Source organism: Halobiforma lacisalsi AJ5, assembly GCF_000226975.2.
Classification (GTDB): Archaea; Halobacteriota; Halobacteria; order Halobacteriales; family Natrialbaceae; genus Natronobacterium; species Natronobacterium lacisalsi.
In genome coordinates this window covers 1,333,619-1,387,822 of sequence record NZ_CP019285.1, presented here as the reverse complement: position 1 = coordinate 1,387,822, position 54,204 = coordinate 1,333,619, and the positions used below count along the sequence as shown (strand labels likewise).

60 protein-coding genes and 2 pseudogenes (2 of these 62 only partly in view) are annotated in these 54,204 nt (G+C 64.4%); 31 read left to right on the top strand and 31 right to left on the bottom strand.

The window, feature by feature from the left end:
• The 4 genes in view from CHINAEXTREME_RS06550 to CHINAEXTREME_RS06535 are tightly spaced (at most 3 nt apart) and all read left to right on the top strand, a layout consistent with a single transcriptional unit that may run on beyond the window.
• A protein-coding gene (locus tag CHINAEXTREME_RS06550) for a V-type ATP synthase subunit C (protein WP_007139779.1) crosses the window boundary here: on the top strand, positions 1-609 show its 3' portion. It extends 492 nt beyond the left edge of the window; only the last 609 of its 1,101 coding nucleotides appear in the window; the start codon falls outside the window, past its left edge; the stop codon is at positions 607-609.
• Entirely contained in the window at positions 606-941 is a 336-nt protein-coding gene (locus CHINAEXTREME_RS06545) for a V-type ATP synthase subunit F (protein WP_007139780.1), read from the top strand. The genes CHINAEXTREME_RS06550 and CHINAEXTREME_RS06545 overlap by 4 nt, the downstream gene beginning before the upstream one ends.
• Positions 942-944: 3 nt before the next feature.
• A complete protein-coding gene (locus CHINAEXTREME_RS06540) occupies positions 945-2,708 on the top strand; it encodes an ATP synthase subunit A (RefSeq protein WP_007139781.1) in 1,764 nt (587 codons plus the stop codon).
• Positions 2,709-2,710: 2 nt separating this feature from the next.
• A complete protein-coding gene (locus tag CHINAEXTREME_RS06535; protein WP_007139782.1) occupies positions 2,711-4,141 on the top strand; it encodes an ATP synthase subunit B in 1,431 nt (476 codons plus the stop codon).
• A 102-nt stretch (positions 4,142-4,243) separates the two neighbouring features.
• Here the strand turns inward: CHINAEXTREME_RS06535 and CHINAEXTREME_RS06530 are convergent, their stop codons facing one another.
• Positions 4,244-4,501 (bottom strand): hypothetical protein, encoded by a 258-nt coding sequence (locus CHINAEXTREME_RS06530; protein WP_007139783.1) that lies wholly within the window; start codon positions 4,499-4,501, stop codon positions 4,244-4,246.
• 63 nt (positions 4,502-4,564) lie between these two features.
• Between CHINAEXTREME_RS06530 and CHINAEXTREME_RS06525 the strand changes: the two genes are divergently transcribed.
• From CHINAEXTREME_RS06525 to CHINAEXTREME_RS06515, 3 genes are all read left to right on the top strand, one after another.
• Complete coding sequence (locus tag CHINAEXTREME_RS06525) at positions 4,565-4,768, top strand: zinc ribbon domain-containing protein (RefSeq protein ID WP_007139784.1); 204 nt, start codon at positions 4,565-4,567, stop codon at positions 4,766-4,768.
• Between the two features lie 84 nt (positions 4,769-4,852).
• On the top strand, positions 4,853-5,605 hold the full coding sequence (locus CHINAEXTREME_RS06520) for a V-type ATP synthase subunit D (RefSeq protein ID WP_029601497.1): 753 nt from the start codon (positions 4,853-4,855) through the stop codon (positions 5,603-5,605).
• Between the two features lie 87 nt (positions 5,606-5,692).
• Positions 5,693-6,121 (top strand): DUF6276 family protein, encoded by a 429-nt coding sequence (locus CHINAEXTREME_RS06515; RefSeq protein WP_007139786.1) that lies wholly within the window; start codon positions 5,693-5,695, stop codon positions 6,119-6,121.
• Between the two features lie 91 nt (positions 6,122-6,212).
• On the opposite strand, the gene CHINAEXTREME_RS06510 is transcribed toward CHINAEXTREME_RS06515, so the two are convergent.
• The 3 genes from CHINAEXTREME_RS06510 to pan2 all read right to left on the bottom strand — a co-directional run bounded on the left by CHINAEXTREME_RS06510 (position 6,213) and on the right by pan2 (position 8,620).
• Positions 6,213-6,605, bottom strand: a complete 393-nt coding sequence (locus tag CHINAEXTREME_RS06510) for a DUF5811 family protein (protein WP_007139787.1) — start codon at positions 6,603-6,605, stop codon at positions 6,213-6,215.
• Positions 6,606-6,693: 88 nt separating this feature from the next.
• Positions 6,694-7,191 carry a pyruvoyl-dependent arginine decarboxylase gene (locus CHINAEXTREME_RS06505; RefSeq protein ID WP_007139788.1) on the bottom strand — a complete coding sequence of 166 codons (498 nt, stop codon included), beginning with the start codon at positions 7,189-7,191 and terminating at the stop codon, positions 6,694-6,696.
• Positions 7,192-7,387: 196 nt separating this feature from the next.
• Positions 7,388-8,620, bottom strand: coding sequence for a proteasome-activating nucleotidase Pan2 (pan2, locus tag CHINAEXTREME_RS06500; RefSeq protein WP_076738704.1), 1,233 nt, complete (start codon positions 8,618-8,620; stop codon positions 7,388-7,390).
• Positions 8,621-8,953: 333 nt separating this feature from the next.
• Between pan2 and CHINAEXTREME_RS22415 the strand changes: the two genes are divergently transcribed.
• From CHINAEXTREME_RS22415 to CHINAEXTREME_RS22160, 3 genes are all read left to right on the top strand, one after another.
• Positions 8,954-9,250, top strand: coding sequence for a helix-turn-helix domain-containing protein (locus tag CHINAEXTREME_RS22415; RefSeq protein ID WP_076738703.1), 297 nt, complete (start codon positions 8,954-8,956; stop codon positions 9,248-9,250).
• Entirely contained in the window at positions 9,243-9,554 is a 312-nt protein-coding gene (locus CHINAEXTREME_RS06490) for a hypothetical protein (protein WP_007139790.1), read from the top strand. Before CHINAEXTREME_RS22415 ends, CHINAEXTREME_RS06490 begins: the two co-directional genes overlap by 8 nt.
• Before the next feature lie 402 nt (positions 9,555-9,956).
• Positions 9,957-10,883, top strand: a complete 927-nt coding sequence (locus CHINAEXTREME_RS22160) for a hypothetical protein (RefSeq protein ID WP_238593363.1) — start codon at positions 9,957-9,959, stop codon at positions 10,881-10,883.
• Positions 10,884-10,980: 97 nt separating this feature from the next.
• Here the strand turns inward: CHINAEXTREME_RS22160 and pepF are convergent, their stop codons facing one another.
• Positions 10,981-12,825 (bottom strand): oligoendopeptidase F, encoded by a 1,845-nt coding sequence (pepF, locus tag CHINAEXTREME_RS06480; protein ID WP_007139792.1) that lies wholly within the window; start codon positions 12,823-12,825, stop codon positions 10,981-10,983.
• Positions 12,826-12,924: 99 nt separating this feature from the next.
• Between pepF and CHINAEXTREME_RS06475 the strand changes: the two genes are divergently transcribed.
• Positions 12,925-14,328, top strand: a complete 1,404-nt coding sequence (locus tag CHINAEXTREME_RS06475; protein WP_007139793.1) for a M28 family metallopeptidase — start codon at positions 12,925-12,927, stop codon at positions 14,326-14,328.
• Here the strand turns inward: CHINAEXTREME_RS06475 and CHINAEXTREME_RS06470 are convergent.
• From CHINAEXTREME_RS06470 to CHINAEXTREME_RS06455, 4 genes are all read right to left on the bottom strand, one after another.
• Positions 14,325-14,639, bottom strand: a complete 315-nt coding sequence (locus CHINAEXTREME_RS06470) for a NifU family protein (protein WP_029601496.1) — start codon at positions 14,637-14,639, stop codon at positions 14,325-14,327. The genes CHINAEXTREME_RS06475 and CHINAEXTREME_RS06470 overlap by 4 nt on opposite strands.
• A 66-nt stretch (positions 14,640-14,705) precedes the next feature.
• Entirely contained in the window at positions 14,706-14,948 is a 243-nt protein-coding gene (locus CHINAEXTREME_RS06465; RefSeq protein ID WP_007139795.1) for a hypothetical protein, read from the bottom strand.
• Positions 14,949-15,012: 64 nt separating this feature from the next.
• The gene (truA, locus tag CHINAEXTREME_RS06460) at positions 15,013-15,966 is read right to left on the bottom strand and encodes a tRNA pseudouridine(38-40) synthase TruA (protein WP_029601495.1); all 954 of its coding nucleotides are present in this window, start codon (positions 15,964-15,966) and stop codon (positions 15,013-15,015) included.
• Positions 15,967-16,177: 211 nt separating this feature from the next.
• Positions 16,178-16,549, bottom strand: a complete 372-nt coding sequence (locus CHINAEXTREME_RS06455; RefSeq protein WP_029601494.1) for a carboxymuconolactone decarboxylase family protein — start codon at positions 16,547-16,549, stop codon at positions 16,178-16,180.
• A gap of 147 nt (positions 16,550-16,696) precedes the next feature.
• Here CHINAEXTREME_RS06455 and CHINAEXTREME_RS06450 point away from each other — a divergent pair, with 147 nt between their 5' ends.
• Complete coding sequence (locus CHINAEXTREME_RS06450) at positions 16,697-18,226, top strand: sulfatase (protein WP_029601493.1); 1,530 nt, start codon at positions 16,697-16,699, stop codon at positions 18,224-18,226.
• 19 nt (positions 18,227-18,245) lie between these two features.
• Here CHINAEXTREME_RS06450 and CHINAEXTREME_RS06445 read toward each other — a convergent pair whose 3' ends face one another.
• Positions 18,246-18,755 (bottom strand): cupin domain-containing protein, encoded by a 510-nt coding sequence (locus CHINAEXTREME_RS06445; protein ID WP_007139799.1) that lies wholly within the window; start codon positions 18,753-18,755, stop codon positions 18,246-18,248.
• An 83-nt stretch (positions 18,756-18,838) separates the two neighbouring features.
• Here CHINAEXTREME_RS06445 and CHINAEXTREME_RS06440 point away from each other — a divergent pair, with 83 nt between their 5' ends.
• Positions 18,839-19,645, top strand: a complete 807-nt coding sequence (locus CHINAEXTREME_RS06440) for an HpcH/HpaI aldolase family protein (protein ID WP_007139800.1) — start codon at positions 18,839-18,841, stop codon at positions 19,643-19,645.
• A gap of 130 nt (positions 19,646-19,775) precedes the next feature.
• Here CHINAEXTREME_RS06440 and CHINAEXTREME_RS06435 read toward each other — a convergent pair whose 3' ends face one another.
• The gene (locus CHINAEXTREME_RS06435) at positions 19,776-20,213 is read right to left on the bottom strand and encodes a DCC1-like thiol-disulfide oxidoreductase family protein (RefSeq protein WP_007139801.1); all 438 of its coding nucleotides are present in this window, start codon (positions 20,211-20,213) and stop codon (positions 19,776-19,778) included.
• Between the two features lie 370 nt (positions 20,214-20,583).
• On the opposite strand from CHINAEXTREME_RS06435, the gene CHINAEXTREME_RS06430 reads away from it, so the two are divergent.
• From CHINAEXTREME_RS06430 to CHINAEXTREME_RS06425, 3 genes and pseudogenes are all read left to right on the top strand, one after another.
• Complete coding sequence (locus CHINAEXTREME_RS06430; protein ID WP_007139802.1) at positions 20,584-20,769, top strand: hypothetical protein; 186 nt, start codon at positions 20,584-20,586, stop codon at positions 20,767-20,769.
• Positions 20,770-20,885: 116 nt separating this feature from the next.
• Entirely contained in the window at positions 20,886-21,062 is a 177-nt protein-coding gene (locus CHINAEXTREME_RS21405; protein WP_156875535.1) for a hypothetical protein, read from the top strand.
• Between the two features lie 70 nt (positions 21,063-21,132).
• A pseudogene (locus CHINAEXTREME_RS06425) lies at positions 21,133-22,346 on the top strand (hypothetical protein).
• A 49-nt stretch (positions 22,347-22,395) separates the two neighbouring features.
• On the opposite strand, the gene CHINAEXTREME_RS06420 reads toward CHINAEXTREME_RS06425, so the two are convergent.
• The 7 genes and pseudogenes from CHINAEXTREME_RS06420 to CHINAEXTREME_RS06395 form a co-directional block, all read right to left on the bottom strand.
• On the bottom strand, positions 22,396-22,710 hold the full coding sequence (locus tag CHINAEXTREME_RS06420; protein WP_238593362.1) for a HalOD1 output domain-containing protein: 315 nt from the start codon (positions 22,708-22,710) through the stop codon (positions 22,396-22,398).
• 215 nt (positions 22,711-22,925) lie between these two features.
• Positions 22,926-23,831 (bottom strand): phosphogluconate dehydrogenase (NAD(+)-dependent, decarboxylating), encoded by a 906-nt coding sequence (gene gnd / locus CHINAEXTREME_RS06415; protein ID WP_007139805.1) that lies wholly within the window; start codon positions 23,829-23,831, stop codon positions 22,926-22,928.
• A gap of 184 nt (positions 23,832-24,015) precedes the next feature.
• Positions 24,016-24,459, bottom strand: coding sequence for a hypothetical protein (locus CHINAEXTREME_RS06410; protein ID WP_029601491.1), 444 nt, complete (start codon positions 24,457-24,459; stop codon positions 24,016-24,018).
• A 96-nt stretch (positions 24,460-24,555) separates the two neighbouring features.
• The gene (locus tag CHINAEXTREME_RS06405; protein ID WP_007139807.1) at positions 24,556-25,020 is read right to left on the bottom strand and encodes a hypothetical protein; all 465 of its coding nucleotides are present in this window, start codon (positions 25,018-25,020) and stop codon (positions 24,556-24,558) included.
• Between the two features lie 112 nt (positions 25,021-25,132).
• Positions 25,133-25,352: pseudogene (locus CHINAEXTREME_RS22155) on the bottom strand (hypothetical protein); the annotation flags it as partial.
• Positions 25,353-25,529: 177 nt separating this feature from the next.
• Positions 25,530-26,069, bottom strand: a complete 540-nt coding sequence (locus tag CHINAEXTREME_RS06400; protein ID WP_007139808.1) for a hypothetical protein — start codon at positions 26,067-26,069, stop codon at positions 25,530-25,532.
• A gap of 85 nt (positions 26,070-26,154) precedes the next feature.
• A complete protein-coding gene (locus CHINAEXTREME_RS06395; protein WP_007139809.1) occupies positions 26,155-26,646 on the bottom strand; it encodes a deoxyuridine 5'-triphosphate nucleotidohydrolase in 492 nt (163 codons plus the stop codon).
• Positions 26,647-26,888: 242 nt separating this feature from the next.
• Here CHINAEXTREME_RS06395 and CHINAEXTREME_RS06390 point away from each other — a divergent pair, with 242 nt between their 5' ends.
• The 4 genes from CHINAEXTREME_RS06390 to CHINAEXTREME_RS06375 all read left to right on the top strand — a co-directional run bounded on the left by CHINAEXTREME_RS06390 (position 26,889) and on the right by CHINAEXTREME_RS06375 (position 31,731).
• Positions 26,889-28,862, top strand: coding sequence for an aconitate hydratase (locus CHINAEXTREME_RS06390; protein WP_007139810.1), 1,974 nt, complete (start codon positions 26,889-26,891; stop codon positions 28,860-28,862).
• A 176-nt stretch (positions 28,863-29,038) separates the two neighbouring features.
• Positions 29,039-29,980, top strand: coding sequence for an LLM class oxidoreductase (locus tag CHINAEXTREME_RS06385; protein ID WP_007139811.1), 942 nt, complete (start codon positions 29,039-29,041; stop codon positions 29,978-29,980).
• A gap of 321 nt (positions 29,981-30,301) precedes the next feature.
• Positions 30,302-31,360, top strand: a complete 1,059-nt coding sequence (locus CHINAEXTREME_RS06380) for a hypothetical protein (RefSeq protein ID WP_007139812.1) — start codon at positions 30,302-30,304, stop codon at positions 31,358-31,360.
• Between the two features lie 80 nt (positions 31,361-31,440).
• Complete coding sequence (locus CHINAEXTREME_RS06375) at positions 31,441-31,731, top strand: hypothetical protein (RefSeq protein WP_007139813.1); 291 nt, start codon at positions 31,441-31,443, stop codon at positions 31,729-31,731.
• Positions 31,732-31,877: 146 nt separating this feature from the next.
• Here the strand turns inward: CHINAEXTREME_RS06375 and CHINAEXTREME_RS06370 are convergent, their stop codons facing one another.
• Both CHINAEXTREME_RS06370 and CHINAEXTREME_RS06365 read right to left on the bottom strand, forming a co-directional pair.
• Entirely contained in the window at positions 31,878-32,885 is a 1,008-nt protein-coding gene (locus CHINAEXTREME_RS06370; protein WP_007139814.1) for a hypothetical protein, read from the bottom strand.
• Between the two features lie 155 nt (positions 32,886-33,040).
• Complete coding sequence (locus CHINAEXTREME_RS06365) at positions 33,041-33,736, bottom strand: DUF7344 domain-containing protein (protein ID WP_007139815.1); 696 nt, start codon at positions 33,734-33,736, stop codon at positions 33,041-33,043.
• Positions 33,737-34,210: 474 nt separating this feature from the next.
• On the opposite strand from CHINAEXTREME_RS06365, the gene CHINAEXTREME_RS21400 reads away from it, so the two are divergent.
• The 6 genes from CHINAEXTREME_RS21400 to CHINAEXTREME_RS06345 all read left to right on the top strand — a co-directional run bounded on the left by CHINAEXTREME_RS21400 (position 34,211) and on the right by CHINAEXTREME_RS06345 (position 40,280).
• Entirely contained in the window at positions 34,211-34,885 is a 675-nt protein-coding gene (locus CHINAEXTREME_RS21400; protein WP_152423868.1) for a hypothetical protein, read from the top strand.
• A gap of 27 nt (positions 34,886-34,912) precedes the next feature.
• Positions 34,913-35,491, top strand: a complete 579-nt coding sequence (locus CHINAEXTREME_RS21395) for a hypothetical protein (RefSeq protein ID WP_152423869.1) — start codon at positions 34,913-34,915, stop codon at positions 35,489-35,491.
• Between the two features lie 265 nt (positions 35,492-35,756).
• Positions 35,757-35,945: a hypothetical protein gene (locus CHINAEXTREME_RS06360; protein WP_049918386.1), complete on the top strand. Its 189-nt coding sequence runs from the start codon at positions 35,757-35,759 to the stop codon at positions 35,943-35,945.
• A 192-nt stretch (positions 35,946-36,137) separates the two neighbouring features.
• On the top strand, positions 36,138-37,394 hold the full coding sequence (locus CHINAEXTREME_RS06355; protein WP_007139817.1) for a hypothetical protein: 1,257 nt from the start codon (positions 36,138-36,140) through the stop codon (positions 37,392-37,394).
• Between the two features lie 70 nt (positions 37,395-37,464).
• Complete coding sequence (locus CHINAEXTREME_RS06350) at positions 37,465-38,673, top strand: signal peptidase I (protein ID WP_007139818.1); 1,209 nt, start codon at positions 37,465-37,467, stop codon at positions 38,671-38,673.
• Between the two features lie 2 nt (positions 38,674-38,675).
• Positions 38,676-40,280, top strand: a complete 1,605-nt coding sequence (locus CHINAEXTREME_RS06345; protein ID WP_007139819.1) for a DUF5305 family protein — start codon at positions 38,676-38,678, stop codon at positions 40,278-40,280.
• Here the strand turns inward: CHINAEXTREME_RS06345 and solA are convergent.
• The 3 genes from solA to CHINAEXTREME_RS06330 form a co-directional block, all read right to left on the bottom strand.
• Positions 40,277-41,404, bottom strand: coding sequence for an N-methyl-L-tryptophan oxidase (gene solA, locus CHINAEXTREME_RS06340; RefSeq protein WP_007139820.1), 1,128 nt, complete (start codon positions 41,402-41,404; stop codon positions 40,277-40,279). The two genes, CHINAEXTREME_RS06345 and solA, sit on opposite strands and share 4 nt — an antisense overlap.
• A gap of 108 nt (positions 41,405-41,512) precedes the next feature.
• Entirely contained in the window at positions 41,513-42,025 is a 513-nt protein-coding gene (locus tag CHINAEXTREME_RS06335; RefSeq protein ID WP_007139821.1) for a hypothetical protein, read from the bottom strand.
• Between the two features lie 88 nt (positions 42,026-42,113).
• The gene (locus tag CHINAEXTREME_RS06330; protein ID WP_007139822.1) at positions 42,114-42,653 is read right to left on the bottom strand and encodes a flavodoxin domain-containing protein; all 540 of its coding nucleotides are present in this window, start codon (positions 42,651-42,653) and stop codon (positions 42,114-42,116) included.
• A gap of 339 nt (positions 42,654-42,992) precedes the next feature.
• Here CHINAEXTREME_RS06330 and CHINAEXTREME_RS06325 point away from each other — a divergent pair, with 339 nt between their 5' ends.
• On the top strand, positions 42,993-43,841 hold the full coding sequence (locus tag CHINAEXTREME_RS06325) for a formyltransferase family protein (protein WP_007139824.1): 849 nt from the start codon (positions 42,993-42,995) through the stop codon (positions 43,839-43,841).
• Between the two features lie 99 nt (positions 43,842-43,940).
• Here CHINAEXTREME_RS06325 and CHINAEXTREME_RS06320 read toward each other — a convergent pair whose 3' ends face one another.
• The 6 genes from CHINAEXTREME_RS06320 to CHINAEXTREME_RS06295 form a co-directional block, all read right to left on the bottom strand.
• Positions 43,941-45,173, bottom strand: a complete 1,233-nt coding sequence (locus tag CHINAEXTREME_RS06320; RefSeq protein WP_029601490.1) for an MBL fold metallo-hydrolase — start codon at positions 45,171-45,173, stop codon at positions 43,941-43,943.
• Positions 45,174-45,244: 71 nt separating this feature from the next.
• Positions 45,245-45,664, bottom strand: coding sequence for an SHOCT domain-containing protein (locus CHINAEXTREME_RS06315; protein WP_007139826.1), 420 nt, complete (start codon positions 45,662-45,664; stop codon positions 45,245-45,247).
• An 86-nt stretch (positions 45,665-45,750) separates the two neighbouring features.
• Entirely contained in the window at positions 45,751-46,095 is a 345-nt protein-coding gene (locus CHINAEXTREME_RS06310; RefSeq protein WP_007139827.1) for a hypothetical protein, read from the bottom strand.
• A complete protein-coding gene (locus CHINAEXTREME_RS06305; protein ID WP_007139828.1) occupies positions 46,092-47,180 on the bottom strand; it encodes a hypothetical protein in 1,089 nt (362 codons plus the stop codon). Before CHINAEXTREME_RS06305 ends, CHINAEXTREME_RS06310 begins: the two co-directional genes overlap by 4 nt.
• A gap of 47 nt (positions 47,181-47,227) precedes the next feature.
• Positions 47,228-47,953 carry a TetR/AcrR family transcriptional regulator gene (locus tag CHINAEXTREME_RS06300; protein ID WP_007139829.1) on the bottom strand — a complete coding sequence of 242 codons (726 nt, stop codon included), beginning with the start codon at positions 47,951-47,953 and terminating at the stop codon, positions 47,228-47,230.
• A 50-nt stretch (positions 47,954-48,003) separates the two neighbouring features.
• On the bottom strand, positions 48,004-48,285 hold the full coding sequence (locus CHINAEXTREME_RS06295; protein ID WP_007139830.1) for a hypothetical protein: 282 nt from the start codon (positions 48,283-48,285) through the stop codon (positions 48,004-48,006).
• Positions 48,286-48,704: 419 nt separating this feature from the next.
• Here CHINAEXTREME_RS06295 and CHINAEXTREME_RS06290 point away from each other — a divergent pair, with 419 nt between their 5' ends.
• Together CHINAEXTREME_RS06290 and CHINAEXTREME_RS06285 are read left to right on the top strand one after the other, a co-directional pair.
• Positions 48,705-49,100 (top strand): 30S ribosomal protein S6e, encoded by a 396-nt coding sequence (locus CHINAEXTREME_RS06290; RefSeq protein WP_007139831.1) that lies wholly within the window; start codon positions 48,705-48,707, stop codon positions 49,098-49,100.
• 27 nt (positions 49,101-49,127) lie between these two features.
• Positions 49,128-49,613 (top strand): DUF7112 family protein, encoded by a 486-nt coding sequence (locus tag CHINAEXTREME_RS06285; RefSeq protein ID WP_007139832.1) that lies wholly within the window; start codon positions 49,128-49,130, stop codon positions 49,611-49,613.
• Between the two features lie 94 nt (positions 49,614-49,707).
• Here the strand turns inward: CHINAEXTREME_RS06285 and CHINAEXTREME_RS06280 are convergent, their stop codons facing one another.
• Positions 49,708-50,265, bottom strand: coding sequence for a helix-turn-helix transcriptional regulator (locus tag CHINAEXTREME_RS06280; RefSeq protein WP_007139833.1), 558 nt, complete (start codon positions 50,263-50,265; stop codon positions 49,708-49,710).
• A gap of 431 nt (positions 50,266-50,696) precedes the next feature.
• Here CHINAEXTREME_RS06280 and CHINAEXTREME_RS06275 point away from each other — a divergent pair, with 431 nt between their 5' ends.
• Positions 50,697-50,942, top strand: coding sequence for a DUF7385 family protein (locus CHINAEXTREME_RS06275; protein WP_007139834.1), 246 nt, complete (start codon positions 50,697-50,699; stop codon positions 50,940-50,942).
• Between the two features lie 299 nt (positions 50,943-51,241).
• On the top strand, positions 51,242-52,585 hold the full coding sequence (locus CHINAEXTREME_RS06270; RefSeq protein ID WP_007139835.1) for an IS200/IS605 family transposase: 1,344 nt from the start codon (positions 51,242-51,244) through the stop codon (positions 52,583-52,585).
• 52 nt (positions 52,586-52,637) lie between these two features.
• Here the strand turns inward: CHINAEXTREME_RS06270 and CHINAEXTREME_RS06265 are convergent, their stop codons facing one another.
• Positions 52,638-54,204, bottom strand: partial view of a COG1361 family protein gene (locus CHINAEXTREME_RS06265; protein WP_238593361.1) — the 3' portion only. Its footprint extends 1,328 nt past the window's final position; only the last 1,567 of its 2,895 coding nucleotides appear in the window; the start codon falls outside the window, past its right edge; its stop codon occupies positions 52,638-52,640.

Genomic DNA, 54,204 nt, shown 5'->3' with positions numbered 1-54,204 from the left:
ACCTACTACGAGCCGCTCATGGCGGCCTACGATGAGTTCGAGGAGACCGGCGCGCTCGTGCCGCTCGAGAACGCCCTCGACCGGGCGTTCTACGAACGCCTGCTCGAGGACGTCAGCCGTCCGCCGGGCCAGGAACAGCCCCAGGAGGGTCCGGAAGCGAAGTACATCGAGTTCCTCCAGGCCGAGATCGACTTCCGCAACGCCCGTAACGCACTACGACTCGCGCGAAGCGGGACCGACCTCGATCCCGCCAGCTACTACATCGAGGGCGGTGTCCTGTTCGACGAATCGGAGCTGAACCGCCTCGTCGCGGATCAAGACGAGTTGATCGATCACATCGCCGAGAACAAGCGATACGGGGATCGACTCTCGGGAGCACTGGATCGGCTGCGCGATGCTGACAGCCTTATCCAGTTCGAGCACGCAGTGGATGCTGCGTTGCTCCAGTACTCCGATACGCTCTCGAGCATCTACCCGGTCTCGGTTTCGGCCGTGCTGTCGTACATCCTCGCGAAAGAGCGCGAGGTCGAGAACATCCGCGCGATCGCGCGCGGTCGAGAGGTCGGACTCGACGAGAGCGAGATCGAAGAGGAGCTGGTGATCCTATGAGCCAGGAAATCGCGGTCGTCGGCAGTCCGGAGTTCACGACCGGCTTCCGCCTCGCCGGCGTTCGCCGGTTCGAGAACGTCCCGGACGAGGAGAAAGACGCCGAGCTAGACGATGCGGTGGCCGACGTGCTCGAGGACGAGGGCGTCGGGATCGTCGTCATGCACGACGACGACCTCGACTACCTCTCGCGGGGCGTTCGACAGAACGTCGAGACGAGCGTCGAGCCGGTCGTCGTGACCATCGGGAGCGGCACCGGTGGCGGCGGGCTGCGCGACCAGATCAAGCGAGCGATCGGTATCGACCTGATGGAAGAGGACGAAGACAGCGACTAAACTATGAGCCAGGCAGAAGACATCGAATCCGTCGACGAAGACGGTGTAATCGAAAGCGTGAGCGGTCCGGTCGTGACCGCCACGGACCTCGACGCCCGGATGAACGACGTCGTCTACGTCGGCGACGAAGGACTGATGGGCGAGGTCATCGAGATCGAAGGGAACCTGACCACCATTCAGGTGTACGAGGAGACGTCCGGCGTCGGCCCGGGCGAACCCGTCGAGAACACGGGCGAGCCCCTCTCGGTCGACCTCGGACCCGGCATGCTCGACTCCATTTACGACGGCGTCCAGCGTCCGCTGGACGTCCTCGAGGACAAGATGGGAACGGCATTCCTCGACCGCGGGGTCGACGCGCCCGGTATCGACCTCGAGAAGGAGTGGGAGTTCGAGCCCGAAGTCGAGGAAGGCGACGAGGTCGAGCCCGGCGACGTCGTCGGGATCGTCCCCGAGACGGTTACCATCGACCACAAGGTCATGGTGCCGCCGGACTACGAGGGCGGTGAAGTGACCGCCGTCGAGAGCGGCGAGTTCACGGTCGAGGAGACCGTCGTCGAACTCTCCTCCGGCGAGGAGATCCAGATGCACCAGGAGTGGCCGGTCCGTGAGGCCCGACCCGCGGGCAACAAGGAGACGCCGACCGAGCCGCTGGTCACCGGTCAGCGCGTCCAGGACGGCCTCTTCCCGCTCGCGAAGGGCGGGACGGCGGCGATTCCCGGTCCGTTCGGCTCCGGGAAGACCGTCACCCAGCAGCAACTCGCCAAGTGGTCCGACGCGGACATCGTCGTCTACATCGGCTGTGGCGAGCGTGGCAACGAGATGACCGAGGTCATCGAGGACTTCCCGGAACTGCCCGACCCGCAGACCGGGAACCCGCTGATGGCCCGGACGTGCCTCATCGCGAACACGTCGAATATGCCCGTCGCAGCCCGTGAGTCCTGTATCTACACGGGAATTACGATCGCCGAGTACTACCGCGACATGGGCTACGACGTCGCGCTGATGGCCGACTCCACCTCCCGGTGGGCAGAGGCCATGCGCGAGATCTCGAGCCGACTCGAGGAGATGCCCGGCGAGGAGGGGTACCCCGCGTACCTCGCCGCCGCGCTCTCCGAGTTCTACGAGCGAGCCGGCAAGTTCCAGCTGATCAACGGCGACGAGGGATCGATTTCGGTCGTCGGCGCCGTCTCGCCGCCGGGCGGGGACTTCTCCGAGCCGGTCACTCAGAACACGCTGCGTATCGTCAAGACGTTCTGGGCGCTGGACGCCGACCTCGCGGAACGTCGACACTTCCCGTCGATCAACTGGAACGAGTCCTACTCGCTGTACAAGGACCAACTCGACCCCTGGTGGACGGACAACGTCGCCGACGACTGGGCGGAAACCCGTCAGTGGGCCGTCGACGTTCTCGACGAGGAGGACGAACTGCAGGAGATCGTCCAGCTCGTCGGGAAGGACGCGCTGCCGGAGGACCAGCAGCTCACGCTGGAGGTCGCACGCTACCTCCGCGAGGCCTGGCTCCAGCAGAACGCCCTGCACGACGTCGACACCTACTGTGAACCCGAGAAGACCTACCGCATGCTGACGGCCATCAAGACGTTCAACGACGAGGCCTTCGACGCGCTCGACGCCGGTGTGCCACCGGAAGAGATCACGGACGTCGAGGCTGCGCCGAAGCTCAACCGGATGGGCACGGCCGAGGAGTGGGAGGAGTTCATCGACGAGATCGAGAACGACCTCAAAGAACAACTGCGCGAACTGTACTAACGATGAAAGAGTACCAGACTATCACGGAAATCAGCGGTCCGCTGGTGTTCGCCGAGGTCGACGAGCCCGTCGGGTACGACGAGATCGTCGAGATCGAGACGCCACAGGGCGAGACCCTGCGCGGACAGGTACTGGAATCGAGCGAGGGGATCGTCTCGATCCAGGTGTTCGAAGGCACGGGCGGTATCGACCGCAACGCCTCCGTTCGCTTCCTGGGCGAGACGATGAAGATGCCCGTCACCGAGGATCTGCTCGGGCGGGTGCTGGACGGCTCCGGGAACCCGATCGACGACGGCCCGGAGATCGTCCCCGACAAGCGACAGGACATCGTCGGCAAGGCGATCAATCCCTTCTCCCGGGAGTACCCCGAGGAGTTCATCCAGACCGGGGTCTCGGCCATCGACGGCATGAACACGCTGGTTCGTGGCCAGAAGCTGCCGATCTTCTCCGGTTCCGGGCTGCCCCACAACGAACTCGCACTCCAGATCGCCCGCCAGGCGACCGTCCCGGAAGAGGAAGAAGAAGGCGGAGAAGGCTCGGAGTTCGCAGTCATCTTCGGCGCGATGGGGATCACCCAGGAAGAGGCAAACGAGTTCATGGACGACTTCGAGCGCACCGGCGCACTCGAGCGCTCGGTCGTCTTCATGAACCTCGCGGACGACCCCGCAGTCGAGCGGCAGGTCACCCCGCGACTCGCCTTGACTACGGCCGAGTACCTGGCCTTCGAGAAGGACTATCACGTGCTGGTCATCCTGACGGACATGACCAACTACTGTGAGGCGCTGCGCGAGATCGGCGCCGCACGCGAGGAGGTCCCGGGTCGCCGTGGCTACCCCGGGTACATGTACACCGACCTGGCCCAGCTCTACGAGCGGGCCGGTCGAATCGAAGGCAAGGACGGATCGGTCACCCAGATCCCGATCCTGACGATGCCCGGCGACGACGACACCCACCCGATTCCGGACCTGACCGGCTACATTACCGAGGGTCAGATCATGATGGATCGGGACTTAAACAGCCAGGGCATCGAGCCGCCGATCAACGTCCTGCCCAGCCTGTCGCGGCTGATGGACGACGGTATCGGCGAGGGCCTGACCCGCGGGGACCACGGCGACGTCTCCGACCAGATGTACGCCGCCTACGCGGAGGGTGAGGACCTGCGCGACCTCGTGAACATCGTCGGTCGCGAGGCCCTGTCGGAGCGGGACAACAAGTTCCTCGACTTCGCGGACCGCTTCGAGGAAGAGTTCGTCCAGCAGGGGTACGACACCAACCGCTCGATCGACGAGACGCTCGAGCTCGGCTGGGACCTGCTGTCGATGCTCCCGAAGGAGGAACTCAACCGTATCGACGAGGACCTCATCGAGGAGCACTACCGCGAGGACGGCGCCGAGACGGACGCCGAAAGCGAAGAAGCGGTTCAGGCCGACTGATCGGCCCGATTACGATCCGTTCGACGCCTTTTTGCCTTTAATTGTGCGCTGAGCGGAGGGTGACGAGTAACGGGTGACGAGCGACGAGTACGATAGAGAATACTATCGCCGATCGTCCTCGCTGGGTTCATCAGTCCATCCGTACCCGTCGTTTCGGCCGTCCTTAGCGTCGGCTCCGGTTTCGCTCGAGCGAGACTGGGACTGCTTGGGACCGCGTCCGCCGCGTTCCCGAGCGAACCGTTCGGCTTCCGCTCGATCCATAACGGTCGCGTTGGACGTCTCGTCGAGAATGGCGGCCCACAGAGCGACGGTGATCAGGAGCCCGATCAGGAGGACGACGATGACGGCACCAGCGGACATTTGTGTTCAATTATCGGGCCTGCGAATCCAAAGGATTTGTTACCGGAGTGAACAGAGGTTCGTATGAAAGACGACGACCGCGGCTGTCCGAAGTGTGGTCACGAGGAGACGGAGATGGACGAAATCTCGACGACGGGGAGCGGTCTCTCGCGGATATTCGACATTCAGAACCGGCGGTTCGTCGTCGTGAGCTGTACGAACTGTGGCTACTCCGAACTGTATCGATCGCAGTCCTCCGGCGAGATCGTCGACCTGTTCCTCGGATAATCCGTGATTGCCGTCTCGAGTCGGTTACCGTCGCCAGCAAAACTGTAAACAGTTATCCGGCTGCGTCCGCAATCCCCCGACAAGATGGCCAAGGACGTAAAGCCCACCCGCAAGAACCTGATGGAGATCGAAGACCGGATCGAACTCTCCGAACGCGGGCACGGGACCCTAGAGAAGAAACGGGACGGGCTGATCATGGAGTTCATGGACATCCTGGACAAGGCCCAGGACGTCCGTGGCGACCTCGCCGACGACTACGAGGAGGCCCAGAAGAAGATCAACATGGCTCGTGCAATGGAGGGCGACGTCGCGGTCCGGGGTGCGGCCGCCGCGTTGCAGGAACACCCCGAGATCACCACCGAGTCCAAGAACATCATGGGCGTCGTCGTCCCACAGATCGAGTCCTCGCGGGTCTCCAAGAGCCTCGACGAGCGCGGGTACGGGATCATGGGGACCTCGGCGCGCATCGACGAGGCCGCCGAAGCCTACGAGGACCTGCTCGAGAGCATCATCCTCGCCGCGGAGGTCGAGACGGCGATGAAGAAGATGCTCCGCGAAATCGAGACCACCAAGCGCCGCGTCAACGCCCTCGAGTTCAAGCTCCTCCCCGAACTCAAGGAGAACCAGGAGTACATCGAGCAGAAACTCGAGGAACAGGAACGCGAGGAGACGTTCCGCCTGAAGAAGATCAAGGAGAAGAAGGAGGCCGAAGAGGCCGAAGAAGCGGCACGCGAGGCGGCCGAGGAAGCGGAAGCGCCAGAAGGAGACGAGGAAGACGAGGAGGACCTCGAGGAGGTCCAGCCGGATACGGCCGCACAGTCGCCGACGGGTAACTGATCCGACGGCCGGCCCCGTTCCGTCAGTTTCGCACACGGCGTCTCCCCCGACTCGGAACCGATCCGTCCACTACCGATCTTCACGTTCATGTCCTGTTCCGCGTGTGACTCCCCGACGATCGAATTCGTAGTCCCCGAGGAGTACCGCGAATACGCGCCCGAGACCGTTACCGTGGTGTCGGTTTGTACTCGCTGTCTTCGCCTCGAGGCGGCCGAAGGGAGCGATTCCGGTACGGACTCCGATCCCGACCCCGACCCCGAACCCGACCCCGACTTCTCACGCATCGGCGACGGCTTCCCCACGCGCTCGAGCCGGGCGATCCCCCTCGCGCTCGCGATCGACCGGTGTTCCTCGCTCGCGACGAACCGCGAAGCGATCGAGACGCTCCTGCGGGCAGTCGAACGGGCTGGCGCCGACCCGTTGCTCGCGATCGATCGACTCGTCGACGATCCCGGCGTCGACCCGTCGATCGACCTCGAGCGGCGACGTCATCAACTCGAGCAGCTACTGTACTGATCGTCGAGAAGCAATGCTCCGAACGAAGGGCGCTGAGCGCTGGGCGCGGGGAAACGAGTAGACGGAACCGAAATCGAGACGCGGGTTACGGTTACTTTGCCGTCGGCGTCACGTTACTGCCGATCGCCTGTTTGACCTGCAGCGCCGCGCTCGCGGCCAGTCCGCGGGCGACCTCGTCGCGTTCGTCGGCCGTGATGAGCTCCTCCGATCGGTCCTCGAGGTCCGGGCTGAAGCCGGCGCTGACGGCGTGACCGACCGGCGGCCGGACGGCGACGGTCACCTGTGGACCGGTCGCGCTGGTCGACACGTTGGCGTCGACGACGTACTCGTTGGGGAGGTACTCCCGCGTGCGCGCGGCGATCCGGGAGACGTCCCGGTGGAGCGTACGCTTCTGGGTTCGCGAGAGATCGGGAATGTCCGCCGCTGCGCGCTGACCAGCGGCCGTTTCACCCGGCAGCCCTGCGTACGGCGTATTTCCGTTCATGAGAAACGTATGCCCTACCAAAGGGCCGGTGGGTCAAAAGGGTTCGCCTTCGCTCAACGTCGTTGTGCCGTTGCAAGGCCCGAACGCGCTATACGATCGGGTCGCTGTCGCCGTAGACCGCGAGGACGAGCGCGGTGGCGTACTCCCCCGGCTCGGCGCGACTGTTCTCGACGGCGACGTTCGTCTCCCCGAACGACCACTCGCGGAGCTCCTGTCCGGCTGCCAGTCCCTCCCGGACGCGACGCTCGACGTCGTCGGGGTCGGTCTCGCCGGCAGCCTCGTAGAACAGTCCGGGGCCGGAGCCGGGGACCCCGTCGTCACCCGCGGACTGCGACCAGGCGAGCGCGGCGCTGACGCTTCCCGGGCCTGCCGTGGTCGCTCGTCCCTCTACGACGGTCAATCGCTGCCCCGCGGGTCCGAGGTCGGGCGCAGTGCCGACGGCCTCGACGTCGGCGACGGCTGGAATGACCGACGAGACCGCGACGAGGTTGTAGTTCTCGACGCCGGCATCCGCGAGGGCCGCGTCGTACGACGCCATCTCGGTCGGCGCGGTCGCCGACCCCCAGACGACTCTGATCGTGCTCATAGCCCTCCTTGCGGACAGCCGACGTAAGGGGTTGCGATTCGAGTCCTGCTTGGAACGTGAGACGTTCGCGGGCAACGGAACAAGGGAAGGAAGGTGAAAGAGGAAACGAGAAACGGGAAACGGGAAACGGGAAACGGAGTCGCCGACCGAACCCGAACGAGCGCGATCAAATCCGGACTCGAGTTCGATCCGAGACTTACTGGTAGAAGTACCCGGCCGAGGAGACGACGTCGCTCGAGTCCTCGTCTTCGAGTTTCTCTAAGGCCTCGAGGAAGTCCTCGTGGCGGACCTCGTCGCGTTCGTTCCGGATCGCGAACATCCCGGCCTCGGTGGCGAGGCTCTCGATGTCGGCCCCGGAGTACTCGTCGGTCTCGTCGGCCAGTTCCGCGAAGTCGACGTCGTCGCTGACGTTCATCCCGCGGGTGTGGATGTCGAAGATGATCTCGCGGCCCTCCGCGTTCGGCTTGGGCACCTCGATGAGGCGGTCGAACCGGCCGGGACGGAGGATAGCGCGGTCGAGCATGTCGAATCGGTTCGTGGCGGCGATGATCCGGATCTCGCCGCGGGGCTCGAAGCCGTCCATCTCGCTAAGCAGTTGCATCATCGTCCGCTGGACCTCGGCGTCGCCGGAGGTCTTTGACTCGGAGCGAGTCGTGGCGATGGCGTCGATCTCGTCGATGAAGATGATGGCGGGTTCGCGCTCGCGGGCCATCTCGAAGAGGTCACGGACGAGCCGGGACCCTTCACCGATGAACTTGCGGACGAGTTCGGAGCCGGCCATCTTGATGAAGGTGGCGTCGGTCTTGTTCGCGACGGCCTTCGCGAGCATCGTCTTCCCGGTGCCCGGCGGGCCGTATAGCAGAACGCCACTCGGGGGATCGATACCGACCTCCTCGAAGCGTTCGGGCTCGGCCAGCGGCTGTTCGACGGCTTCGCGGACTTCGCGGACCTGTTCGTCGATACCGCCGATGTCCTCGTAACCGACCTCGGGGCGTTCGGTAATCTCCATCGACTGTGCGCGGGCGTCGGTCTCAGCATCGAGGACCGTCTGGATCGCGAAGGAGTCGTTGACGGCGACGCGGTCGCCGGGTTCGACGCGGTCCGCGACCCGCGGGGAGACCTCGGTGAGTACCTCCTGGTTGTTCCCGTGCTGTTTGACGACGACCTCGTCGTCGTCCATCACGTCCTCGACGGTCGCGATGTACAGCGAGGAACTCTTGAGCGTCTCGTTTTCCCGTTCGACGCGGTCGACTTTCTCCCGCAGCCGCGTTCGGCGGTCCTCGGCCTCCTCGAGTTGCTCCGAGAGCTGGTCGTTCACGTCGACGAGATCCTCGAAATGGCCCCGGAGCGCCTCGAGTCGCTCGTCGTCGGGGAGATCCGGATCGATATCGCGATGAGGTCGGTCGGGGATAGACGGACTTCGAGACATCCTGACGTTCGCCGATACGGCCCCGACGATAAATGTGCCTTTGGGTCGCGGACGGATTTCACCCCACACCGTTCGGGAAACTCGATCGGATTTCATCGAATGTAGTCACGGGTGCCTGAACGTGAAACGACGACTGATCGAGTGTAGGTCTAACTGAATCACTGACGCCAATGACGAAACGGCAGATTTTCACCCACCGATACGTCTGTTTCGTGAGAGAATTCGCCGCGTGATGAGAAAATATAAACGCGTATCGAGCAATCAGCGAGATCATCTTTAAGATAAATATATTTATTGGTTAAAGTTAATAAACAGTAGAGAACATCATTGAACGTGGCGGATAACCGAACCCTCCAACTGGTCTGCCAACATGCAGACATACTCGAATCGCTCTGGGAGTCCCCCAAATATAAACGAGAATTGGCGAACGATCGCGGCATTTCGAAAAGTACAGTGTATAATATCCATCAAAAACTCAAAGATAGAGGGTTCATAACGAAACAAGACAGTAAGTATCACTTAACGAAACGCGGTGCAATAGCATTTATCGTATACACAGGGTATAACAATCAAATGAAAATGATTGATGATATTTCAACCAGAAAGGTAGGAGAGTCGAACGATGTATGAAAACCTTTCAGACGTCATCAGGCCGAGACGGACAGTTCTCGTTCCGTTCGCATTTATTTGGACAGTCATCGCTGCCTATTTCGCGTTCCTGCTGGTAGATGCCGGTGAAGCTTCGCTTCCGTTTCAGATCCTCGAACTGATACTCGGTATCCTCATGGCGCCGATAAACGTGCTTGTCCACAGGGTCGGTGACTTCTTTCGAGGAAGTGTTTTCGGGACGGCAATCGGATATCTTCTTCTATTAGCATATTTCTACGCAGTTTCAGTTGCTTTTGGCGTTGTAATTGAATTAGTGAGCCAGTAGTGACGTCCTCCCGCGTCAAAGGGTGCGAGCCCCACACCAGATATCGCCGGGCAGGCCATTTTGACGGTACTAACTTTGTTACAATTCCAACACTCGTACCCCGTGATGAGACTTCGATGTATCTCGTTTTGTCGTTCGAAAGGAGCAGAGTGCCTTTCATAATGACGAAAGAGCGACGCTCTTTCGAACTATATCGGCCGACGAGACCGATTCACTTGGTTGGTTTATCTCTTGTAGTGAGAGATACCGAACCCAATCGTCCGTGCGCGAGACTCGATATAAGCAGCTGGTGACCGGGCTTACGGTATCTCTCAACACACTGGAATCTGTGGTATTGCAACTATTTACCGACATAAATCATTTGGATAAATACATAACTTTATATCCTATAGTAAAGATCGGATGAAAGAAACCAATACCGATAGTCGAGAAAAATACGAGGTTAGCCGTCGGAAAGTGCTGAGTAATGCGGGAATTGCGCTCATAGCTACGGGTATCGGAGTATCCGGAACTACGACTGCTGAAGAAGAGAATCCAAGCCGGGCTATCGACGATTTCTATGTAACCGGAGAACAGATCACGAAGGCGACGATCACTCCAGAAGAAGTCGTAATTGAGAAACGGAAAATCAGTCCTGACCTGGAAGAACGGTATGGGAGGGAGGAGGTCATCGAAGAAACGACGGTATCTCGTCGTGACCCGACGAACGATGACCTCCCAAAAACTGCTGAACGGAAGGAGCGAAGAGAGTGGAAAGCGTATTACGCGCGAGGTGGCGAGTGGGCCTCCCTTTTCGAGTCTGAACCAACTGAGTTAGTTATTAGTGATTTCACAGGGGACGGTCTTCGCACTCAAGAATCGTATCCTTCATTCATCCCAAAATACTACCACGCTGAAGATGACGGCGGGTACGAATTGAAAGGACCGGTAAACATTCTTTCTAATTCGACCGCTGATGCCGACGATCTTGCGAGTGAAATAGCCGACGAGGGAGGGAGTCTCTGGAATACGTTCCCTATCGAGTGGGGGCGCCACATGTACCTCGACGGAGAGTGGGTCGAAAACGAAGCATCGGTCGCGTCCGGTCCGTTCGGGATTATCGGACGTACTCACGGCCGAATTTGGAGCGGACCGGTCGATTTCTACGGTATCGTAGCCGCACATATCGACGATGCCGTCCCCCACGAAGCCGTCTCCTACTTGGAGGCCGAAGAAGAGATCACGGATATGATGGACGGCGAAGATGATCTCTTCGACGCGGAGAATGATCAGCATCCCGGAACCGGAGATGATCTTCTCGATCACAACGGCCGAGTTTCGTTGATATAGTCGCCCAGAGGACGTACTGATCTCATATCGGCATTGGACTGGTTGATAGACGGTGGTCGGTCGTTAGTTCTGCTCCGGTCACGGCACCAGCGTTCACTCAGCCGAGTAGGTCGTCCATCTCGTCGAGCCGGTCGCCGTAGGTCTCGAGCGCGCGGTCGATCGGATCCGACGTGCTCATGTCGACGCCAGCGACCCGCAGCAACTCGAGGGGGTACTCGCGGGAGCCCTGGCGGAGGAACTCGAGGTAGTCCTCGGCGGCGGTCTCGCCCTCCTCGAAGATGCGGTCGGTGATCGCCAGCGCGGCGGAGATCCCGGTCGCGTACTGGTAGACGTAGAACGCCCGGTAGAAGTGCGGAATGCGCATCCACTCGCGGGCGATACGGTCGTCGATCGCCGCGGGTTCGTAGTAGTCGGCCTTGAGCCCCCGGTAGAGGTCGTCCAGCCGGTCCGCGGTCAGCGGTTCGCCCTCCTCCTCGAGCCGGTGGGCCTCGTGTTCGAACTCCGCGAACAGCGTCTGCCGATAGAGCGTCGAGCGCACCCGCTCTAAGAACTCGTTGAGGACGTGTTGTTTGAACTCGGGGTCGTCGACCGTCTCGAGGAGGTGGTTCGTGAGCAGCGCCTCGTTGACCGTGCTGGCCACCTCGGCCACGAAGATCTCGTAGCTCGAGTAGACGTAGGGCTGTTCCTCGGTGGTGAGTTCGGAGTGCATCGAGTGGCCGAGTTCGTGGGCCAGCGTGTACATCGAGGCGACGTCGTCCTGGTAGTTCATCAGGATGAACGGCTGGGTGTCGTAGGTGCCGCCCGAGTACGCGCCGGACTGTTTACCCTCGTTCTCGTAGACGTCGACCCACCGGGACTCCAGCCCCTCGGCGACGCGGGACTGGTACTCCTCGCCGAGCGGTTCGAGCGCCTCGACGACGTACTCGGCGGCCTGGTCGTACTCGAGGTCCGGGCCTCCGTCACCCGTCAGGGGCATGTAGAGGTCCCACATCCGGAGTTCGTCGACCTCGAGGGCCTCGCGTTTGAGGTCGGCGTGGCGATGGAGTTTGTCGAGGTTGTCGTGGACGGTGTCGACGAGCGTGTCGTAGACGTCGACCGGCACGTTGGGCCCGTCGAGGGCGGCTTCGCGGGCGGTGTCGTAGTTGCGGGCCTGCGCGAGTTTCACGTCGGCCTTGACACTGTTCTTGTAGGCCGTCGCGACGGTGTTTCGCATCGACTCCCACTCGTCGAAGTACTCCTCGTAGACCCGCCGGCGGAACTCCCGATCGGGCCGCTTGAGCAGGTTCGTGAAGTTGCTCTGGGTGATCTCGACGCCCTCGCCATCTCGCGGCTCGTCGCCGCTCGACTCGTCCGAGGCGCGTGGCGCCTCGCTGTCCGGCCCCTCGACGGTCGGGAATGCCATGTCCGCGTTCGAGAGCAGGGTGTAGACCTCCCCGGTCGCGCCCGTGACCTCGCCCAGGTCCGCGAGCAGTTCCTCGACCTCCGCCGAGCGCGTGTGGGGTTTCATCCGGAGGACGTCGTCGACGTAGTGGTCGTAGGTCTCGAGGTCCGGCGCTTCGTCGACCATCTCGTCGAACTCCTCGCGGGTCAGTTCCTGGAGTTCGGGCTCGATGAACGAGGCCGCGGACTGTGCGTCGGCCGACAGCGACTGGGCGCGTGCGGTCAGCGCCTGGTAGTGCTGGTCGGTCGTGTCCTCGTCGCGGCGCATTCGGGCGTAGGCCGACACCATCTCGACCTCGCGCATGATCTCCTCGTAGCGTTCGAAGACCTCGAGGAGCGTCCCGGCGTCCTCGGTGACACGTCCCTCGTAGGACTGGAGGTCCTCGATCCGTTCCGAGACGGTCTCGTAGGCCTCTTCCCAGTCGTCGTCGGTCGCGTAGATGCTCTCGAGATCCCAGGTGTACTGCTCGTCGATCTCCGAGCGTTCGGGGACTGAACTCATGCCACGGGTTTCGAAACGAATGTGGTAAAACGTATCGGAGTCCCCGTCCCGGATCGGCCGACGGCTTTTGTCGGTCGGCCGACAACGGGGAGCTAACGCATGAGCGAACGCGACGCGACCGACGACTCCGGCGAACCCGATACGAATCCCACGCTCGAGCGGGCGCTCGGCCGGGCCTGGCGCGACGACCGGCCCTGGGAACTGCTGACCCGGTTGACCGAACTCCCTCACCGGATGGGTGGCTCCGAACACGAACGCCGCGCGGCGGAGCTGGTCGCCGAGGCGTTCGAGAACGCGGGTCTCGAGGCCGTCGAGCACCGTGAGTTCCCGATGCGTCGCTGGCACCGCGGTCGCACCGAGTTCACGGTCGTCCGGGAGGACGCTCCCGAGCGCGATCGACCGTTCGCGGCGATCGCGCTGCCGTACTCGCCGGCTGGTGACGTGGAAGGACCGCTGGTCGACGTCGGCTACGGCACGCCGGAAGAGATCGCGGAGGCCGGCAACGACGCGGGCCTCGAGGGGGCGATCGCCGTCGCGAGTACGACCACGCCCTCGGGCGAGCGGTTCGTCCACCGGATGGAGAAGTTCGGACACGCCGTCGACGCCGGCGCGGACGCGTTCGTCTTCGTCAACCACGTCGAGGGGCAACTTCCGCCGACGGGCGCGCTCGAGTTCGCCGACGAGGCCGACGCCCCGGGGATCGGGGTCAGCGCCGAGACCGGCGACTGGCTCGCGGAGTACGCCGACCGCGGCGCCCGCGCGCGGATCTCGGTCGAGGCGACGACGGAAGACGCCACGAGCCGGAACGTCTCCGGCGTGGTCGGCCCGGACACCGACGAGGAGGTCGTCGTCCTCGCCCACTACGACAGCCACGACGTCGCGGAGGGTGCTCTCGACAACGGCTGTGGGATCGCGACGGTCGCCGGCGCGGCCCCGATCCTCGCGGCCCTCGAGGACGACCTCGAACGCCGGGTCCGACTCGTCGGCGTCGGCTGCGAGGAGATCGGCCTGTTAGGCGCCGAGGCGCTGGCCGAGGAACTCGACCTCGAGTCGGTCCACGCCGTGGTCAACGTCGACGGGGCGGGCCGGTTCCGGAACCTGGTGGCGATAGCCCACGGGTCGGACGACCTCGGCGACCTGGCCGAGCGCGTGACCGGCGAGGCGGGCCAGCCGGTCGTCCGCGACGACGATCCGCACCCGTTCAGCGACCACTGGCCGTTCCTCCGGGCGGGCGTGCCCTCGCTACAGTTACACAGCGATCCGCCCGAAGGCGGCGACCGTGGACGGGGCTGGGGCCACACCGCGGCCGACACCCGGGACAAGGTCGACCCCCGGAACCTGCGGGAACATGCCATGCTGACCGCACTGGTGACTCTCGAGATCGCGGGGACGTCGGTGTCGCGGATCGCGGTCGAGGACCTCCGCGAGCGGCTTCGAGAACAGGAGTACGAGCCGGGGATGCGGGCGGCGGATATCTGGCCCGAGGAGTGGGACGAACGCTAGAACGGGACGTCCGGTGGCACGTCGCGGGAGGTCCCCTCCGCGAGACCGTCGAATCCGGTCGACACCGAGACGACGTCGATGGCTTCGACCTCGGACGGCAGTCGCTGCTGGATCGCCTGGGTCGTCATCGAACTCACGCCACAGCCGCTGCAGGCTCCCGAGAGGGTGATCGAGACGCTCCCGTTCCCGTCCTCGAGGTCCACCTCGGTGATCGCGAAGTCGCCGCCGTGGCCCCGGATCTGGGGGAAGTTCCGCTCGAGAAAGCTGGCGACGGCGGTTCGCACCTCGTCCTCCCGGTCGGAATCGCTCATGCGAACGGGGAGGGACTCGAAATGGATATACCTGTCTTCGTTTTGGTCTTGGTCTTCGTCTTCCACCTACCCCCGCATCTCGGCGTCGACGGCCGTCCGGACGACCCGGGCGACCCCGAGCATCGCGGCGAACGAGCCGGCGAAAAACAGGGCGACGAGCAGGAAGATCCCCAGGCCGACCGCGCCGGGATTGGGGTGAGAGAGCAGCGGCGCAGTGAGACGCACCGAGAGAAAGAGGATCAACGCGCCCCCGGCGACCCGGATCGACGCGCGCCAGTACGCACCGTACTCCTCCGGCGACAGTTCCATGGGCCGACCTGTGTGCCGCGAGATAAAAAGCCTCCCTCTCACATCGACGGCACTCGAGGACCGATCACTCGAGGGAGGAATCCACGTCCGGGGCGTCGACCCCGGCCGCCAGTTGCCCCGCGACCCGCGCGCCAGTCTCCCGTTCGACCGACCGCGCGCCGAAGACGTCGCGAGCGCTCTCGGCCGCGACCGGGTCGACCCGGAACTCGAGTGGATCGGGGTATTCGACGCCGGTGAGCACGAGCGGTTCCGGCGGCGCGGGACCGACCCCCTCGGGGCCGGGAAGGGGCTCGTCCGCGAGGACGCGATCGACCTTCTCGAGGGGCGAGTCGCCGGCTCCGATCTCGCGGACGAGCGAGACGAGTCGCCGGACCAGTTGCCGGGCGAAGCCGTCCGCCTCGACCGTACAGACGAGATAGTCCCCGTCGCGGGTCGCCTCGACGGTCAGCGACCGTTCGGTACGGTCCGGATCGTCGTCGGCGGCGAGATTGTGGTAGTCGTGTTCACCGGAGAGCGCACGACAGGCGGCCTGGATCCGCTCGTCGGAGACGCGAGCCGCGTCGGCGGGCGCGACGGGCGGGATCGGCGGGGTCCGCCGTTCGGAGCCGCCACCCGGAGTCGAACCGTCGGTGTCGTCCTCGAGCGGCGGCGCGTACAGCTGGTAGGTGTACTCCCGCCTCCGGGCATGGTGGGTTGCGTGGAACCCGTCGGGCGCGTCGGCGACGGCCCACGCGCGGACGTCGGCGGGCAGCTCCCCGTTCAGCGCCCGCGGAGTGAGCCAGTCTGGGGCCTCGAAAGCGATCGTCTGCGCGATCGCTGAGACACCTTTGTCGGTCCGGCCGGCGGCGGCATAGCCGGCGGGTCTGACCGCGGGACCGCTGTCGTCGGCGGCGTCCGGATCGAACACCCCGAGCGAGCGCAACGCGGCGAAGATCGCTCCCTCGACGGTCGGGACCGAGGGCTGGCGCTGGAACCCGTGATAATCGGTGCCATCGTAGGCGATCCGGTAGGCGCGCATGGACCCGGAACTCGAGTCGCCGTCGGTACCGGAAGCGGCATCGGCATTGGCATCGGCATCAGCATTGGCATCGGAACCGGCGGTGCCGTCGGCGTCTCCCCCGTCGTTCGACTCCGAGATCGAGGCCGGAAACCGTGGCGCGGGCATGTTCTCGACTCGAGGGACTGGGGCCACGGAGTTAGGGGCGTCGAAGCCGGGGGCGCGGGCGAGGCTACTCTCGGGCTCCGGACCCCGTATCGTCCCCTTCGTCGACCAGGTCGTCGATCCAGCTCAGTGCAGCCATCGCCTGCGGGAACCCGATCGTCGGGATCGAGAGCACGGCGACGTGGCGCAGCGTCTCCGGCGGGACGCCTTCGTCGCGGGCACGCCGGACGTGGGAGTGGACCGCGCCCTCCGACTGGGCGGCGACCGCGAGCGCGAGTTTGACCAGTCGCTTCGTTTCGCCGTCGATCGGGCCGCTGGCGGCACAGACTTCGCCGAGATCGGCGTACCGGTCCCAGACGTCGGGGTACTCCACGGCGAACTCGCCGGCGGTCGACGGCAGTTCCTCGGGGTCTATCGGGTTCTCGGTCTCCTCTGACATGGCCGCAGCGTCAACGCGGAGGGCGTTAACGTTCGGGGTCGAGAAGTCGCGCGAGCGTCGCGTCACGATATCGTGATACCGTGAAGCACCTGCATAGTCCGGGCGGACGGCCTTTTCCATGAGGGGTGGAGTGGGGGTGTACCAACCATGTCGGAATCCAACGGACGTGACTCCGAGTCACATGAGACTGTCAATAACGTGGCGCTTGTCGTCCTCGACACGGCTCGCGCCGCGAGCGTGGGGGAACGGACGACGCCGACCCTGATACAACTCGCCGAGGAGGGGACGGCCTTCGACAACGCCTTCGCGACGGCCCCGTGGACGCTGCCTTCTCACGCCTCGATGTTCACCGGAACCTACCCGTCGGAGCACGGCGCTCACGGCGGACACACCTACCTCGACGGCGACCTCCGGACGCTCCCCGAGGCGTTTTCCGAAGCCGGGTTTCGGACGATAGGCGTCTCGAACAACACGTGGCTGACAGAGGAGTTCGGCTTCCACCGGGGCTTCGACGAGTTGCGGAAAGGGTGGCAGTACATCCAGTCCGACACCGACATGGGAGCGGTCGTTCGGGGAGAGGACCGACGGGAGAAGCTCCAGGCGGCCCGCGATCGGCTCTTCGATGGGAATCCCTTCGTCAACGCCGCGAACGTCCTCTACAGCGAGTTGCTCCAGCCGGCCGGCGACGACGGCGCGGACCGGACGACGACCTGGATCGGCGACTGGCTCGCCGGCCGGGACGACGACCGACCCTTCTTCCTGTTCTGTAACTTCATCGAACCCCACGTCGAGTACGATCCGCCGCGCGAGTACGCCGAGCGGTTTCTCCCCGACCACACGAGCTACGAGGAGGCCGTCGACGTCCGGCAGGATCCCCGCGCCTACGACTGCGGGGACTACGAACTCTCCGACCGCGAGTTCGCCGCCCTCCGTGGCCTGTACCGGGCCGAACTGGCCTACGTCGACGACCAGCTCGCCGAGCTCCGTGCGGCCCTCGAGGATGCGGACGAGTGGGAGGACACCTTGCTGGTCGTCTGTGGCGACCACGGCGAGCACATCGGCGAGCGGGACTTCTTCGGCCACCAGTACAACCTCTACGACACGCTGTTGAACGTCCCGCTGGTCGCACACGGCGGCCCCTTCACGGGCGTCGGCCGGCGGTCCGACCTCGTCCAGTTGCTCGACCTCCCGCTCACGCTGCTCGAGGCCGCCGGCGTCGACGACCCGGCGCTTCGCGACCAGGGGGCGGGGCGGTCGATGTTGCCCGCGGTGACGGCAGCGGGGGACCAGGGTGTGGGAACGAGCGGTACCGCAAACGTCCGCGAAGCCGCCTTCGCCGAATACGTCGCCCCGCAGCCGTCGATCGAGCGCCTCGAGGCCAGGTTCGGCGAGGACGCGATCCCCGAGCGCGTCCGGCAGTTCGACCGTCGGCTCCGGGCGGTCCGCACGCTCGAGTACAAGTACGTCCAGGGCAGCGACGGCTACGAGCGGTTACACCACGTACCGACAGATCCCAGCGAGCGGACGGACCGCAGCGACGAGAACCGGGAGCAGGTTCGGAGGGTACGGAACCGACTCGAGGAGGAACTCGGATCCCTGTCCGGGGAGGCTACAGGCGAGGACGTCGAGATGGGGGCCGGAACGAAAGAACGGCTCGCGGATCTCGGCTACCTCTGACCCGTCGACGTCGTCGGATTTACTCCTCGACGGTCGTCGTCGCCCCACACGCGGGACAGACGAGTCCATCCTCGCCAATCCGCAGGTGTTCGTGCCCGCAATCCGGACAGATCACCGACCCCTCGCCGAGGACGGGAATCCGATCGACCAGGACGTCCCCGCTCTCCCGGGGTGCGCCCAGCCCCAGCGCGACCAGTCGCTCGTCGTTGTCGACGTCGTTCCACCCCGTCTGGAACTCCCCGGGCGCGAACCTGATCGCCTCGTTCTCGCAGACCGTGACCGTCCGCGGGCCACCGTCGTCCGTCGCCTGCCCGACCTCGAACGTCGCCTCCCCCTCGAGGACGACGAAGACCTCCTCCTGATCGGGATGGGCGTGGGCCGCGCCGCTGAACCGCTCGCCCGGTTCGAGGGCGTACCGGACGATCGAGACGTTCGCGAGCGACAGCGGCCCCGTGAGGTCGCGGCGGTCGGTGTGGAGGTCGTCGTCGTACGGGTCGGGCTCGAGGTCGTCGATCGAGAGTCGCTCCATGGACTCGCTCGGTCGCCCCGCCACAAATAGTCCCCCGCAGCCTCGCCGCCAACGTTTATTTTCGCCACCGGTGTCCGTCGCCCATGACGAGTTCACCGCGGATCAACTCGCTCCGCCGGACGCTCGAGTCCGATACCGTCGCGCTGGGCGTTCTCGAGAGTACCTACTCGCCGGCGCTGGTCGAACTGTACGGCGAACTCGGGCTGGATTTCGTCTGGATCGATCTGGAACACGGCGGTCCGAGCCCGCGGGACGGCGACCGCCTCGAGGAGCTCCTGCGGGCCGCGGACACGTCGGGGACGGAACTGCTCGTCCGGTTGCCCGACCCCGATCCCGGGACGGTCAGGAAGGTCCTCGACGCGGGCGTCCGAAACCTGTTCGTCTCGCGGGTCGAGAGTGCCGACGACGTCCGGCAGGCGGTGCGTGCGGCCCGGTTCGAGTACGACGGCGAGCCGGGCCGGCGGGGCTTTGCGAACCCGCGGGCGAGCCGCTGGGGGACGACCGCGGACTACGCGGCGACCGAGGACGACGAAATCGTCGTCGGCGCGACGATCGAACACCCGACCGCGGTCGAGAACCTCGAGGAGATCCTGTCGGTGCCGGAACTCGGGTTCGTCTTCGCCGGGCCGCTTGATCTGGCCGTCGCGACGGGCCACCCCGGCGAGCCGGCCCACGAGGACGTCGAGGAACTGGTCGAGGAGATCCGGACGGGGGCGCTCGAGGCGGACGTCCCGCTGGGCGGCCTCGGGTTCGGAATGGACGACGTCAACGAGAAGGCCGATGCGGGTTACCAGTTGCTGAACCTCGGGAGTACAACCGGCGCGGTACAGGGGGTCGTGCGGTCGTGGCTGACCGAGTACGAGGGTGAACGCGAAAGGGACGAAGAGTGATCGGTATCGGGGCGGCATCCGAAAAACGGGAAGGGCGACTCGTGGCGGCAGGAACGGGTCGGGAGCCAGGTCCAGCCGGCGGTCCTCGAGGACCCCCGGATGCGGGTTCCGAGGGGACGGCACCGGGGAGCTAGCTCGAGGTCGAGTCGTCCGCCTCGTCGCCGTCGCCGCTCGCCGGCGGCGTCTTCGAGACGAACTGGCCCCAGCGGTCCCGCTCGTCGGCGATCGACCGATACCATCGCTCGCGGAGCCGTTCGTAGTCCTCGAAGTTCCGGAGAAACGGGACGACGTCCCGGAGCGGTCCGGCGACGTCCGAGCGGACGAACGCCTCCTCGATCGACGCGCCACAGGAGTAGACCCGGTCGTCGGTCACCAGATGTGAGCAGGCCTCGTAGTTTTCCGGCAGGCGGTCGCGCAACTCGGGGGACAGGTCGCTGAAGCCGACGATCCGAAGGTCGGTGTGCTCGTCGAAGAAGTCGGCCCACCAGGTACAGAACCCGCAGTCGTCGTCGAAGACGAACGTGTCCTGGGTGTCGGTCACGTGGGGATAGACGGGCTCGAGGTACAAAACAGGCGTCCCGGTCTCGGTGAGTGGAGTCACCAAGGGACGTCCCGACGGTCGCTCCCGCTCCCCTCGAGCGGCGGTCGTCGGACTCTGGCTGGCCCCCTGTTCGATCCCGGGTCGGTCATCCGGGGGCGGGCCTCGCGCTCGCCGCGCTCGGGCCGATCGGCTCGCTGGCCGGAGCCGGAGCCGGAGCGAACTCGAGGGAGCGTCGTCGCTGCGGTGACCGTCAGCGGGTAGTCCTCCCCGGGGAAGCGCGAACGGTGAGTAGTTGTATTCGGAGAGGGGAACACTCGCGTTCAGTCCGGACGGGAAATCGGATCACACCCTCCAGCAATCATAATGGTTAAATAAAATATATGAATAAAACCCGCCCGTGAGCGAGCACACCGTACCGAAGATCGTCGTCGACGAGAAAGTGGAGATAGCTGTCTCTTTGCTCGGAATTATGGCGGCCTGTACAGCGACCTACTACGTGGGAAAGACGGGTAACTGGGAACCGCTGTCCGCGGTAACGATGGGTCTCGCACTCGTTGTTCTGTTCGTTACGTCCGAACCGTAAGCGACTGTAGTTACCGGAGCACCCGGCGCAGCTAGATAGAGAGCCCGTGTGGCGATCCACCGCGGACATGTCGTTCGATCGCCACGTTGACTGTGCTCCAGTCGAACGGTCCGGGTATGAGCGACGTTCCGGATGAGACGGTAATCGGGGCTGCGGGCGGCGCCGGTGCCGTGGCCGGTGGTGCGATCGCGGCGATAACCGAGGGGAGCCTCGTGCTCGGACTGGTATCGTCCGCGGCTGCCGGAGCGATCCTGAGCGGCTCGATAGCGCTGGCTCTGTCCGCCCGCCGGTAGGCACGTCCACCGCGTTCGGTACCGGCGGAGCCAGGTACTGTTATGGGGGCGCGGTCGCAAGCCAGCTCGTATGAGCAGCGCGGCAGAGTCGCTGTCGGAACCACAGGTGCTCGCCCACACCAAGCAGCGCCTCTTCCCGGGCGAGGACGACGGCTCCTACGCCGTCGCCGACACGCAGTTCTCGCAGGACGAGTGGCGCCCCGGACGGCCGATCGAGCCGGCGGTTCGCGACCTGCTGGCGCCGTTCAACCACGTCCGGGTCGGCGGCGGCTACCCCGACCTCGTCGGCGTCCGGACACTCGGCTCGGCGACGAGCCGCCGCTGATCGCCGTCGAGGCCAAGGGGTTCGCAAGCGGCGGCGTCGACACCCAGCGGGGGATCGTCCAGGCCCACGATCGGCTCGGCGAGGCGAACGTCGCGTACGTCGCCGTCCCCGCCGGGTCGGTCTCGGAGACGGATCGGACGCTCGCCCGGGAGCTGAACGTCGGCGTGCTCGGCGTCGACGCCGCGGGGAACGTGGACGCCCTCGAGGTGCCCCGCGTCGTCGGCAACCGGACGACGACCGAGGCGCGGGCGCTGCGGTTCCAGGCCGGCGCCCGGGGCGTCGCGGACCAGTCGTTCGGGCTGAACCACCCGAAGAACTACCTCGGTTACGTCCTCGCGGAGTACGCCGACGGCGACACCGCAACCGTACTGTCGACTCACGACGTGGTCGACGCCGTCGCGGACGCCCGGCGCGGGGCCGCGTTCCTCGGACTGATCGAGGACGGCCCACGGATCGAACCCACGTCGCTGGGCGCGGAAGTGATTCGGTTCGCGAAGTCCCGGCACGGTGGCGTCGAGTCCGCCCTCGAGGAGTTCGCGGCGTGGCACGGCTCGCCGAAGCGGTTCGTCGACCTGGCCCCGGCGTGGGGCAGGCTGGCCCGCCGCGTGGTGTTCGACTACGAGGCGACGGAACTGCTCGTGGGGGAACTCCAGGCCATGCACGACCACGGGATCACGGAGCCGTCGCTCGTCGACGTCGTCGAGTGGCTCCACGAGCAGTTCCCCGCCTTCGCCGTCGAACTGTTCGTCCGGGGCGACGACGACGTCCGCCGACGGGTACTCACCGAGGACGGCAACCTCCGGCGAGGACCTCTCGAGCGGGGCGAGATCTATCACTCGCCGACCGTCTTCCAGTTGAAGGCGATGCTGTACCACACAGGAATACTGACCGAGCGGGGCAGCGAGCCCAGCGACCTCGAGCCGACCGAAGACGTCTGGGCGCTCCGCGAGCCGGTGTGAGCACCGTCGCTGGTAAACCGATCGAAGCGTCCGGAAAAATCGCGCGTGCTTAAATCGAGGACTCGGTATCGACGACGTCTCCGCTGGCGTCCGCGGTGGCGTCGTTTTGCAGCGAAATTCGAACCTCGTCACTGGCGTCCTCTAGAACGACTGTTCGCCCCTCGTAGCGGAACTCGAGGGAGGAGAAGCCGTCCGATCGAAGAAGCGAGTCGAGTACGTCGGGATCGATGGCGTCGTAGAGCGGCGCGAGTTCGACGACGTCGGTACCGGTTTCCCGCGCGACGAGTTCGACGATGGCCATACTCGGTCGTCGGTCGCCGTCGACCGCTACCGTCGCCGCGGACTGGGGAGAGGGAGAGTTCATAACTACTGCTCACGGCAGCACCAGTAAAGTATGTTCCTCAAAATTCCGAGCCGAACTGTATCGATCGAATTACCCTCAGAGTTTCGTGACAGTTCGGGAAGCCACCGTGATATAGCGTCACAGAGCGTCCTTAGGAAGGATAATACGAGAGTTGGTTTAGCCGTTTCGGAATTCGTCGGGTCTCCCCCGAGCGGAAATCTTTCGTGAGAGACGAATTACCGCCGCGGGACGTCGTGGCGACCGAACCCGTACCGGAGCCGGCTGGCGAGCCGACGGGAGAACCGCCCGTCCTCCGCCCGGGAACCGAACCGTTCGCCCAGGGCCGTGTAGATCAACGGCAGCGGTACCTCTTGCTCCAAGCCCTCCTGGACCGTCCAGGTACCCGTCGAACCGCCCTCGACCCGGTCGGCGACGTCGCCGAGGTCGTTGCCCTCCTCGCGGAACGCCTCCTCGCAGAGTTCCAACAGCCACGAGCGGATCACCGCGCCGTTGTTCCAGACGGAGGCGACCGACTCGAGGTCCAGGTCGTACCGGCCCTCGTGGAGTAACTCGAAGCCCTCGCCGTAGGCCTGCATCAGCGCGTACTCGACGCCGTTGTGTATCATCTTCACGTAGTGACCCGAGCCCGAGGGCCCCATCCGCTCGTGGCCATCGGGACCGGTGGCGACGGCGTCGAAAGCGGGCTCGAGGTCCGCGTAGGCGTCCTCGGGACCGCCGATCATCAGCGAGAAGCCCAGTTCGGCGCCCGCGGGGCCGCCGGAGGTCCCACAGTCGAGGTACGCCGCCGGACAGGACTCCGCACGCCGAACGGAGTCCTCGAAGTAGGAGTTGCCGCCGTCGACGACCACGTCCTCGGGCTCCAGGTGGGGCTCGAGTTCCTCGAGGGCGGCGTCGACGGGGTCACCGGCGGGGACCATGAGCCAGATGCGCTTGTGGTTTCCGCCGTCGTCCAGTCGCGTCGCGAGATTCGGGATCGAGTCGGCCGGCTCCGCACCGGCGTCCGCAGCCGCGTCGACCGCGTCGTCGTCGATATCGAAGGCGACGACGTCGTGATCCGCCGCGAGGAGTCGATCGACGACGATCCGGCCCATGCGTCCGAGTCCGATGACGCCAAGTTGCATGGCGGTAGCTCCGCGGGGGACCGAGGTAGTGGTTGTGATTCCGCGCCGTGCCGGCAGGTGAGGAGAGACGGCGACGAACCGACGCCCGGAAACCGGGATCGAGAGGAACGAGACGAACGAGCGAAGACGACGACGTCGAAGTCGGAGCGGGGACAGGAACGAGAACGAAAACGAGAACGAACCTTCAGTGTCGGGGCCGCTCGAGGCGCGCCCAACCGATCGCGTCCAGCAGGACGATCCGGTCGCCATGGCGGACGTAGACCCCGTTGTACTCGGCGTCGCTACCGTCGTAGTAGGGGAGCGAACTCCTGACCGCGTCGACGATGGACCAGGCACCGTCCCGGTCGAGCGTGACGTGTGCCCACTCCTCGCGAGCGTCGTTGCGAACGGCGCGACGGATCGCGCGTCGTGCCCCCGGAATCTCGGAGAATCGATCGGACGAGGCGTCGACGATCGTCGCCCCGTCGGGAATCTCGGAGCGATCGACGATGCGCGCGCCGAGGTTGGCCTTCGACCGCGAGCCGGTGTCGGCGCCACCGTCCCCGCGTGAGCTGAGTACATAGCCGGCGGCCGCGGCCGCCCCGACGGCGAGCAGCGAGAGTACCATGTCTTTCCCCCTAGCCATCATGAGGTGTACCTTACAGCAATCGACTAAGTATCTTTTGTAAGAACTTTCGTCACATATCGAACCGGTAGAACCGGTAGGAAACCCCGGACCGTCGGGTTAGAGGAAGGCCGCAACGTTCGTCGTGATCGCCCCTGCGACGAGGAGCAACGCGATCGCGACGACCGCAGCGGCACGATACAGGCCTAGCGCGTCGCGGGCCGGTTCGCGCAGTTTCTTCCCGTTGAGCCCGGACTCGAACCGCTTCGAACCGACCTCGACGAGCCCGGTAAGCGCCAGCCAGAGCACGACCATCAGCAACACGAGCTGTCCGTTCGTCGAACTAAACAGCGACTCCGACGTGTACCGGTTCCCCGCCAGGTGGCCGCCCGTCAGCAACAACACCAGTGCGCTCGTTCGCGAAATCGTCGTCAGTTTGCCCGAGATCGTCTCGAGCGGCGACGTGGTGTTGAACTCGCCGTCTCGAGCCAGTGGCAACACGACGAACGCGACGTAGAAGACGCTGCCCGCCCAGATCGAGGCGAACGTGAGGTGAATCGCCTGTGCGATAAATTCGTCGACCATACCGTTGCGTTGGACACGGATGGTATCAGCGTTCCGACTTGCGGTCGGCTGTGACATTCTCCTCGCCGCAAACGGCGAGGCTTCCCGTACCGCAGGTGGGATACTTGTCGGTCTACGACACGACCTGTTCTCTCGTGTTGAACGTCCCGCTCTCGCGGTCGAACAAGTATGTCGATGGCTGTGTCGTTCGAAAGGCGCTGTGCGCCTTTCGTGATGACGAGAGACCACCGGTCTCTCGAACCACCACACAGCCGTTACTCCTATCCTCGCCGTGAGGACTCGGAGTTATCTTCCCCGTTGCAATCCGCGTTGGCCACCAACTCGCACGTCGAACCCTACTTAATGGCTCGGATTAGCGTCGAATATCCGGCCTGCTATCGAGCGGTGGGTTTCGTAGTCAAGTGACGCGATTCACGCCCGCCCTGAAGGGCGGGATTCTCTCGCTGTTTGAAGATAGCAAGAGCAAGCGAGTGAAGCATGCGGACCATCGGGATCGATTTCCGGGTATTCTACGCCCACTCGGCGATCCGCCGGCGGAACAGCGCGTAACACAGCGAGATCGCCACGCCGACGAGGACGACCGGCGTCATCCAGCCGTCGAAGACGAACAGTGACGCGACCCCGAGCGAGACCGCGAGGCCGGCGTCTTCCGGCGCGCCGTCGTAGCGGATCCACCGCCGTGGCCGGATCCATCGCCCGCGCACGTGATCGTACACGGCACGGTCGCTCGAGTTGTTCCACGGATCCAGTTCGGGACCGGCACCGATCGCGTCGCTGCCGGCGTGGAGCCAGGCCCCGAGGACGAACGCGGCGAGGCCGACGGCCGTCGGCGAGCGGATCTCGAGCGCGATCGCACCCGCAACGAGTGCGCTCGGGAACCCTGCAACGGGGAAGTGAAGCGTCCGCCGATGGTCGAACAGGACGTCGAAGTCGGGGGCGAGACCGCCCAGCACCGCCCCGATCGACAGGGGAAGGGCGAACTCGGGCGCGACCACCGCGAACGGGGCGACGGCGACCAGCGCGACGAAGACGTGCGTCGTCGCCATCATCGGTTCCGGTCACCGATCATAACCAGCCTACGTCCCCGAACGCAAAAACGGTATCCTCGAGGGACCGACCACGATCGGTCGGGTCTCACTCGCCACCCGAGAGGTTCTCGCCCTGGTAACTCCCGTCGTAGACGTCGTCGTGGTCGGCCTCGGCGAACACCAGTTGTGCGATCCGGGCGCCGCGTTCGATCTCGACGTCGTGGTGGACCTGCAACAGGCCCTCGCCGCGACCCTCGTAGCCGGCGTCCCAGACGGCCGTATTGAGCATACAGGAGTTGCGCATCAGCGACGAGCGCGGGTAGACGAAGCCGATGTGCCCGTCCGGAATCTCGATCCGCTCGCCGTAGCGGGCGACGTAGGCGCCCTCCGGGAGGTAGTAGGTGTCCGGATCCTTCTCCTCGAGTTCCTCCATCGAACGGGCGACCCGGTCGCCGATCTGCTTGCCGTCGCGACCGATCCGCCCCGGCTCGAGCTGTTCGAAGACGACGTCCAGGGTGAGATCGACGCCGTTGGGCTGGACCTGCTCGTCGGTCGTCGGCGAGACGTGCTCGGCGACGAACGTACCGGACCTGAACATGTGGGTGTTCTCTCAGGGGGAACGAAAAAAGCGTATCCGTTCTGCGCCGGAACGACACCGCGAACCACGGCGAGGCCGATGGCCGCTCGAGCACCGACCCGCCGGAGCGGGTGTCGGTTCACGAACGTCGACCGACTCGGCAAAAATTACGGGAAGGCTTGGCCAATGGTCGGAATTAACACGGTCGTTCCTCATGGAAACACGCTGGTTTTATCAGGACGGACGGCCCAGATTCGGGTGCTATGGGACAAACTCTCACCGAAAAGGTTCTCGACGACCACCTCGTCGACGGCGAACTCGAGACCGGCGAGGAAATCGGTATCGAGATCGACCAGGTCCTCACTCAGGACACGACGGGTACGATGGTGTGGCTGCAGTTCGAGGCGATGGGACTGGACGAAGTCCAGACCGAAATCGCCGCCCAGTACTGTGACCACCAGACCTACCAGTTCGACTTCAAGAACACGGACGACCACCGCTTCCTGCGTTCTGCGGCCGGCAAATACGGTGCATACTTCTCTCGTCCGGGCAACGGCATCTGTCACAACGTCCACCGCGAAAACTTCGCGGCGCCCGGCAAGACGCTGCTCGGTTCGGACTCTCACACACCCACGCCCGGCGGCCTCGGCCAGCTCGCGATCGGTGCCGGCGGGATCGACGTCACCGTCGCCATGGGCGGCGCGCCCTACTACATCGAGATGCCCGAGATCGTCAACGTCCGACTCGAGGGCGAACTCCCCGAGTGGGCCACCGCGAAGGACGTCATCCTCGAGCTTCTCCGCCGGCTGTCCGTGAAGGGCGGCGTCGGCAAGATCCTCGAGTACACCGGCCCCGGCGTCGAGAGCCTCACCGCGCCCGAGCGCATGACCATCACCAACATGGGCACCGAGCTCGGCGCGACCTCCTCGATCTTCCCGACCGACGAGCAGACCAAAGACTACCTCGAGCGCCTCGACCGCGGCGACGAGTACACCGAACTCCAGCCCGACGAGGACGCCGAGTACGACGACGAGATCGTCGTCGACCTCTCCGACCTGGAGCCGCTGATCGCCCAGCCGTCGATGCCCGACAACGTCGTCCCCGTCAGCGAGGTCGCTGGCCAGGACGTCGACCAGGTCATCGTCGGTTCCTGTACCAACGGCGGCTACGAGGACATCCTCCCCGCCGCGAAGATGCTCGAGGGCCGCGAGGTCAACCCGACCACCGAGATGATCGTCGCGCCCGGCTCCAAGCAGGCCTCCGAGATGCTCGCCCGCGAGGGCTGGGTCGCGGAGATGATGGCCGCCGGCGTCAACTTCTCCGAGGCGACCTGCGGGGCGTGTATCGGCATCGGTCACGTCCCCGCCTCCGACTCCGTCTCGCTGCGGACCTTCAACCGCAACTTCGAGGGTCGCTCCGGCATCGAGGACGACAACGTCTTCCTCTGCTCGCCGGAGGTCGCCGCCGCTGCGGCGATCAAGGGCGAGATCGTCGACCCGCGCGACCTGGCCGACGAACTCGGCGACCTCGAGGCACCCGGCATCGAGCTCCCCGACGAGTACGACGGCTCGAAGACGGACCTCATCACGCCCGACGAGGCCCCCGACGACGAACTCGTCAAGGGCCCCAACATCGGCGACGTTCCGCTGCGTGACGAACTCGGCTCGGACATCGCGGGTGAAGCCCTCCTCAAGATGGAGGACAACATCACGACCGACCACATCATCCCTGCGACCCAGGACATCCTGATGTACCGGTCGAACATCGAGAAGCTCTCCGAGTTTACCCTCTCCCGCGTCGACGACACGTTCGCCGAACGCGCCAAGGAGGCCGACGGCGGCGTCCTCGTGGCCGGCGAGAACTACGGCCAGGGATCCTCCCGTGAACACGCCGCGATGTGTCCGATGTACCTCGGCATCGAGGCCGTCCTCGCCCAGAGCTTCGCCCGGATCCACCGCGCGAACCTCTTCAACTTCGGCATCGTCCCCCTGACGATCGACGAGGAGACCTACGAGGATATCGACCAGGGCGACGAGGTCGAGATCGTCGACGACGTCTACGACGCCGTCACCTCCGGGCAGGAGGAGTTCACGGTTCGTGTCGGCGACGAGGAGTACACCGCCACGCTCGACGCCTCCGAGCGCGAACGTGACATCCTCGCAGCCGGCGGCAAGCTCGCCTGGACGAAGGAACAGGCCGAGGAGAGCGGCAGCGGCGCTGCGCCCGCCGACGACTGACGACTGACGACTGACGACTAACTAGCTGCCGAACCGTCGCACCGACGATTCGGCCGTTTTCCGCGGTTTGCAGTTTCCGTTCGCTTTTCTCTCTCGCGTTCGGCGTCGACTCATGACCCCGGCCGCCGGTTCCGGGACCGTCACCGTCATACAATCGTAGCCGATAGCTCGAGCGAATGTCGACCGCGAACGGGACCGCGACCGATTGCCGGAACGCAGGCTATCGACGCCTCTTCGAACGCGACGGGCTGACCTTCGGGACCGGGTTCCCCCTGACGGGAACGAACCGCTCGACGCCCGATATCGAGGCGGAACTGAAACTCGCGCGTCTCGCGGAATCGCTCGGGTTCGCCGGCCTCTGGGCCCGGGACGTCCCCACCGACTGGCCGAAGTTCGGCGACGCGGGCCAGACGTTCGACCCCTGGCCCTGGCTCTCCCACGTCGCGGCCGGGACCGAGGAGATCGCCCTCGGGACCGCGAGCATCGTCCTCACGCTGCGACACCCGATCCACGTCGCGAAATCGGCGGCCACCGTCGACCGGCTGTCGGACGGTCGGCTCGTGCTCGGCGTCGCCTCGGGCGACCGGGACCCCGAGTTCCCGGCTTTCGACGTCGACCGCGAGGACCGGGGCGACCTGTTCCGGGACCGGTTCGAGGCTGTGCGGACACTGTGGCGCGAGGAGTACCCCGAACTCGAGGGCGAATGGGGCCGCCTCGAGGGCGACCTCGACGTCGTCCCGAAGCCGACGACCGACACGATTCCGATGCTGCCCACGGGGAACGCCCGGCAGTCGCGGGAGTGGATCGCCGAACACGGGGACGGCTGGCTGTTCTACTACCTGCCCGAACGGACGCTCGAGGACTACGTAGAGCAGTGGCGCGCCGATGCCGATGACAAGCCCTACGCGATGGCGGTGCGCGTCGAACTGGCCGACGACCCCGAGACGGAGGCGGAGCCGGAGCCACTTCATTTGGGGTATCGGGCCAGCCTCGAGTGGTTCCGGGACTACTTCGACCGGCTCGAGGCGTACGGCGTGGATCACGTGATCGTCTCGCTCGAGAACGAGGATTCGGAGACGGCGATGAGGCGGTTCGCCGAGGAAATAATGGACGCGTGACTCGAGGATAGTGGCGTTCAACCCCTTCGATACGTATCGTAGTGTGTCGGTTGACTGATCAAAAGCGGATCTAGAAGCGTAGATATCGTCGGTTGACTCCGATCGAGCCCGGGTCAATAACGTATCGACTTCTTTCTACTTCGTTCAATCTGGAGCAGAGGACACACCACTGGATCCTGAATTCCCGTCAACGAGCGTACTACAATACTCCGTTCCGTCCACCGATGACCTGTGATCCCCGTGGCGGGGATTCGGGTGAACGACGATCTGGACTAACGGGTGGTCGTTCTCCTCAGACACAAAACGACGTTAGGAACTACCATGGATCGACGTAACTTCCTCATCGGCGCAGGGAGCATCGGCGCAGCAACTATCGGCGGAGCAGCGGTCCTGTCGCAAGGCGCAGTCGCAGAAGTCGGAAGCCACACCCTCAACGCATCGGAAATCAACGGGGAAAGCGATGACGGTACCCTCGATGCAATCGAGATCGAAGCAACGAACGTCACGTTCTCCTACGAGGGTCTCGAGAACCCTGCGACGGAGGCCACGGTCGAACTCCAGATCGAATACGATGGCGTAACGGAAGCAATCGACTCCGCAACCCGGAGTGACGTCAGCGGTCAGAGTCAGAGTGATATCGAGCTCGGCGAGACGCTCGAGGGAGACGTCCTCGATCACTCGGAGCTCGAGGCAGCAGACTTCGAAGCAACCGATGACGGTAGTCAGACGGAGAAAGACGTCACCGTCAAGCTCGAAGTGATCGTTACGACCTCGGCAGACAACGAGGTGACTGGCTCGACTGAAGACACGCTCGAGGTCGTCATGAACAACATCGACTCAGAAGCCGACTCTGGTGGAGACGTCGACGGCGAAGTCGTCACCTACGAGAAGATCGCCAGCAACGACGACGGCTGGATTACGCTCTACGCAGACTTCGGTGAGACGACTCACTTCAAGATCGAACTCGACGAAGAGGTCTACGCCGGATGGCCGGACAATCCGGACGAGTACTTCCAAGAAGTCGTCGTCGACTACGGTGCAAACGAAGATCCGGGCGACGACTACCGCTTCGGGTTCCACGGCCCTGGCGGTGTCGACGATACGAACGTGTCGGAAGGCTACATCAAGTACAATCAGGGATCGGCCGACAACCCCGACCGTAGCACCGTAGATGGTGAGAACGTGACCGGCTTCACCGCCGAAGAGAGTGACGATCAGCACACGTACACGTTCACGGTCGACTGGAGCGCGCTCGACGAGCTCCCGTCGGGCCTCGCCAACCCTGGAACGCCAGATGAGGTGAACCTCGAGGCGTTCGGTGGCGACGGTGGTAACGGTCGTGGCGGATCGACCGGCACCGTCTACTACAACGTGGAGTGAAATGAACCGACGAACCCTGCTCGCAGGGCTCGTCGTGTTCCTCGCCGGGTGCTCGTCTGAGGATCCAGGACCGGAACCGAATGAGAATCCGGATCCGCCTCGAGATGATCCGGATTCGGAACCGGATTCCGGTGAACGAGAACCGGACGATGGAGAGAAAGAGCCTGACGAGGACGACGGGAAAGATACAGTCGACGACCCTGATCCGGACGACGAAAAGAAAGATCCGGACGAGAAGAAAGATGACGAAAAAGAAGACGACGATCGACGACCGTCTCCAGGTCCATCGCCGGGACCATCGCCGTCCCCCTCACCCGGCCCGCCAGCCGATCCCGGTCCCGACCCATCGGCCGACATCGGTGGAAACGTGACGGGGGAAGTCGTCACGGACGACGACTGATTCCACGTCTTGCTGATCCATTTTTTGGACCACCACATAGCGCGTGTGTTCTACACGCCTGTCGGAGTGGAAAACACAGAATCCGAGTAAAACCGCCGTCGGGTTCAGGAATAGAACTCACTCGCCCTCGAGATCCGACTTGCGGATCTCGATCGTCTCGATCTCTCGTATCGTCGAACCTCGAGCCGATGTATCCGGGTTGATCTCGAGGACGGGGACGAACGTGTTGGCTGCCTCACTCGAGGGGGCTCTGTCACCGTTAGACTCGTTTGTGGTAGCTGTTTCCGGCGACTCGAAGTCGAACTCGGCATCGACGTCGTCTGCAGTTGCGAGGTCCGGTTTGAACGACGTGCCGGAGTTCAACTTGGATACTCTATTGGACTTGGACCCGGACCCGGAATTGGTATTGGTATCGGTATCGCTTCTCGCATTAGCTCCGCTATTTCCGTGGTGTTCTTGGGGGAATTTCAGGCGGAGCTTTGGTAATAGGTCGTCCGATATTTCTATTTCGGCCACGGTAGTCCGTTTGCCGTCCGAACAGGAGATCCATTCGACGAGTATCCAAACGGTATCCCCCTTTCGCCGTTTCCGGACGATCAACAAGCCATCCAGGAAGGGAGGTGAACTGAAGCGAGCCACGGCCAACACCCCGGGAAGGAGGGTAAGCGTCCGCTCGGCCGTGATGTATGTCGAATCCCCGTCGGCTTCGATCTCGAGCGACGTCGTGATCGGCTCGTCGACGATCGCCCAGTCACAGTGGAGATCCAGACCGATGCCAGCGTCGACGGACTGACCGACGGCCAGATTCTGCACGAGGCGGCCGTCACCGGTTACGGTACCGTCCTCGCTCCGGAACCTGAGCCGATCGTCCCCGAGTACCAGTTCGACCGCGACCTCCTCGGTGAGCTGGTTGACTACGTCGAACGTCGCGAGCGGCAATCGCTCGTAGTCGTCGCCGAACAGGAGGTCACTCGTCTCCACGCCGTCGTCGGATTCGCCGGTCTCGACCAGCCCCAGATACGCGTCCGCGTCGGCGACGACGTCGATTTCGACGTCCCGCCCGGCCTCGACGCTCGAGAAGCCGAGCGTATCGACGGCTAACAGTCCGCTCGAACCGGCGAGCATCGCCAGCGTGGCGCGTCTCGTCCTCGTTTTCTTTCGGTTCCGTCTCATGGGATCGTTCGATTACCGTCCGGTCGTTCCATCGCGATCCCGACGACCGTCGAACGGGAGATCGGCCGAGCTACTCGCGAGATGCGTCGGTCGTCAGCGGCCACGAGTTACCCCTCCGTATCAGGGCCCTGATACTCGAGCGCGACGTCCGGCGGATCGTCCGCGATCCCGAGCCGGTTCCGACGGGCGTAGTACCGGTGGGCCATCGCCGAGACGCCGAACGAGACGAGGACGAACACCCCCCAGGCGTACGGCGTCAGTGCGGCGAGCGGGCCGGGCCCCAGCGCGGTCACCCCGAGCAGAATCCCGGACAGCGCCGTCAGTCCGATGTAGTAGTCGCTCCATGGGATCTCGCGTCCGCGCACGACGTCCATGTAGATCTCGACGTCCTCGAGCGCCGGCGTCGGTTCGACGGTCCCCCGGTCCTTGTTGAACTCGAGGACGCCGGCCTCGTCCATCTTCGGGAGATGGGACTGGTGGAGGGCCGTATACACGCGCTTGCGATCGCTGCTCGAGACCTCGTGGAGCTCGAGGCCGTCCTCGTAGGCGGCGATCTCCTCCGAGAGCGTTCCAATGTCGATGCCGCCGTCCTCCTGCATGAGTTCGTGGAGGACGTGTCGTCGTCGCCGATTCGAGAGGATCTCGAAGAGTTCGTCCTCGGTGAGCGTTTCCTCGGACGGGTCTGCAACGGCGGGAGAGTCGGTCGAAGACGAAGACGAGAGTCCGTCGTCGGCCACCCCATCGGCCGCGTCCCGCTCCGATGCGTCCGTCTCCCCGGTCGAGCCTGCTTGCGTTACCCCCATATCAGATAAGCCGTATCACGTTCCCCGATAAAATAGTTATGCAGTCAACAGTTCGTTGAAACTAACCAGTCCGAAGAGTGATACTGTTCTCGGCTCGCGCTCCATAGCGAACGACGGACTACTCGAGCAAAAGGAGAATTCTCCGACGTGAGCCGGGTGTACCGGTCGTTCAAGGCCGACTTGAGAGCGGTTCAAACTCCCTGATACGTTTTGTGGCCGTCGTTCTCGAGGCGGTTGAACTGAAGTCAACCGAAGTCGGAGGGTCGGACACCGGTCGTTGAGTTCGGTCCTCGAGGGGTCAACGGGTCGCGGACCTCCGGTTCGATTCGGTCAGTAACGTGTTGACTGTCGCTACCTGTTCTTGAAATTAACTCCACGACCGTATTACAATATCCCTTGCCGGGGACGGACGAGATGTGATCCCCGCGGTGGGGATCGGGCGGACGACGAGCTCGAGTCGGTCGGTGTGGAGGTGTGGCCGCCCGCGAACACACAACGGAGAATCCAACCATGCAACGACGCAAATTCGTCATCGGAATGGGAGCACTGGCATCGGGAGCAGCTGCGGCCGTCGGTACGGGCGCGTTCTCGAGTGTAGAAGCTGATCGAACGGTTTCACTGAATGTTGCTAGCGACGAGAACGCATACTTCGGGATGGAACCTACCCCCGATGCAACCTTCGCACAAACGAGCGGTGGAGTCGTCGAACTGAACTTCGACAATACCTCTGATGCCTCTGGAACTGGTCTTAATGCCAATGCGGACACTGGGTTTGGGCCAGAGCTCATATATAAGAACCAGGGTACCAAGGAAATCCTGATCACGATGGACGTATCGGAAGTTGACACCGCTCTCAGTGGTGATGGATCACTGAGTTTTTTCCTCCACTCTCAAGACGTAGGGAAGAATGCGACTCTAAAACAAAATAGTGGGCCTCGAGAAGGCGGTAATCAAGGTGTGATTCTGGAATCGGGGGCCAGCGTAAAGGTGTCCGGGCTTTTCCGTAATGTGAGCGAAGACGATATCGGCGAAGACATCGGCGACGCCAACATCACAATTTACGCAGTGACGGATGACAGCGAAAAGTACCCTGACGCAGGGCCGTCTACTGCGGGCTCTCATGTCCCCACGATTAGCTCAGATAACTAGGGAGTGAAATAAACCAAACCTGTTTTTATGAAGAGAAGACGCTTCATTACTGGCGCTGCAGCAATCTCATTGGGGGGGTCAATAGTCGTAGGTAGTAGTGCCTTCAGTTCAGTGGAAGCAAACCGTGGGGTTACATTCGAGATCGAAAGTGATCAGTACGCATATTTGGAGTTAGACGATATATCTAACAACTTCACAAAGACTGAGGGAGGATTATTGCACTTCCGTTTTGACGAGGAGGTAACTCCCCCAAATGGAACGTTCGAAGATACCGGTGATGGGGTTAGCCCGAACACCATCTACGAGTTCACGGACTTATTCCAAGCAAGGAATAGAGGGTCCGATGATATTGTCATGTTTGGCGAATATGATGGGTCTGATCTAAAGGAAATAGAACTAATTGAGAAAGGCAGAAAGTCGGCTCTTACGGAATCCAATCCTTCGACTGTAATTAAGTCTCCAGGGGCAGCAATCGACCTCGGATTACGAATCCAGATTGGAGATGTCCCACTGCAAAAAATCAGTACTGAATTTACCATCATCGCAGTATCTGAGGATTCTGAAAAGTATCCTGATGTATTTCCAAGTGACAAGAGCAGTTCTTAGTACACTTTCTATTTGTCCCTCAGAAATCTCGTTTCAATTTCCAATATACTACCATCGATACCCTCGTTGACTCCCGTTGAAACCCAGTCAACACCCGTATTACAATAGCGCTAGCCGATCTTCCCTCGAGCGGGAACGCGACGGTACGAACGCCGCCCGCCTCGAGCGGAGGGGGCTCCTCGAGGCGGTTCCCGACGCGGCCGCGATCGATCACCCGTTCACTCACCCGCCACGTTCGCGGCCGCGTCGCGGCGCTCGCTCCGATGTGTCCACCACCACGGTCGAACCCCGTCGCGTTCCCCGGCGGCGACCGATCGCCGCCGAACCCCACTACATCCGCCAGGGATTGGGGGAGTGGGGGCCTGCACAGCGCCGGGACGGCTCGCGCCGGGAGACGGCGCGAGCCGGCTCGGTCACCGAACCCGAACGTGTCGAGCGACACGCGGTCCGGTGAACGCAGTCACGATCGACACACCACGCATCCCACCACGTCGACGACACTGCGCGGCGTTCCGCGCCGGTCCCGACGGAGGCCCGCCGATACCGGTTCCGATACGAGAACACGATCACGATCGCCAATGCCGACTCGAGACTCCGACGCCGACATGGACGCCGATACTGACTCCCGCGCGAGGTGGCCGTACCCATGACCCGACGGGCCGCCGCCGGAATCGCCGTCCTCTGTCTCCTCGCGCTCGTCGTCGCCACCACCGGCGGGAGCGGACCCGGGACCGGCGGCTACGACGACATCGGTGAGCGGATCACCGCCGAACCGCACGACGGCCCGAACGGCGCGTACGCTCACCTGGACGACGAGGAGCAACTCGTGGTCGACCTGACCGCGGGCAACGACGCCGTCGAGGGCGACGGCGTCCCGGCCGACGCGATCACCGGAGTAGACGACGTGTTCACGCTCAACTATACAGGAGACGACTACGCGCACGTGTGGCTCGAGCACGAGTCGGCCAACGTCACCTTCTATCGCTCGGACGGCGACGGCCCGGGCTCGAGTTCGATCGAAGGGATGGAAAACAACGCGACGCTCGAGCCCTACGAGTCGATCGACGTCGGGTTCACCGTGGACTCGCACGGCCAGGAGGCGACGGACGTTTTGATACGCGAAATCGCGATTCACGGGAAAGTACCCGACGGGGACGAGGACGAGGACGACGAGACCGACTCCGACGCCGAGTCCGACACGACGGTCGCCTGTCCGACGGGACCGAGCGTAACCGTCGAGGGCTCGGACAAGACGACGCGAGCGATTTCGATCGCGGACGCCGACGGCTGCGGGCCCGAATCGATCGACCTGCACGGGTTGACCCTCGGCGACGGCGTTTCCCTCGCCCGCTTCGACGTCACGCTCGCGGGCGACGAGGCTTCGTTCACGGTCGCGACCGAGAAACGGCTCGAGGACGCACGGTTCGAACGCCTCCGGAGCGAACACGGCGTCGAACCGGTCGGTGCCGTCGCCCTCGAAGGCGCGCCGGACGGCACTCTCGAGGACGTTTCCTACCGCCTCGTCGTCGACCGGTCGCGGCTCGATCGCAAGGGAACCGACGGAACCGGGGTCACCGTTTGGCGAGCCGACGGGAAGACCTGGACCGACGGCGAGATCGAGCAGGTCGCCGGGACCGAGTCGACGCTCGAGTACGTGATCCCCGCGGACCCGACCGCGGAGTACGTCGTCGCACTCGAGGGGGAGAAATCGGATCTCGGCGAGACGACTCTCGGGGACGACCCCGATGACCGGGGCCCAGACGGAGACGGATCCGACAAATCAAACGAGGACCGCGAGGAGTCCGGACCGGCCGACGGGATGCCCCTCCTGGCGCTGGGTGCCGTCGGTCTCGGGTTCATCGTTGCCTTGCTCGGCGTCCGCTTCGTTCGAACGCGGGCGTGAGCTATCGGAGGCAATACAGATCAGATACCCTAAAATTCAAATGACACAACGTGATTGATCCGATCTGGGAATGATCCGACGGGGGGTGAGTCGTGGGGGCCAGGGACTCGTAGCCATCGTGCTCGTCGCGTTGCTGGCCGGCCAGTTGCTCGGCCAGCCGATCCTGCTCGGGTTCGTCGAGACCGGGAGCATGGAGCCGACGATCGAGACCGGCGACGGGTTCGTCGCGGTGCCCAGCGAACTGGCGGGCGAACCGGAGGTCGGCGACGTCGTCGTCTTCGAGGCCGAAGAGATCGAGGGGGGCGGACTGACGACTCACCGGATCGTCGAGGCGACCGACCGGGGGTACGTCACCCGCGGGGACGCGAACCCGTTTACCGACCAGGACAGCGGCGAGCCGCTCGTCCAGGACGGCCAGATCGTCGCCACCGCCCTCCAGGTGAACGGCGACGTGGTCACGATCCCGAGCCTCGGGACCGCCGTGATGGGGATCGGCGAGGCCCTCGAGCGCGTCCAGCGGTGGCTCGCGGTCACGTTCGGCCTCCGGGCGTTCCTCGGGACGACGGGGCTCGCGTACATGCTGCTGGTCGTGTCGCTCGTCCTCTATGCCGTCGAGACGATCCGGGAGCGACGCCGCCCCGATTCCGGCTCCTCACCGGACCGATCCCGCGGCCGTGGCGAGGAGGTGGGCGTCGATCCACGGCTGCTCGCGGGGGCGTTCGCCCTGCTGATCGTCGTCGCCGCCACGGCGGCGATGGTCGCGCCCGCCGGCACCCACTCCTACGACGTCGTCAGCGCGGAGTTCGACTCCGATCGGCCGCTGGTGATCGAACGCGGGACGACCGCCGAGATCCCGTACGCGATCGGAAACGGCGGGTTCGTCCCGGTCGTCACCTATCTCGAGCCCGGCGGGCAGGGGGTCGACACCGAGCGGGGGCCGACGGTCGTCGGGCCCAGGGAGACCGCCGAAACGACCGTTTCGATCACGGCACCCGACGAGACCGGCTACTACCCGACCTACGTCACCGAACACCGCTACCTGTACGTCCTCCCGCTGCCGGTGCTCGACGCACTGTACGCCCTCCACCCCTGGCTCCCGTTCGTCGCCGTCGTCTCTCTGCTCGGGGGCGGCGTCTACCTCCTCGGGCACGCCCTGCTGGGGCCCGGCGACCCGCGAGCCCGCCGGGAGCGGACGCGACGGCGACGGGCGACGGATCGGCGGCAGCATCGGCGAGGAACCGATACGACGTACTCGCGGACACCGCGGGAGAACACCTGACCATGCAGACGGACACCGACGACGCGACACCGACGGAGGGGACCGCCAGGCGATTGAAGTTCCGCGCGCTGCTCGCGGAGTACCGGACGGCTCTCATCGTCGTCGCCGTCGCGCTCGTTCTGATCGGCGCGTGGGTGACCTACGGTGCGTACGCCGCTCCGGACGAGAAGACGGAGCAGCGACTCGAGCCCGCCTGGACCGCCACGGGGGAGCTCTCCCACGGGGCGACCGTAACCGAGTCGACGCCCGTCCACGCGAACGGAACCGTCCTCGAGAACGAACCGCTGTACTATACGGCGATCACCCCGGAACTCGAGGGTGAGTTCGTCGGGGGATACGAGGCCGACAGCGCCCGGAACGTGGAAGTCAACGTGACGATCGACCTCGTCTACCGGGCCGTCGATCCCGAGACCGAGACGGTCTACTGGAGCCAGCGGGAGGAACTCGCGTCGGCGAGCGAACCCGACGTCGCGCCGGGCGAGGACGTCACCGCCGCGTTCGCCGTCGACGTGCCCGAGGTCGCGGCCGAGATCGACGAGATCGAGAGCGACCTCGGGGCCAGCCCCGGTACGACGGAGATCTACCTCGCGATCGACCGGGAGATCGAAGGCGAAATCGAGGGCGAGTACCGGGCCGCGAGCGACGGCTACGCGGTCGACATCGAGTACGACGGTAGCACGTACTCGGTCGACGACGAAGTGGGGTACCAGGAGGACCACGGCGAGGAGTACGAGACGGTGGTCGTCCCGGCGACCGTCGGGCCGACGCGGACGGTCGGCGGACCACTGTTGCTGGTCCTCGGATCGGTAGGGCTCGCCGGCCTGGCGCTCGCCTCGTGGCAATACCCGGAGCCGACACCGACCGAGCGGGAGTGGCTGGCCTACCACGAGGATCGCGAGCGGTTCGCGGCGGTCGTCACCAGGGTCCGGCTTCCGCCCTCGGAACTCGAGTTCGACTCCGCCCGGACGGGCGAGAGCGGGGACGGAGCCGCGGACGACCCGGACCCGAACCCCGACTCCGGGTTCGAGTTCGTCGAACGGGGGGCCGACGACCACCGCTCCGCGGGCGACGAACCAGCACCCGGGTACGCGACGGTCGAGAGCCTCGCGGAACTCGCACAACTCGGGATCGACGTCGGGGCCGCCGTCGTTTTCGACCGGCGGAGCGAACGGTACCTCGTCCGCAACCGGGGGACGACCTACGTTTTCGAGCCGCCGTCGCTCGAGGCGGTGGGCAGCGACGTCGGGAGCGAAGGGAAAGAAGAGGGGGAACAGGATCAAGAACGAGGAGAGAACCCGCCGATGGACACCGAGGAAGTCGGCGACGAGGCCGATTCGGAGGCTGCCGAGGACCTCACCGAGGATCCCGAACTCGTCTTCGCTCGAGCGACCGGCGGCGGAAACGGGGACGACGGACGAACGGACGCGGACGAAGAGGCGGCCGACCAACGGAGCGCGATTCGGGAGTACGCCGACCGTCTCCGAGCGCTGCTCGATTCGAAACTCACAGCCGGTGAGGCGGAAGCGTCCGGGGGCGTCCTCGAGGCTGATGCCGACGATCTAGACGGTGAAAACCGCGACGAGAGCGAAGCGAAAGTCGACGGCTAGAACCGGTCCAGCGTAAACATTCCGATGTCGTGGTCGGTCTCACCCTCGAGCGCGAGATCGGCGAGGATCTCGCCGACGACGCTGGCGAACTTGAACCCGTGTCCGGAGAAGCCAGCACCGACGGTGACCTGCGGGTGGTCAGGTAGCGTGTCGAGTACGAAGTCTTCGTCCGGCGTATTCGAGAACAGGCAGGTCTCCATGCGCATCGTCGGCCCCGCACCGGCCGGGAAGTACTCCTCGGCGAACTCCCGCAGGAGCCGTTCGTCTGCCTGGGTCGGCTCCCGCTCGAAGGCGTCGGGATCGACGGTCTCCTCGCGGTGGTGGTATCGGCCGAACTTGAACCCCGGCAGGTCGTGGACGGGGAAGCCGTAGAACCGTCCGTCGGGCGTCTCGAGGTTCCAGACGGGGAACCGATCGGGCCCGAACTGTTCGGGCCGGTCGGGCTGGAGCCAGGTCACGACCTGTCGCTCGGGGACGACGACGCCCTCGAGGGCGTCCACGAAACGGGAGGCCCACGCGCCCGCGGCGATCACGAGCGAGTCGGCCTCGTAGGCGTCGTAGTCGGTCTCGACGCGGACGCCGTCGGCGATCGGCGACCAGTCGACGACCCGTTCGCGGGCCCGGACCGTCGCCCCCTCGCGATGGGCGCGCTCGACGTGGGCCACGATACACTCCTCGGGGACCAGGAACCCGCCGTCGGGCTGGTAGATCGCCTCGTAGTCCGCCGGGAGGTCGTACCCCGGGTGGCGGTCCGACAGTTCCTCGCTCGAGAGCCGTTCGTACTCGAGGTCGTGTTCCTCGCAGGATCGCTCCGAGGTCGCGACGAAGTCGGAGTCGGTCGGGCCGGCGTCGATCGATCCGGTCCGGTACAGCAGTCGGCCGTCGTGGTCGGCCTCGAGGTCTTCCCACAGTTCCTCGGCTCGACGGAGCAACGGAACGTACGCGGGATCCTCGCCGTAGGCGAGCCGGAAGATCCGCGTCCGGCCGTGCGAGGAGCCGTAGCCGTGGGGGATGTCGTACCGCTCGAGGCCGAGGACGTCAGCGCCGCGGTCGGCAAGGTGAGCGACGGCGGCACTGCCCATGCCGCCGACTCCCAGAACGATGACGTCGTACCGGTCGGTCATGCGGGGACGTACGGCGAGAGGCGCGAAAATTCTTCTCACTCCGCGGTCCCGTCCGCCGCTCGCGCCCCTCGCCGAGGGGGTAGTCCTCGAGGAATCGTCCCCTACGGATCACCCATCGTCCTCGGTTCCGTCCTCACCGTCGTTCTCGGTTCCGCGTCCAGCGCCTCTCTCGGCCTCGCCTCCCCCATACTCGTCCGAATCGGCTCGCTCGCGCAGGTGTTGCTTGTGCCGACGTTCGGAGACGTGGGGGAGTCCGTCGGCCAGCTCCTCCCTGACCGAGGCCTCGAAGTCGTCCATCTCCTCGAGGAACTCCGCGGAAAACTCGTCGACGAGTTCGAACGTCCACCGGTCGTCGATCGCCCCCGCGGGCAAGTGCTCGTCCCGGAGTCGGTCCGCCCACTCCTCGTGGCCGGCCTCGCGGAGGTCGTCTTCCGCGTCGGCCATCCGGTTCATCGCGCGTCCGACGTGATGATGGAACTCGAGCAACGAGCCGTACGCACGGTAGAGATACTCGATCCCGAGTTGCATCCCGTGGAGCGCCTGCTCCTCGGCCTCGCTCAACTCGAGATCGTCGCCGTCGGCCACGTCCGAGTCAGCGTCGGAGTCGGGATCGCTCGTCATACCCCTCGGACCACGAACGGCTCAAAAACCGTTGCCAGGCCGGCAACCGCTGCCGCTTTCGGCTTCGATGCTCCTCGATTCCGGGCCGTCAGGTTACCAGCGTCGAGAACTCCCGGGCGAACGACTCGACGTCCCCCCAGTCGGTGTACTCGTAGTCCCGCGAGGTGTCGGTGTCACCGCTCTCCTCGCTGGCGATCCGACGCATCATGAACCGCTTGAGCAGCCCGTACTCGCTGTACCTGAGCGCCCCGGCGACCGACAGCGTCCCGTCCGGGTCCCATCCTGTCTCCTCGAGGAACCCCTCGAGCAACTCCTCGGCCGCCGCTTGGCTCTCCTCGTCCTCGGAGGCGGCCGAAAGACTGACCGAGTAAAACGCCGACGGCAGTCGGTTCAGCGTTTCGCGGTGGTCCCGCACGAACTCCGCGACGTACCGCTGGTGAGCCCCGGCGTGGATCGACGCACCGACGATGGCACCGTCGTACTCCGCCGACTCGAGGTCGGCCGAGGAGTGGCCCAGGTCGACCAGCGTCGGTTCGTGGCCGTCGGACTCGAGCACGTCGGCGATTCGTTCGGCGACCGCTGCGGTCTGGCCCTCGCTCGAGCCGTAGGCGACGAGAACCCGCGTCATGGGAGATCACCTCGGAACCCTCGGAGGGGGGTCGGACGGTAACGGTGGCGGTGACGGTGCGAACGGACGGTCCCCTCGAGAACGGACATACCGGACGTTCGTTCCCGACCAGTATCAAGGCACCCCGCCGGAAACCGGGAGAGACGGATGCTACGGCGACACCTCGAGTACGTCGCCGAGTTCGGGGGCGCTCGCGTCGAACTCCTCGCTCTCCGTCTAATGATCCTGTTAACTCGGCGTATACGGCTACTACGAACGGGACCCGACAGTCGCGTCAGCGTACAGCGTGGAACGTAGAAGATAACAAAGCCGTATCGGAGTCACCGAAAACAGGAGCGAATGAGTTGTACGGACATCGGCGTCCTCCTCGACGGCGAGTATCCGCCCGCGTATCAGACGGCAGCGCTTGAGAAAGTGGACGCCGAGACGGCGGCGGACGTTTCCCTCGTGGTCGTCAACGAGGAATCCCGCTCGATCCGGGACCGGTCGCTGCGTCGCCAGGCCCGGCGCGCCTGGAGCTGGGGGGCGTGGCTCCCCGTCTGGAAGGGAACCGAACTGCTGCGATCCATCCGGGGCCGACCCGCGTACGACGAACCGCGGCACGTCTCTACGGTCGATGCGTTCGCCGGGGCGGACGTCGTCGGCTGCACCCCGAACCGGAGGGACGAACTGTGGGCGACGCTGCCGGATCCGATCGTCGACAGGCTCGCCGCCGAAACCGACGTCGTGATCCGCTTCGGTTTCGGCCTCCTCACCGGTCGGATCCTGGAGGCCCCCGAGTACGGTGTACTTTCGTTTCACTACAGCGACATCCGAGACTACCGCGGGCGGATCGGCGGCCTGTGGGAGTTCATCGCCGACGACTCGAAAGCCGGCGTCACGCTTCAACAACTCACCGACCGCATCGATGGCGGCCGCATCGTCGCGCTCGAGCAGGTTCCGATCGAGGACACCGACACGTACCAGGACGTCAAGCACCGCCAGCGGGATCCCGCCACGGGCACGGTACTGGTCGACGGCGTCCGGAACCTGAACGATCCCGGGTTCGAACCGGCTGCCCCGGACACGCTGGGAACCTATCGCACCGCACCCACGCTGCTCGAGGTCGCACGGTTCCTCCGGAAGAACAACGCGAACAAACTCAAACAGCTGTTCCCTGGGGAGCGGCCAGCATCCAGTTCCCCGTGACCGCTGCCCTGCACTCGTCGGAGTCCGGTCACCCGATCCCGATGCGGTTCCCGCCGACGAAAGTACCCACGCGAGCCGATACCCTACTAGTGTGATCAGTTAGACGTTATGTACGGAGCCGAGCTGCGGTGCCGTCGCCTCGAACCCGTCCTTTCGGAGTGTCGAAGCGAATCGATCACACCGATCCCCGTGATTCACCAGAACGGGGGTATTCTCGTACGACTCGAGGAACGCAAGAAGGCCATCCCGGTCGGCGTGTGCTGAAAAGTCGTACTGTTCCACCTGTGCGCTGACGGGCATCACCCGGCCGTCGATCTCGGCACGACCTGTCTCGAGTAGGTCGCGACCGGGTGTCCCTTCGACCTGATAGCCAGTCATGGTGATCTTGTTCGTCGGATTCGCCCGAATTTCGGGAACGTAGGTCATGGCAGGGCCACCGGACAGCATACCACTGGTGGTGATGATCGCTGCGTGCTGGTCGGTGATTCGCTTTCGCTGGCCGTTTCGACCGGTGACGAACCGTGCGTGGGATTTCGCTCGTCGAAACGCGTCCGGGTCGCGAACGAACTCGGGATACTGCTGAAGCATCTCGGTCACCTGCTTCCCCATCCCGTCGACGTAACAGGGGATGTCGTAGGCATCACAGATGAGCATCATCTCCTGTGTCCGTCCGATTGCGAACGCAGGGACGACGACCGTTCCTCCCTCCCAGAGCGTCGTCTCGACGCTCTCGACGAATCGCTCCTCCACTACGGACCGTTCCTCGTGCTCGACGTCGGAGTAGGTACTCTCGCAGATGACGACGTCGGCATCGGGTCGCGAAGTAGTCCCCGAAACCAGGCGCTGGTCGTCGGTATGGAAATCACCCGTATAGAGAAGTCGCGTCTCTCCATCGTCGACGAGTACGTGAGCGCTTCCTGGAATGTGACCTGCATTGTAGAACGTCACCTCGTATCCGGCTGCTTCGAATGGGTCCCGATACCCATGCGTTCTCGAGACCTGTGTGACGCGCTTGAGATCGGTCGCAGTGAACGGACAGTTGTACGAGCCCCCGTGCAGTTTGAGTGTGTCCCGTGCGAGCGTCAGCGCCAGCTCGTGCGTCGGCGGCGTCCAATGAATCGGCGGCCGTGCTTCGCCGGAAAGCAGGGCCGGTATCGTGCCGACGTGATCGAGATGCCCGTGCGAAACCACGACCGCGTCGGGGTCCGGTGTCTCGAGCGGAAACTGTGGGGGAGTGTCGGTCAACATCCCGAAATCGAGCAGAAGAGAGTCGTCCACGAGAACGGCGCTGCGACCGATCTCGCGGGCGCCGCCGAGAAACTCGACCTCCATACCGTTCGGTTGTGACTCGAGGCGTTTGCCTGCGTCGGTTCCGGCCGCTCCATCGCCCGGGCCGTGGCCGCTCACCGCCTCGTTCGATCGAACTCGCGCGAGCGATCGGTGTCGACGTCGCGTCGGGTCGGGTCCTCGTCGAGTACCCGATCCAGTTCCCGCTCGAACTCCGCTTCGCTCAGTTCGCCCGAAACGTACCGCTCGCGAAGCCGATCTTCCGGATCGCGACCGCGAGAGGTGGCGTCCGTCTCGAGGCTCCGATCGGCCTCGATCGCCGTTCGACTATCAGACGACCCCCCGCGGAGCAGCGACGTCAGCCCGACGAGCGCCAGCACGAGAATCCCCAGCACGGCGAGGGTGACGACGATCGAGAAGACGGTCGCGACGATCGAGAACACGATGCCGACGATCGTCGCGACGACGCCCAGGACGACGAGCGCGAGGACGAACACGCCGAGCCCTTTCACCAGAAGCGTGCCGAGACGGTCCATACGGGGCGTTCGACGGGCACACACAAAAGCGGCGCGATGAGTCAACTTTCCAATCAGTACGACGGGAAAGAGCGGCGACCGGAACCTCAGGATCCGTTCGACCGTGGTTCCGTCGCCGGCGACGCACCCGTGCGTTCGGCCAGCCCGATCAGGTACACGTCCAGCAGGCAGACGATCAGGACGGCAAGCGGTACCGCGACGTCCGTAAAGGCGACGCGTTCGAACTGCAACGCCGTGAGGACGAACGGCTCGCCCGGCTCGAGCGCGCCGGAGATCGTTCGCGCGCTCAGGAACACAAGCGCGAGCACGTACAGCAGGAACCAGCTCGCGCCGCGTTTCAACCGACCCAGGTAGCAGTGACCCAGCCCGGCGACGAGCACCGAGAGCGGGTAGGCAGGCCAGATCGGTCGTGGGAACGAACTCGGGTTCATGGGTTGCCGTTGCCGGTCCCGAACGGGACCCGTGTTGCCCGCTCGAGTCGGACGAGCGGGGACTCGAGGTCTCCCCTGATCCGGGGATCGTCTCGGGCTTCCGAGGCCGAAGCCGAGGCCGAAGCCGAGGCCGTGGACGCGGCCGTGACCTCGGGGTCGACCGCCCGCTCGAGGGCGGCGACTGCTTCACGAGCACGCTCGAGGTGGCACTCACCGTCGCTGTTCGCCGGCTCGGCCCCGGGCACGACGGTACTGGTGCTTTGCTCCGCTGGAAGGCGAATCCCGTCGGTAGCCGAGAGGACTCGAACGACCGTCCGCCGCAGGTCCACGCCGATCGGTCGTGCGGACGCACCGACCTCGTCGGATGCGTCGGTGTCGGTCGTCTCGCCGGAGCGAGCGACTACCGCTGCCGCCAGCGAGCGACTGTACGTCTCGAGCGCGGCACGTATCTCCTCGGTCGCGCCGAGTGCCGTCGCGCCGAGGTCGGCGGCGACGCCGGCGACCGTTGCCGGCGGCAGCGACTCGGCGTCTCCGCCGTCCAGGTCACTCGTCCCGAGACTCCGCTCGAGAAACTCGTGAGAAAGCGCCGTCGATCCGGACGCGAGGACGCGATACAACTCGAGCCCGCGTCCGGCCGGAACGGGCGTTTCGCCGGCTGCGGCGTAGGCCGCTGCGTGGAGGTAGTCGCTGGCCAGGACGGCGGCGTCCCGTTCGCGTTCGCGGTCGCCGTCGCGGTCGCCGATCCTTCGGCCGCTCCCGGGATTCCTCCGGGCATCGTCGTCACGAGGACAGCCCATGCCCGCGCTCGAGTCGCCGTGGACTAGCTGCCGTCTGATCCGAAGATACCCCTCGAGGGAGACGACGGCCTCGATCAGCGGTTCCGTAACTTGCACCGGCGAGACGTCGGGATCGACCCCCCGATCTGCCATCGCGGCGACCTCGCCGGCGACGGTACAGAGTGCCGCGGGGATCGACCGCTCTCGAGCGGGGAGCGCCACGGAGACGAGCCTGCCGATCGGCGAGGCCAGTCCGGCTGCCGCTTCGGCGGTGGCGTTCGCGTCGTCGGTGTACGTTCGTTCGCTCATGACGGGTGTGTGGTGGACGCAGGTGTCAGGTGTCAGGTGTCCGGGCGTTACTCCGCCTCGTCCTCGGACGATCCGTGTTCATCTTCCCGCTGGCGAGTCTCGCTCGAGCGGCTCAGTTCCGAGGTCCCGTCGACGCTGCCCTCGATATCGAGCTCGTCGGGGAGCAGCCCTGCCGGGAACGAGACGTCCTCGGCGAGTATGTCGTCGAAGATGCGGGCGACCATCGCCGACCGAACCTGCCCGATGTAGTCGTCCTCGGCGAGCGTGAGCTGGCGGATACGCGCACCGTCGAGGGTCGCGATCAGGAGGGCGGCGGTCTCCTCGGGGTCGTGGTCGGTGAACTCGCCCGTCTCCATCCCGTCCCGGAGGATCTCTTCGGCGATCTCACGGAGCCGGTCGTCGCTCTTGCGCAACTCTTCGCGGTACTGCTCGTTGTACGGAGCCTGCGTCCGGATCTCGAGCATCGCGGTGTGGAACGACTGCCGCTCGTCGTCGTCGCCCGACCCGTAGAGGAACCAGTCGACGACGGTCGCCAGCCGCTCCGGGGGGCTGAGATCGCGCGTCTCCGCGATCCACTCGTCGAACCGCTCGACGAGGTAGTCGACGAAGTCGGCGACGAGGTCCTCCTTGGAGTCGTAGTGGTAGAACAACAGGGATTTGCTCTTGTCCGTGCGGTCGGCGATGTCCTGTGCCGTCAGATCGGTGTAGCCGTGCTCGCAGAGGGCCTCGTAGGTGGCCGTCATGATCGCGTCGCGAACGTCCGGATCGGTCACTACCTGACTAATTGGTCAGGGAGCATAAAAGTCGTTTCGTTCTCCCCGAGTCACGTCGCCGAATAGCGGTCGATCCGGAACCGCCCGTACCCCCCGTACGCGATCTCCAGCGAGCCGATCCACCAGTTCCACCGGTCGGCGGGCGTCCCCTCCGGTGCGTCGGCCAGCTCAGAGACGACGATGTCCGTCGTCAGCGTATACCCCGTATCGTCCCGATACCGGCCCGCGTCCGCGAGGTCGACGGCCTGCCGGACGACCACCCGCCGCTCCTCGGCGCTGCCGCCGAACTCCTCGCCCAAGCGCGCCTCGAGCCGTTCGGGATCGATGAACACGCATAGCAGTAAAACGGGAGTATACTTGATTGTTCGAGTCCGACGCGAAACACAGCCAGTCTCGATGGCCGGGAGGACGCCTCGAGTACTGCGAGCGGCGGACGACCGGGGGGAGGGCAGGCAATCACCGAACACCTGACCGCGAGCACCTGACCGCGAGCGAGTGAACCGAGCGAGCGGACCGACGACCGATGTGAGCGAACGACTGAAGGGAGCGCGAACGGATGGAGGAGGCTTTCGGTCGAAGCTGAGCGGGATCGAAGATCCCGCGATGTCCAATAGAGCGCTATGCGCTCTTTTGAAGATTTTACCGAGGGACGTCGCGAGCGAGACGATCACGTCTCGCTCGCGACAGACCGCAGCGTAAAATTTCGTTGTGAAACGATGTTCTTTTGAGCCACGACCGTCTTCCGTCGGGCATGGCAAGTTTCACTGTCGTCGTCGGTGATCCCGACTCCGGGATGACCTACCAGCTCGAGGCCGAAGAACAGGATGCGAACCGCTTTATCGGCAAGTCGATCGGCGACGAGGTCGACGGCGGCGCGGTCGGACTCGACGGTTACACCCTCGAGATCACCGGCGGTTCCGACGAGGCTGGACGTCCCCTCAACGAGGACGTCGCCGGCGCGAACCTGAAGGAAGTCCTGATGAGCGAGCGACAGACCGGCTACCGACCGAGTCGTGAGGGCGAGCGACGCCGCATCACGGTCCGTGGCCGCGAGGTCTCCGGCGCAGTCGCACAGATCAACGCCTCGATCGTCGACCGCGGGAGTACCGACGTCGACGACCTTCTCGGCGACGGCGAAGACGAGTAAGCCTCGTTTTGCATTCGATTCGAGCCAATGGTAGATAGAGTAGCGAGCGACCATCCGTCGGTTCGGACGGTTCGCTCGACGTGTACCGAAACGGCAACCGGCGTTCGGCTAGAGATCCCGGCCGACGACCGCGACGCGTTCCCGACCGACGAGGTCGTCCGGGTCATCCTGGACGGCGACGAGTTGTTCGCTCGCGTCGAGCGAGCACTGACCGGCGACGAGCTGTCGATCCCCGGCGTCTACGAGACGCCAGACTTGGCCCGCGACCCCGGCGGTGGGACCGACCGACTGTCCGAGTGGGTCGACGATCACGGCGTTCCGCTGGGCGGCTCCGCGCTCGTCGACGTCGTCGAACCGGAGTTCCTCTACGGACTGCGGGAACCGGGCGAGACGACCTATTACGACGCCCACGAACCCCCGAGCGACAGCCTGAGCGAGATCGCCGAAACGCTGGCTACCGGAGACGGGGACGGAGACCGAACCGAAACCGAGAGCGATCCCGCCGATCGATAGTTCGGGGTCGATTCGGAAGCCGGACTCGAGGGGCTGTACGGAGCCACGTCTCGAGTGACGACCGAACAGTCTCGAGTGTGAAACGCCACCGCCGCTAGTATCGCGTCAGAAACGCGTACAGCAACAGTCCGAACGAGAGGTGCTGGAGCATCGTCTCTTCGACCGTCTCCCGCACGTACTCGTCGTCGGCGATCGAGTACTCTTTCGTCTGGACCTTCGCGTGCATCGACAGCACGTCCTCCTCCTCGAGGTCGTGAAGGGAGGGGTAGACGGTTCCCGGACTGAGGTTCGCGTCGAAGAGTCGGGAGAAATCCGAGAGCAACTCCTTCCCGTGGGTCTCGCCGCGCAACGCGACGAGCAACAGCAGGACCTCCTCTACGTTCTCCTTGATCAGCGCCTCGTCGAGGGACACGTCCTCGACCGGTAGCGTCCCTTCGACCTCGGCTACCAGTTCGTCGAGTTCCTGCTGAACGTCGTCTATCGCCCCGTTCGTCCCATTCTCGACCTCCAACGGGGTGCCGTCGCTACCAAGTTCTCCCGATTTCGTTCCCTCCCGCTTTCGATCCCTCTCCTCCCGATTCCGGTCCCTCGAGGCCGTCATCCGAGTCAACTCCTCGAGGACGGATTCCGTACTCGTTACGTTTTCCTGCATTACCGATCACCGATTGGGGTGGGAGTGGCGAGTCCCGGTCGGCTGCCGATGGCCCACACCGTCCGACGGGTACCCGTTCGGGTGCCACCCACGACTACTCAATCACTGGAACTGATACATCTTAAACGACAGGGAACTGAACGTATCACAGCGCGAAATTTTAATGTGTTGGACTGGATATAATAATCCCCGAGCCGCCACTCGAGTAAGTGATTCGGTTTTTCGTGAGTTTGGCAGCAGTATTTTACATTCTGTCGTTATTTCTCGGACATACAGTCATAATTTGGTCGAATCAGACCACATACAATAATCTGTTGGCCGCATATCAGAGTTCGAATCATTCCAGAGGGGTAAGCAGGGAAAACGGGGCGACCCGCCGGAACGAACCAACGGCCGTTGCAGTTATGCGTCCGACCCGGCGACGGACCCCCATGGAACGAATCTCCGTCGAGAACGGATTCAGTATGCACGACTACCGGTCGAAGCTGAAACTCCTGAAAGACGGCGGCGACCAACGCATCCTCGAGAACCGCGACGACGTGGGGTGTCCGGCGTGCGGGCAGGCGTTCGACCGGTTGTTCGTCACCGAACGGCCGACGACGTCGTTCGAGACGCCGCCGGATCGACGGTTCTGTCTCGCCCGGACCGGCGAAAAACTGCTGTTGCTGACGCACTAGACTCCGGTAGTTCTCCGGAACCGACGAAATCGAGTTTCCGACGGGCGAGGGAACTGGCGTCTCCCTCGAGGACGTCCTACCTTTGACAGCGAGAGAGTCCCGCCCTTCTCGTGAGGGACGAGTGTTCCGACCACAGTCGGAACCGAGGACTGAACAGGGCGGGCGTGAATCGCGTCTGCTCTACTGAGATACCGTCGTCTTCCTGCCGATCGCGAGTCTCCACCACATCGACTCCACTTTCACTTTCACTCTGGCTGGGCGGTCTTTACCTTTCTACGGAACGAACTGGTAGTTGGTAGATGAAGCGTACCAACACATTCGCCGTGCGACCACTCTCTAACGATGGAGAGCAGGTGCTACGGGACCTGTTGGACGCTACTGCCGCTCTCTGGAACGAAGTCAACTATCAACGTCTCATGCGGTATAACGACGAAGATGGCTTTGAGGGCAGTGTATGGAACGTCGATACAGGCCGGCTCGAGGGCAAATACAAAAGCGTTCTCGCGGCCTCTACCGCCCAACAAGTCATCGCGAAAAACAGCGAAGCGTGGCGAGCGTTCTTCCAGCTGAAAGAGCAGCACCACGACGAGTCAAACAGCTCGGTTACGGAACACCCCAAACCGCCGGGCTTCCGGGGCAACAAGGACGACGGACGTATTCTCAAAGGCGTCATTCGCAACGATGCATACTCCATCAAATGGGGTGAGCGTTCCCGACTTGAGATTGTCGTGGGGGATGACCTACGAGACAACCATAATAGTCCGGGAAGTCGCCTTCGATTAGAAATCGTTGGCGACCCGAACTGGTCCGAGTACGAGAAACAGGGCCGGTTGGACCTCTGGTACGACGAGACTGACAGCACCTTCCGAGCTTCACAGCCTGTGACTGTTTCTTCAGACGAACAGGCAACTCCACTGGCCGACGAAACGGCCGCTCTGGATATCGGTGCGAACAATCTCGTCGCCTGTACCACGACGACCGGCGAGCAATATCTGTACGAGGGCCGCGAGTTGTTCGACCGCTTCCGTGAGACGGCGCGAGAGATTGCCCGACTACAGTCGAAACTTGAGGAAGGTCGATACAGTAGCGACCGGATTCGGCGACTGTACCGACGCCGGACGCGCCGTCGCGACCACGCCCAAGAAGCCCTTTGTCGCGACCTGATTGAACGGTTGTACGCAGAGGGCGTGGACACAGTCTATATCGGCGGGTTAACCGACGTCCTCGAGACACATTGGTCGGTCGAAACCAACGCCAAGACACACAACTTCTGGGCGTTCAAGAAGTTCACCGACCGGCTGGCATGTACTGCTGAGGAGTACGGTATCTCGGTCGAAGTTCGGTCGGAAGCGTGGACGAGCCAAGAGTGCCCGCAATGTGGCAGTACAGAGCGGACGACACGGCATCAGGACACACTCACCTGTGAGTGTGGCTTCGACGGCCACGCCGACCTCACGGCGTCAGCAACGTTCCTCGAGCGGCAGACGGAGACAGCAGTCAGGCCGATGGCACGGCCCGTGCGGTTCCAGTGGGACGACCACAACTGGTCGGGGACACCACACCCTCACGAAAGTCCCAACGAACAGCGCACAGACCCGAGTACCGTCCACCGTGACGGGAATATTGCCTCCGGGGAATCTTAGACCGACTGAGACTCCCATGGAGGAAACCGCGCCGTTTACGGCGCGGAGGATGTCATAGTTCTCGGATGGTGATCCCTTCCGGGCGGAGCACGATCGCGACCGTCTCCGTTCCCTCGCCGAACGTCTCCTCGTGAGAGGTGATGTCGTCGACGCCGGCACCGACGTCGAACCGCTCGGCGTCGGGGAGGCAGTCGAACGTGCGCCGCTCGTTCTCGGCGAGTTCGAAATCCTCCACGAAGACGACGTCGTTCTCGGATCGAACTCGTACTCTGACCAGCGACGTCCGTGGCAGGTCGTTCTGGACGATGACCGTCCCCGAGTCGCCGAACGGGACCGCACCGAGGACCGTATTTCGTAACTGGCGCGCTCGCGCGCGGACGGTCGCTGGGTCGTCGCGGTACTTGATGACGCCCGCCCCGACCGCGATCGCGCCTGCGATCGATGCGAGCACCACGAGGAGCGTCGCGGGACTGACCGGCAGCGACAGCGACGACCCTTCGTCGTCGGGCGCGGATTCCGTCTCCGTCGCGGTCGCGACCGACGTATCGCTGTACTCGTCGTCGTCCGTCGACGCACCGAAGGCATAGGTCCCCTCGTCGGACGTCGGCACACCTGCCGACAGCGTCACCTCCTCGTCCGGCTCGAGGACGATCTCCTCCGTCCGGATCGGTTCGCCGTCGAGCGTGAGTCGAACCGTCTGGGCACCCGACACCCCGCCCGCGTTGCGGATCGTTCCCGTCACGTCGAGTCCGGAGTCGGGATCGTCCGCCCCCTCGAGGATCACCTCCTCGACCACGAACCGCGACACGTCGTCGCGGACCTCGACCGACGTGGTCTCGACCGCGTCGCCGGTGCTGGCTCGTAACTCGAGGGTCGGTGGAGCGTCCTCGGTAAGCTCGAACGTCACGGTTTCGGTGGTCGATTCGCCACCCTCGAGAACGATCGTCCGCTCGCGCGTCGCGTTGTCGACGGCGACGGGATTCGTCGTTTCGATCGTGAGCACGTCCCGGCCGGGCGTTTCACCGATGTCTTCGACGGAGACCGTCGCCTCGAGGGTCTCGTTGCGTGCCGCCGGATCGGTGACGTCGGTAAACGTCACGTCGGTCCGACGGTCGAATTCGACGGACGCCTCTTCGCCCGGCGTTTCGATCGTGATGTTCTCGATCGGCGGATGCGTTTCGTTGCGAGCGAACACGAACGTCTCGTTCGTCGGATCGGAACCGGCAAGCGTCACGTTTCGCCGGTCTTCGACGTCCCCGTTGACCACGAAATGCGCCTGGAATTCCGTCTCGCCTCCGGGAATGTCCCCATCGTAGTCGAACGCGGTGTCGACCTCGAGTTCGCCGGTTAGGTTGAGTTGGTCGACGTTCGTCCCCGTGATCGCCGCTTCGATGCTTCGATTGTGTTCCTCTCGAGAGACGACCGGGATGTCGACCGAATCCGAATCGGTACGACTCGAGACCTCGACGTCGGTTTCGGGGACGTCATCGGCATCCGTTTCGTACCTGAACGTGGCAGTCGTCGAGTCTCCGGGAGCCAGACTGTAGACTTTCGTTTCGACTTCGTCGCCGTCGATGAACAGGCTGATCGGATATCGCTGCGACCCTTCGGGGACGTTG

Bases quoted from the DNA above. Each gene is read 5' to 3' on its own strand.
- CHINAEXTREME_RS06545 (WP_007139780.1), top strand. From the start codon at position 606: ATGAGCCAGGAAATCGCGGTCGTCGGCAGTCCGGAGTTCACGACCGGC.
- CHINAEXTREME_RS06540 (WP_007139781.1), top strand. From the start codon at position 945: ATGAGCCAGGCAGAAGACATCGAATCCGTCGACGAAGACGGTGTAATC.
- CHINAEXTREME_RS06535 (WP_007139782.1), top strand. From the start codon at position 2,711: ATGAAAGAGTACCAGACTATCACGGAAATCAGCGGTCCGCTGGTGTTC.
- CHINAEXTREME_RS06530 (WP_007139783.1), bottom strand. From the start codon at position 4,501: ATGTCCGCTGGTGCCGTCATCGTCGTCCTCCTGATCGGGCTCCTGATC.
- CHINAEXTREME_RS06525 (WP_007139784.1), top strand. From the start codon at position 4,565: ATGAAAGACGACGACCGCGGCTGTCCGAAGTGTGGTCACGAGGAGACG.
- CHINAEXTREME_RS06520 (WP_029601497.1), top strand. From the start codon at position 4,853: ATGGCCAAGGACGTAAAGCCCACCCGCAAGAACCTGATGGAGATCGAA.
- CHINAEXTREME_RS06515 (WP_007139786.1), top strand. From the start codon at position 5,693: ATGTCCTGTTCCGCGTGTGACTCCCCGACGATCGAATTCGTAGTCCCC.
- CHINAEXTREME_RS06510 (WP_007139787.1), bottom strand. From the start codon at position 6,605: ATGAACGGAAATACGCCGTACGCAGGGCTGCCGGGTGAAACGGCCGCT.
- CHINAEXTREME_RS06505 (WP_007139788.1), bottom strand. From the start codon at position 7,191: ATGAGCACGATCAGAGTCGTCTGGGGGTCGGCGACCGCGCCGACCGAG.
- pan2 (WP_076738704.1), bottom strand. From the start codon at position 8,620: ATGTCTCGAAGTCCGTCTATCCCCGACCGACCTCATCGCGATATCGAT.
- CHINAEXTREME_RS06490 (WP_007139790.1), top strand. From the start codon at position 9,243: ATGTATGAAAACCTTTCAGACGTCATCAGGCCGAGACGGACAGTTCTC.
- CHINAEXTREME_RS22160 (WP_238593363.1), top strand. From the start codon at position 9,957: ATGAAAGAAACCAATACCGATAGTCGAGAAAAATACGAGGTTAGCCGT.
- pepF (WP_007139792.1), bottom strand. From the start codon at position 12,825: ATGAGTTCAGTCCCCGAACGCTCGGAGATCGACGAGCAGTACACCTGG.
- CHINAEXTREME_RS06475 (WP_007139793.1), top strand. From the start codon at position 12,925: ATGAGCGAACGCGACGCGACCGACGACTCCGGCGAACCCGATACGAAT.
- CHINAEXTREME_RS06470 (WP_029601496.1), bottom strand. From the start codon at position 14,639: ATGAGCGATTCCGACCGGGAGGACGAGGTGCGAACCGCCGTCGCCAGC.
- CHINAEXTREME_RS06465 (WP_007139795.1), bottom strand. From the start codon at position 14,948: ATGGAACTGTCGCCGGAGGAGTACGGTGCGTACTGGCGCGCGTCGATC.
- truA (WP_029601495.1), bottom strand. From the start codon at position 15,966: ATGCGCGCCTACCGGATCGCCTACGATGGCACCGATTATCACGGGTTC.
- CHINAEXTREME_RS06455 (WP_029601494.1), bottom strand. From the start codon at position 16,549: ATGTCAGAGGAGACCGAGAACCCGATAGACCCCGAGGAACTGCCGTCG.
- CHINAEXTREME_RS06450 (WP_029601493.1), top strand. From the start codon at position 16,697: ATGTCGGAATCCAACGGACGTGACTCCGAGTCACATGAGACTGTCAAT.
- CHINAEXTREME_RS06445 (WP_007139799.1), bottom strand. From the start codon at position 18,755: ATGGAGCGACTCTCGATCGACGACCTCGAGCCCGACCCGTACGACGAC.
- CHINAEXTREME_RS06440 (WP_007139800.1), top strand. From the start codon at position 18,839: ATGACGAGTTCACCGCGGATCAACTCGCTCCGCCGGACGCTCGAGTCC.
- CHINAEXTREME_RS21405 (WP_156875535.1), top strand. From the start codon at position 20,886: ATGAGCGACGTTCCGGATGAGACGGTAATCGGGGCTGCGGGCGGCGCC.
- CHINAEXTREME_RS06420 (WP_238593362.1), bottom strand. From the start codon at position 22,710: ATGAACTCTCCCTCTCCCCAGTCCGCGGCGACGGTAGCGGTCGACGGC.
- gnd (WP_007139805.1), bottom strand. From the start codon at position 23,831: ATGCAACTTGGCGTCATCGGACTCGGACGCATGGGCCGGATCGTCGTC.
- CHINAEXTREME_RS06410 (WP_029601491.1), bottom strand. From the start codon at position 24,459: ATGATGGCTAGGGGGAAAGACATGGTACTCTCGCTGCTCGCCGTCGGG.
- CHINAEXTREME_RS06405 (WP_007139807.1), bottom strand. From the start codon at position 25,020: ATGGTCGACGAATTTATCGCACAGGCGATTCACCTCACGTTCGCCTCG.
- CHINAEXTREME_RS06400 (WP_007139808.1), bottom strand. From the start codon at position 26,069: ATGATGGCGACGACGCACGTCTTCGTCGCGCTGGTCGCCGTCGCCCCG.
- CHINAEXTREME_RS06395 (WP_007139809.1), bottom strand. From the start codon at position 26,646: ATGTTCAGGTCCGGTACGTTCGTCGCCGAGCACGTCTCGCCGACGACC.
- CHINAEXTREME_RS06390 (WP_007139810.1), top strand. From the start codon at position 26,889: ATGGGACAAACTCTCACCGAAAAGGTTCTCGACGACCACCTCGTCGAC.
- CHINAEXTREME_RS06385 (WP_007139811.1), top strand. From the start codon at position 29,039: ATGTCGACCGCGAACGGGACCGCGACCGATTGCCGGAACGCAGGCTAT.
- CHINAEXTREME_RS06380 (WP_007139812.1), top strand. From the start codon at position 30,302: ATGGATCGACGTAACTTCCTCATCGGCGCAGGGAGCATCGGCGCAGCA.
- CHINAEXTREME_RS06375 (WP_007139813.1), top strand. From the start codon at position 31,441: ATGAGAATCCGGATCCGCCTCGAGATGATCCGGATTCGGAACCGGATT.
- CHINAEXTREME_RS06370 (WP_007139814.1), bottom strand. From the start codon at position 32,885: ATGCTCGCCGGTTCGAGCGGACTGTTAGCCGTCGATACGCTCGGCTTC.
- CHINAEXTREME_RS06365 (WP_007139815.1), bottom strand. From the start codon at position 33,736: ATGGGGGTAACGCAAGCAGGCTCGACCGGGGAGACGGACGCATCGGAG.
- CHINAEXTREME_RS21395 (WP_152423869.1), top strand. From the start codon at position 34,913: ATGAAGAGAAGACGCTTCATTACTGGCGCTGCAGCAATCTCATTGGGG.
- CHINAEXTREME_RS06355 (WP_007139817.1), top strand. From the start codon at position 36,138: ATGACCCGACGGGCCGCCGCCGGAATCGCCGTCCTCTGTCTCCTCGCG.
- CHINAEXTREME_RS06350 (WP_007139818.1), top strand. From the start codon at position 37,465: ATGATCCGACGGGGGGTGAGTCGTGGGGGCCAGGGACTCGTAGCCATC.
- CHINAEXTREME_RS06345 (WP_007139819.1), top strand. From the start codon at position 38,676: ATGCAGACGGACACCGACGACGCGACACCGACGGAGGGGACCGCCAGG.
- solA (WP_007139820.1), bottom strand. From the start codon at position 41,404: ATGACCGACCGGTACGACGTCATCGTTCTGGGAGTCGGCGGCATGGGC.
- CHINAEXTREME_RS06335 (WP_007139821.1), bottom strand. From the start codon at position 42,025: ATGACGAGCGATCCCGACTCCGACGCTGACTCGGACGTGGCCGACGGC.
- CHINAEXTREME_RS06330 (WP_007139822.1), bottom strand. From the start codon at position 42,653: ATGACGCGGGTTCTCGTCGCCTACGGCTCGAGCGAGGGCCAGACCGCA.
- CHINAEXTREME_RS06325 (WP_007139824.1), top strand. From the start codon at position 42,993: ATGAGTTGTACGGACATCGGCGTCCTCCTCGACGGCGAGTATCCGCCC.
- CHINAEXTREME_RS06320 (WP_029601490.1), bottom strand. From the start codon at position 45,173: ATGGAGGTCGAGTTTCTCGGCGGCGCCCGCGAGATCGGTCGCAGCGCC.
- CHINAEXTREME_RS06315 (WP_007139826.1), bottom strand. From the start codon at position 45,664: ATGGACCGTCTCGGCACGCTTCTGGTGAAAGGGCTCGGCGTGTTCGTC.
- CHINAEXTREME_RS06310 (WP_007139827.1), bottom strand. From the start codon at position 46,095: ATGAACCCGAGTTCGTTCCCACGACCGATCTGGCCTGCCTACCCGCTC.
- CHINAEXTREME_RS06305 (WP_007139828.1), bottom strand. From the start codon at position 47,180: ATGAGCGAACGAACGTACACCGACGACGCGAACGCCACCGCCGAAGCG.
- CHINAEXTREME_RS06290 (WP_007139831.1), top strand. From the start codon at position 48,705: ATGGCAAGTTTCACTGTCGTCGTCGGTGATCCCGACTCCGGGATGACC.
- CHINAEXTREME_RS06285 (WP_007139832.1), top strand. From the start codon at position 49,128: ATGGTAGATAGAGTAGCGAGCGACCATCCGTCGGTTCGGACGGTTCGC.
- CHINAEXTREME_RS06280 (WP_007139833.1), bottom strand. From the start codon at position 50,265: ATGCAGGAAAACGTAACGAGTACGGAATCCGTCCTCGAGGAGTTGACT.
- CHINAEXTREME_RS06275 (WP_007139834.1), top strand. From the start codon at position 50,697: ATGGAACGAATCTCCGTCGAGAACGGATTCAGTATGCACGACTACCGG.
- CHINAEXTREME_RS06270 (WP_007139835.1), top strand. From the start codon at position 51,242: ATGAAGCGTACCAACACATTCGCCGTGCGACCACTCTCTAACGATGGA.